General features: G+C 62.8%; 53 protein-coding genes and 1 pseudogene (1 of these 54 running past the window's edge). 28 read left to right on the forward strand and 26 right to left on the reverse strand.

Annotated features, from left to right (window positions below):
• The first annotated feature begins 167 nt into the window (after nucleotides 1-167).
• Nucleotides 168-1,004, forward strand: a complete 837-nt coding sequence (locus tag ACCD05_RS21760; protein WP_413395277.1) for an SDR family NAD(P)-dependent oxidoreductase — start codon at nucleotides 168-170, stop codon at nucleotides 1,002-1,004.
• Nucleotides 1,005-1,170: 166 nt separating this feature from the next.
• On the opposite strand, the gene ACCD05_RS21765 is transcribed toward ACCD05_RS21760, so the two are convergent.
• Nucleotides 1,171-3,852 carry a DNA translocase FtsK gene (locus ACCD05_RS21765; protein ID WP_413395279.1) on the reverse strand — a complete coding sequence of 894 codons (2,682 nt, stop codon included), beginning with the start codon at nucleotides 3,850-3,852 and terminating at the stop codon, nucleotides 1,171-1,173.
• 273 nt (nucleotides 3,853-4,125) lie between these two features.
• Nucleotides 4,126-7,125, reverse strand: a complete 3,000-nt coding sequence (gene polA, locus ACCD05_RS21770; protein ID WP_413395281.1) for a DNA polymerase I — start codon at nucleotides 7,123-7,125, stop codon at nucleotides 4,126-4,128.
• A 228-nt stretch (nucleotides 7,126-7,353) separates the two neighbouring features.
• Between polA and ACCD05_RS21775 the strand changes: the two genes are divergently transcribed.
• Complete coding sequence (locus tag ACCD05_RS21775) at nucleotides 7,354-7,746, forward strand: hypothetical protein (protein ID WP_413395282.1); 393 nt, start codon at nucleotides 7,354-7,356, stop codon at nucleotides 7,744-7,746.
• A 366-nt stretch (nucleotides 7,747-8,112) separates the two neighbouring features.
• The gene (locus ACCD05_RS21780) at nucleotides 8,113-8,529 is read left to right on the forward strand and encodes a MarR family winged helix-turn-helix transcriptional regulator (protein ID WP_018899251.1); all 417 of its coding nucleotides are present in this window, start codon (nucleotides 8,113-8,115) and stop codon (nucleotides 8,527-8,529) included.
• 48 nt (nucleotides 8,530-8,577) lie between these two features.
• On the opposite strand, the gene ACCD05_RS21785 is transcribed toward ACCD05_RS21780, so the two are convergent.
• From ACCD05_RS21785 to ACCD05_RS21800, 4 genes and pseudogenes are all read right to left on the reverse strand, one after another.
• Nucleotides 8,578-8,979, reverse strand: coding sequence for a hypothetical protein (locus ACCD05_RS21785; RefSeq protein WP_018899252.1), 402 nt, complete (start codon nucleotides 8,977-8,979; stop codon nucleotides 8,578-8,580).
• A gap of 145 nt (nucleotides 8,980-9,124) precedes the next feature.
• Nucleotides 9,125-10,381, reverse strand: a complete 1,257-nt coding sequence (locus tag ACCD05_RS21790) for a diguanylate cyclase (protein ID WP_413395285.1) — start codon at nucleotides 10,379-10,381, stop codon at nucleotides 9,125-9,127.
• 112 nt (nucleotides 10,382-10,493) lie between these two features.
• Nucleotides 10,494-10,954: pseudogene (locus tag ACCD05_RS21795) on the reverse strand (cupin domain-containing protein).
• Between the two features lie 39 nt (nucleotides 10,955-10,993).
• Nucleotides 10,994-11,416 (reverse strand): DUF1801 domain-containing protein, encoded by a 423-nt coding sequence (locus ACCD05_RS21800; RefSeq protein ID WP_413395287.1) that lies wholly within the window; start codon nucleotides 11,414-11,416, stop codon nucleotides 10,994-10,996.
• A gap of 135 nt (nucleotides 11,417-11,551) precedes the next feature.
• On the opposite strand from ACCD05_RS21800, the gene ACCD05_RS21805 reads away from it, so the two are divergent.
• Both ACCD05_RS21805 and greA read left to right on the forward strand, forming a co-directional pair.
• Nucleotides 11,552-12,802: a D-arabinono-1,4-lactone oxidase gene (locus tag ACCD05_RS21805; protein WP_413395289.1), complete on the forward strand. Its 1,251-nt coding sequence runs from the start codon at nucleotides 11,552-11,554 to the stop codon at nucleotides 12,800-12,802.
• A 110-nt stretch (nucleotides 12,803-12,912) separates the two neighbouring features.
• Nucleotides 12,913-13,395, forward strand: coding sequence for a transcription elongation factor GreA (greA, locus tag ACCD05_RS21810; protein ID WP_413395291.1), 483 nt, complete (start codon nucleotides 12,913-12,915; stop codon nucleotides 13,393-13,395).
• Here greA and ACCD05_RS21815 read toward each other — a convergent pair.
• Nucleotides 13,379-13,912, reverse strand: coding sequence for a ribonuclease H family protein (locus tag ACCD05_RS21815; protein WP_413395293.1), 534 nt, complete (start codon nucleotides 13,910-13,912; stop codon nucleotides 13,379-13,381). The two genes, greA and ACCD05_RS21815, sit on opposite strands and share 17 nt — an antisense overlap.
• A 101-nt stretch (nucleotides 13,913-14,013) precedes the next feature.
• Nucleotides 14,014-16,404, reverse strand: a complete 2,391-nt coding sequence (locus ACCD05_RS21820; protein ID WP_413395295.1) for an EAL domain-containing protein — start codon at nucleotides 16,402-16,404, stop codon at nucleotides 14,014-14,016.
• A gap of 194 nt (nucleotides 16,405-16,598) precedes the next feature.
• Between ACCD05_RS21820 and ACCD05_RS21825 the strand changes: the two genes are divergently transcribed.
• Nucleotides 16,599-17,984, forward strand: coding sequence for a dipeptidase (locus ACCD05_RS21825; RefSeq protein WP_413395297.1), 1,386 nt, complete (start codon nucleotides 16,599-16,601; stop codon nucleotides 17,982-17,984).
• 478 nt (nucleotides 17,985-18,462) lie between these two features.
• Complete coding sequence (locus tag ACCD05_RS21830) at nucleotides 18,463-19,317, forward strand: SH3 domain-containing protein (protein WP_413395299.1); 855 nt, start codon at nucleotides 18,463-18,465, stop codon at nucleotides 19,315-19,317.
• Between the two features lie 137 nt (nucleotides 19,318-19,454).
• Here ACCD05_RS21830 and mbfA read toward each other — a convergent pair whose 3' ends face one another.
• The gene (gene mbfA / locus ACCD05_RS21835) at nucleotides 19,455-20,438 is read right to left on the reverse strand and encodes an iron exporter MbfA (RefSeq protein WP_413395301.1); all 984 of its coding nucleotides are present in this window, start codon (nucleotides 20,436-20,438) and stop codon (nucleotides 19,455-19,457) included.
• Between the two features lie 332 nt (nucleotides 20,439-20,770).
• On the opposite strand from mbfA, the gene ACCD05_RS21840 reads away from it, so the two are divergent.
• The gene (locus ACCD05_RS21840; RefSeq protein ID WP_026283144.1) at nucleotides 20,771-21,121 is read left to right on the forward strand and encodes a helix-turn-helix domain-containing protein; all 351 of its coding nucleotides are present in this window, start codon (nucleotides 20,771-20,773) and stop codon (nucleotides 21,119-21,121) included.
• 31 nt (nucleotides 21,122-21,152) lie between these two features.
• Here the strand turns inward: ACCD05_RS21840 and ACCD05_RS21845 are convergent, their stop codons facing one another.
• The 5 genes from ACCD05_RS21845 to ACCD05_RS21865 form a co-directional block, all read right to left on the reverse strand.
• Nucleotides 21,153-21,356, reverse strand: a complete 204-nt coding sequence (locus ACCD05_RS21845; RefSeq protein ID WP_018899268.1) for a hypothetical protein — start codon at nucleotides 21,354-21,356, stop codon at nucleotides 21,153-21,155.
• 165 nt (nucleotides 21,357-21,521) lie between these two features.
• Nucleotides 21,522-23,417 (reverse strand): TPR end-of-group domain-containing protein, encoded by a 1,896-nt coding sequence (locus ACCD05_RS21850; RefSeq protein ID WP_413395303.1) that lies wholly within the window; start codon nucleotides 23,415-23,417, stop codon nucleotides 21,522-21,524.
• A gap of 209 nt (nucleotides 23,418-23,626) precedes the next feature.
• Complete coding sequence (gene dnaJ / locus ACCD05_RS21855) at nucleotides 23,627-24,754, reverse strand: molecular chaperone DnaJ (protein ID WP_018899266.1); 1,128 nt, start codon at nucleotides 24,752-24,754, stop codon at nucleotides 23,627-23,629.
• A gap of 85 nt (nucleotides 24,755-24,839) precedes the next feature.
• The gene (gene dnaK / locus ACCD05_RS21860; RefSeq protein WP_112981660.1) at nucleotides 24,840-26,756 is read right to left on the reverse strand and encodes a molecular chaperone DnaK; all 1,917 of its coding nucleotides are present in this window, start codon (nucleotides 26,754-26,756) and stop codon (nucleotides 24,840-24,842) included.
• 236 nt (nucleotides 26,757-26,992) lie between these two features.
• Nucleotides 26,993-29,506, reverse strand: coding sequence for a transglycosylase domain-containing protein (locus tag ACCD05_RS21865; protein ID WP_413395305.1), 2,514 nt, complete (start codon nucleotides 29,504-29,506; stop codon nucleotides 26,993-26,995).
• 316 nt (nucleotides 29,507-29,822) lie between these two features.
• On the opposite strand from ACCD05_RS21865, the gene ACCD05_RS21870 reads away from it, so the two are divergent.
• Both ACCD05_RS21870 and ACCD05_RS21875 read left to right on the forward strand, forming a co-directional pair.
• Nucleotides 29,823-30,146 carry a GCG_CRPN prefix-to-repeats domain-containing protein gene (locus ACCD05_RS21870; protein ID WP_413395307.1) on the forward strand — a complete coding sequence of 108 codons (324 nt, stop codon included), beginning with the start codon at nucleotides 29,823-29,825 and terminating at the stop codon, nucleotides 30,144-30,146.
• A 198-nt stretch (nucleotides 30,147-30,344) separates the two neighbouring features.
• Nucleotides 30,345-30,527: a hypothetical protein gene (locus ACCD05_RS21875; RefSeq protein ID WP_047507496.1), complete on the forward strand. Its 183-nt coding sequence runs from the start codon at nucleotides 30,345-30,347 to the stop codon at nucleotides 30,525-30,527.
• Between the two features lie 151 nt (nucleotides 30,528-30,678).
• On the opposite strand, the gene ACCD05_RS21880 is transcribed toward ACCD05_RS21875, so the two are convergent.
• Nucleotides 30,679-31,278 (reverse strand): transglutaminase-like cysteine peptidase, encoded by a 600-nt coding sequence (locus ACCD05_RS21880; RefSeq protein WP_413395310.1) that lies wholly within the window; start codon nucleotides 31,276-31,278, stop codon nucleotides 30,679-30,681.
• A 238-nt stretch (nucleotides 31,279-31,516) separates the two neighbouring features.
• Nucleotides 31,517-32,332, reverse strand: coding sequence for an alpha/beta hydrolase (locus ACCD05_RS21885; protein WP_413395312.1), 816 nt, complete (start codon nucleotides 32,330-32,332; stop codon nucleotides 31,517-31,519).
• A gap of 175 nt (nucleotides 32,333-32,507) precedes the next feature.
• On the opposite strand from ACCD05_RS21885, the gene infC reads away from it, so the two are divergent.
• From infC to pheT, 8 genes are all read left to right on the forward strand, one after another.
• A complete protein-coding gene (gene infC / locus ACCD05_RS21890) occupies nucleotides 32,508-33,044 on the forward strand; it encodes a translation initiation factor IF-3 (RefSeq protein WP_037111403.1) in 537 nt (178 codons plus the stop codon).
• 356 nt (nucleotides 33,045-33,400) lie between these two features.
• A complete protein-coding gene (rpmI, locus tag ACCD05_RS21895; RefSeq protein WP_007813308.1) occupies nucleotides 33,401-33,604 on the forward strand; it encodes a 50S ribosomal protein L35 in 204 nt (67 codons plus the stop codon).
• A gap of 38 nt (nucleotides 33,605-33,642) precedes the next feature.
• The gene (rplT, locus tag ACCD05_RS21900; protein ID WP_018899276.1) at nucleotides 33,643-34,047 is read left to right on the forward strand and encodes a 50S ribosomal protein L20; all 405 of its coding nucleotides are present in this window, start codon (nucleotides 33,643-33,645) and stop codon (nucleotides 34,045-34,047) included.
• A gap of 96 nt (nucleotides 34,048-34,143) precedes the next feature.
• Nucleotides 34,144-34,998, forward strand: coding sequence for a serine/threonine protein phosphatase (locus tag ACCD05_RS21905; RefSeq protein ID WP_413395314.1), 855 nt, complete (start codon nucleotides 34,144-34,146; stop codon nucleotides 34,996-34,998).
• A 40-nt stretch (nucleotides 34,999-35,038) separates the two neighbouring features.
• Nucleotides 35,039-36,121, forward strand: a complete 1,083-nt coding sequence (gene pheS, locus ACCD05_RS21910; RefSeq protein WP_413395316.1) for a phenylalanine--tRNA ligase subunit alpha — start codon at nucleotides 35,039-35,041, stop codon at nucleotides 36,119-36,121.
• Nucleotides 36,122-36,157: 36 nt separating this feature from the next.
• Nucleotides 36,158-36,439 (forward strand): BrnT family toxin, encoded by a 282-nt coding sequence (locus ACCD05_RS21915; protein WP_112981655.1) that lies wholly within the window; start codon nucleotides 36,158-36,160, stop codon nucleotides 36,437-36,439.
• Nucleotides 36,390-36,998 (forward strand): BrnA antitoxin family protein, encoded by a 609-nt coding sequence (locus ACCD05_RS21920; RefSeq protein ID WP_413395318.1) that lies wholly within the window; start codon nucleotides 36,390-36,392, stop codon nucleotides 36,996-36,998. Before ACCD05_RS21915 ends, ACCD05_RS21920 begins: the two co-directional genes overlap by 50 nt.
• Nucleotides 36,999-37,042: 44 nt before the next feature.
• Nucleotides 37,043-39,478 (forward strand): phenylalanine--tRNA ligase subunit beta, encoded by a 2,436-nt coding sequence (gene pheT, locus ACCD05_RS21925; protein ID WP_413395320.1) that lies wholly within the window; start codon nucleotides 37,043-37,045, stop codon nucleotides 39,476-39,478.
• Between the two features lie 264 nt (nucleotides 39,479-39,742).
• Here pheT and ACCD05_RS21930 read toward each other — a convergent pair whose 3' ends face one another.
• The 3 genes from ACCD05_RS21930 to ACCD05_RS21940 all read right to left on the reverse strand — a co-directional run bounded on the left by ACCD05_RS21930 (nucleotide 39,743) and on the right by ACCD05_RS21940 (nucleotide 41,613).
• Nucleotides 39,743-40,102: a nuclear transport factor 2 family protein gene (locus ACCD05_RS21930; RefSeq protein ID WP_026283148.1), complete on the reverse strand. Its 360-nt coding sequence runs from the start codon at nucleotides 40,100-40,102 to the stop codon at nucleotides 39,743-39,745.
• Nucleotides 40,103-40,188: 86 nt separating this feature from the next.
• The gene (locus ACCD05_RS21935) at nucleotides 40,189-40,476 is read right to left on the reverse strand and encodes a hypothetical protein (protein ID WP_413395322.1); all 288 of its coding nucleotides are present in this window, start codon (nucleotides 40,474-40,476) and stop codon (nucleotides 40,189-40,191) included.
• Between the two features lie 141 nt (nucleotides 40,477-40,617).
• Entirely contained in the window at nucleotides 40,618-41,613 is a 996-nt protein-coding gene (locus ACCD05_RS21940; RefSeq protein WP_413395324.1) for an aldo/keto reductase, read from the reverse strand.
• A 122-nt stretch (nucleotides 41,614-41,735) separates the two neighbouring features.
• Here ACCD05_RS21940 and ACCD05_RS21945 point away from each other — a divergent pair, with 122 nt between their 5' ends.
• Nucleotides 41,736-42,626 carry a LysR family transcriptional regulator gene (locus tag ACCD05_RS21945; protein ID WP_413395326.1) on the forward strand — a complete coding sequence of 297 codons (891 nt, stop codon included), beginning with the start codon at nucleotides 41,736-41,738 and terminating at the stop codon, nucleotides 42,624-42,626.
• 42 nt (nucleotides 42,627-42,668) lie between these two features.
• Here ACCD05_RS21945 and ACCD05_RS21950 read toward each other — a convergent pair whose 3' ends face one another.
• Nucleotides 42,669-43,163, reverse strand: a complete 495-nt coding sequence (locus ACCD05_RS21950; protein WP_047506830.1) for a ferritin-like domain-containing protein — start codon at nucleotides 43,161-43,163, stop codon at nucleotides 42,669-42,671.
• 145 nt (nucleotides 43,164-43,308) lie between these two features.
• Between ACCD05_RS21950 and ACCD05_RS21955 the strand changes: the two genes are divergently transcribed.
• Nucleotides 43,309-43,929 (forward strand): hypothetical protein, encoded by a 621-nt coding sequence (locus ACCD05_RS21955; RefSeq protein WP_413395328.1) that lies wholly within the window; start codon nucleotides 43,309-43,311, stop codon nucleotides 43,927-43,929.
• Nucleotides 43,930-44,040: 111 nt separating this feature from the next.
• Nucleotides 44,041-44,262 (forward strand): AbrB/MazE/SpoVT family DNA-binding domain-containing protein, encoded by a 222-nt coding sequence (locus tag ACCD05_RS21960; protein WP_413395330.1) that lies wholly within the window; start codon nucleotides 44,041-44,043, stop codon nucleotides 44,260-44,262.
• Between the two features lie 79 nt (nucleotides 44,263-44,341).
• Here the strand turns inward: ACCD05_RS21960 and ACCD05_RS21965 are convergent, their stop codons facing one another.
• Nucleotides 44,342-44,902, reverse strand: a complete 561-nt coding sequence (locus ACCD05_RS21965) for a methylated-DNA--[protein]-cysteine S-methyltransferase (protein ID WP_413395332.1) — start codon at nucleotides 44,900-44,902, stop codon at nucleotides 44,342-44,344.
• A 110-nt stretch (nucleotides 44,903-45,012) separates the two neighbouring features.
• Nucleotides 45,013-46,242 (reverse strand): glycosyltransferase, encoded by a 1,230-nt coding sequence (locus ACCD05_RS21970; protein WP_413395334.1) that lies wholly within the window; start codon nucleotides 46,240-46,242, stop codon nucleotides 45,013-45,015.
• A gap of 123 nt (nucleotides 46,243-46,365) precedes the next feature.
• On the opposite strand from ACCD05_RS21970, the gene ACCD05_RS21975 reads away from it, so the two are divergent.
• From ACCD05_RS21975 to ybaK, 4 genes are read left to right on the forward strand one after another with little or no spacing between them, the layout of a single operon-like run.
• Nucleotides 46,366-46,983, forward strand: coding sequence for a 2'-5' RNA ligase family protein (locus ACCD05_RS21975; protein WP_413395335.1), 618 nt, complete (start codon nucleotides 46,366-46,368; stop codon nucleotides 46,981-46,983).
• A gap of 44 nt (nucleotides 46,984-47,027) precedes the next feature.
• Nucleotides 47,028-48,107 (forward strand): succinylglutamate desuccinylase/aspartoacylase family protein, encoded by a 1,080-nt coding sequence (locus ACCD05_RS21980; protein ID WP_413395337.1) that lies wholly within the window; start codon nucleotides 47,028-47,030, stop codon nucleotides 48,105-48,107.
• Between the two features lie 42 nt (nucleotides 48,108-48,149).
• A complete protein-coding gene (locus ACCD05_RS21985; protein WP_413395339.1) occupies nucleotides 48,150-48,500 on the forward strand; it encodes an ArsC family reductase in 351 nt (116 codons plus the stop codon).
• Nucleotides 48,501-48,504: 4 nt separating this feature from the next.
• Nucleotides 48,505-48,978, forward strand: a complete 474-nt coding sequence (ybaK, locus tag ACCD05_RS21990) for a Cys-tRNA(Pro) deacylase (protein WP_413395341.1) — start codon at nucleotides 48,505-48,507, stop codon at nucleotides 48,976-48,978.
• 13 nt (nucleotides 48,979-48,991) lie between these two features.
• On the opposite strand, the gene ACCD05_RS21995 is transcribed toward ybaK, so the two are convergent.
• Nucleotides 48,992-49,810, reverse strand: a complete 819-nt coding sequence (locus ACCD05_RS21995; protein WP_413395343.1) for a hypothetical protein — start codon at nucleotides 49,808-49,810, stop codon at nucleotides 48,992-48,994.
• 139 nt (nucleotides 49,811-49,949) lie between these two features.
• Between ACCD05_RS21995 and ACCD05_RS22000 the strand changes: the two genes are divergently transcribed.
• On the forward strand, nucleotides 49,950-51,203 hold the full coding sequence (locus ACCD05_RS22000; protein WP_413395345.1) for an aminopeptidase: 1,254 nt from the start codon (nucleotides 49,950-49,952) through the stop codon (nucleotides 51,201-51,203).
• A 56-nt stretch (nucleotides 51,204-51,259) separates the two neighbouring features.
• On the opposite strand, the gene ACCD05_RS22005 is transcribed toward ACCD05_RS22000, so the two are convergent.
• On the reverse strand, nucleotides 51,260-51,613 hold the full coding sequence (locus tag ACCD05_RS22005) for a hypothetical protein (RefSeq protein ID WP_112993755.1): 354 nt from the start codon (nucleotides 51,611-51,613) through the stop codon (nucleotides 51,260-51,262).
• 153 nt (nucleotides 51,614-51,766) lie between these two features.
• Nucleotides 51,767-53,371, reverse strand: coding sequence for an exodeoxyribonuclease VII large subunit (gene xseA, locus ACCD05_RS22010; RefSeq protein ID WP_413395347.1), 1,605 nt, complete (start codon nucleotides 53,369-53,371; stop codon nucleotides 51,767-51,769).
• Nucleotides 53,372-53,590: 219 nt separating this feature from the next.
• Here xseA and ACCD05_RS22015 point away from each other — a divergent pair, with 219 nt between their 5' ends.
• Entirely contained in the window at nucleotides 53,591-53,854 is a 264-nt protein-coding gene (locus ACCD05_RS22015; protein ID WP_112981640.1) for a spike base protein, RCAP_Rcc01079 family, read from the forward strand.
• 118 nt (nucleotides 53,855-53,972) lie between these two features.
• Nucleotides 53,973-54,209: a hypothetical protein gene (locus ACCD05_RS22020; RefSeq protein WP_112981639.1), complete on the forward strand. Its 237-nt coding sequence runs from the start codon at nucleotides 53,973-53,975 to the stop codon at nucleotides 54,207-54,209.
• 22 nt (nucleotides 54,210-54,231) lie between these two features.
• Here the strand turns inward: ACCD05_RS22020 and ACCD05_RS22025 are convergent, their stop codons facing one another.
• On the reverse strand, nucleotides 54,232-55,679 hold the 3' portion of the coding sequence (locus ACCD05_RS22025; RefSeq protein ID WP_413395349.1) for a hypothetical protein. It continues 355 nt past the right edge of the window; only the last 1,448 of its 1,803 coding nucleotides appear in the window; the start codon falls outside the window, past its right edge; the stop codon is at nucleotides 54,232-54,234.

The following is a 55,679-nucleotide window of genomic DNA, read 5'->3' on the forward strand; positions in this document are numbered from 1 at the left end:
CAAGGCATTGAGCGGGGAAAAGGGCAGGTCGGTTCGCCATAGAGCTGCCGCGGTCGCGTATTTTGCAACGGCTCCCATCGGGGAGAAGGTGGCGGCAGCCGGATGAGGGGGCCGCAGACGCCGGCGTTTCCACGCTAAGTCATCGACGCTACAGGGGGGAGCGAACCATGAAAGACACCGTCGCATTGGTCACCGGCGCAAGCCGCGGCGTCGGTCGCGGCATTGCGCTTGCGCTGCTCGCCGAGGGTGCCACCGTACACGTCACGGGCCGAACGCGACACGAGACCGACACGGCAGGCGAGCGTCTTGGGTCGCTCGAAAGTCTCGCCCACGAAGCCGCCACGCTGCCCGGCCGCGTCGTCATTCACCATTGCGACCACGCCAACGACGCCGACACCCACCGTGTCGCCGAAGCGGTCACAGCCGGCGGCAAGCTGGATATCCTCGTGAACAACGCCTGGCCGGGCTATGAAAACATGGTCGAGAATGGCGATTTCACCTGGCCGCGCGCCTTCTGGGAGCAGCCAGTCTGGCGCTGGGACGCCATGATCGGCACGGCGCTCAAGGCGGCCTTCCTGATGTCGCGCGCGCTGGCGCCGATGATGGTCGCCAACCGCCGCGGCCTGATCGTCAACATCTCGTTCTGGGCATCGCGCTTTTACGATGGCAACGCCATCTACGGCATCTCCAAGGCCGCAGCCGACAAGATGGCCGCCGATTTCGCCCATGACCTGCGCCCGCACGATGTCGCGGCCGTCTCGCTCTATCCCGGTCTGGTGCGCACCGAGGCGGTGATGGAGAACGCCGCTTATTTCGACCTTTCCAACTCCGAATCTCCTCAGTTCATCGGCCGCGTCATTTCGGGCCTCTGGCGCGATCCGGCGCTGATGTCGAAATCCGGCGAAGCCCTGGTGGCGGCCGCACTCGGCCGCGAATACGATATCGCCGACATCGACGGCTACCGGCCCGTTCCGCTGACGGAGGCGGATTTCACAAGGGGCTGAGCCCAAGAGCTAATCCCTGAATCACCGTCATTGTTTGGCGGAGGCCTTTCTACGAGTCGATCTCCCCACTTGTGGGGGAGATGCCGGCAGGCAGAGGGGGGTAAGCCTCGTGACGGGTCCAATCATTCTGCATGTCAGCGGCCACGAGCACCCCCGGCGGAAGACCTCAATCCCCCTCGCCACGCCCATTGACGATCTCGCGCTTGCCCACATGGTTGGCCGGGCCGACCAGCCCTTCCTTCTCCATCCGCTCGACGAGCGAGGCGGCGCGGTTGTAGCCGATGCCGAGGCGGCGCTGGATGTAGGAGGTCGAGCACTTCTTGTCGCGCAGCACCACCTTCACGGCCTTGTCGTAGAGGTCGTTGCCGTCCTCGGCCGCCATGTCGCCCTTGTCGAACACGGCGCTGTCTTCCTCTTCGCCATCTTCCTCTTCGTCGGCGGTCACCGTGTCCAGATATTCCGGGCGTCCCTGCGTCTTCAGATGCGCCACGACCTTCTCGACCTCGGCGTCGGAGACGAAGGGGCCGTGGACGCGCGAGATGCGGCCGCCGCCCTGCATGTGCAGCATGTCGCCCTGGCCGAGCAACTGTTCGGCGCCCTGTTCGCCGAGGATCGTGCGGCTGTCGATTTTCGACGTCACCTGGAAGGAGATGCGGGTCGGGAAGTTGGCCTTGATCGTGCCGGTGATGACGTCGACCGAGGGGCGCTGCGTCGCCATGATCAGGTGGATACCTGCCGCACGCGCCATCTGCGCCAATCTCTGGATCGCGCCTTCGATCTCCTTGCCGGCCACCATCATCAGGTCGGCCATCTCGTCGACGATGACGACGATGTAAGGCATGGGCGTCAGGTCGAGTTCCTGCTGTTCCTCGATCGGCGCCCCGGTGCTGCGGTCGAAGCCGGTCTGCACCATGATGTGGATCGTCTCGCCCTTTTCCTTGGCCTGCGCCACGCGGCTGTTGTAGCCGTCGATATTGCGCACGCCGAGGCGCGACATCTTGCGGTAGCGCTCTTCCATTTCGCGCACCGCCCATTTCAGCGCCATCACGGCCTTCTTCGGATCGGTCACGACGGGGGTGAGGAGGTGCGGAATGCCGTCATAGATCGACAGTTCCAGCATCTTCGGGTCGATCATGATGAGGCGGCACTGTTCCGGCGTCATCCGGTAGAGCAGCGACAGGATCATCGTGTTGACGGCGACCGACTTGCCCGAGCCGGTGGTGCCGGCAACGAGCAGATGCGGCATCTTCGCAAGCTCGGCGATAACAGGCTCGCCGCCGATCGTCTTGCCGAGCCCGAGCGCCAGCTTGTAGCTGCTCTTCTCGAAATCGGCGCTCTCGATCATCTCGCGGAAATAGACGGTCTCGCGCAGCGCGTTCGGCAGTTCGATGCCGATGACATTGCGGCCGGGCACCACGGCGACGCGCGCCGAAAGGGCCGACATCGAACGGGCGATATCGTCGGCAAGGCCGATGACGCGCGAGGATTTGACGCCCGGCGCCGGCTCGAATTCATAGAGCGTGACGACAGGGCCGGGGCGCACATGGATGATCTCGCCCTTGATGCCGAAATCTTCGAGAACGCTTTCCAGAAGCCCGGCATTCTGCTCCAGCGCTTCCTGCGACATGATCTCGCCAACGCGTTCCGGCGGCTCCTGCAGCAGCGAGTTGGAGGGGAACTCGTAGCCTGAGGCGTCGACCTTGGAGGGCACGAACTTGTGCGCCACCATGCGGGCAGCGGGCGCCAGCGGCGCGATTGCCGGCTGCGAACGAACGGGCATAGGCGCGATCGGCTGCGCTGCTGATGGCTGCGGCTCGATAGCGATCGGCTGCACGATCTGCGGGGCAGGGGCGGGCGCCAGTGCCTCGGCGGCAGCTGCCTGCTGCTTCAGCCTGACCGCAAGCGGCTGGCGGATCGGCGCACGGCCGGTGGTCGGTGCCGGCGCCACGACAACAGGTGCTGCAACGGAAACGGCAGGCGAAGCTGTCACGATGGGCGCGGTGATCGGAGCAGAGGTAACTGCAACCGGCAGCGGCGCGGCATAGGGAGCGGCGACGACGGGCTGCTTGCCCGGGCGCCATTCCATGATGCGGAACTGGCTGATGATCGAGTGGGGCTCGGAGACGGTCTGCGGCGCGACGATCTGCACCTGCGGTGCAGCGTCAACCTGCTCGGCCGGCGCCTCGCCATCTTCGAAGGACATCACCTCCCAGAAGGCGAAGTCGGAGATCGAGGAGAGGTTGGAAGAGGCATGGAACTGCGCTTCGTCGGCGGTCTCGGAAACGACGATCGCGTTTTCCTCGACGGCGACGACATTGGCTAACGGCTGGTAGACGTCGAACGGCACGTTGACCACGGGCGCGCCAGGCGTGACCAAGGGCGCGCGCGGGCCAGCCGGCTGCGACGCATAGGCATTGCGCAGTGCCTGCTGCTGAACGTGCGGCTGTGGCTGCGTGACGGCAGGCTGCATCGCGGCCTGGCGGGCGACATAGCCCTGGCGCGGCTGTGCGGAGGGTTGCGGCGTCACGACGATCGGCTGGGCCACCGGCGCCATCACCTTCACGGCCGCCGGCGCCACCACTTGGGCGGGCTGCGGGGCAGGTGTCGGCGCGGTTGCCACCACCTGCGCAGGCTCCATCACCCGCTGCTGCACCGGCTCGGCCGGCTGCTTGCGCGGGTTGATCTGGCTCTCCGGCGTGCGGGTAAAGCGGACATTCGGCGCCAGCGAAAAGTGATTCTGCCAGATCGGCGGCACCGGCTTCTCGCCGGCCTGTTCCTGCAGCTGTTCGCCCTGGGTGTCGGCGGAAACCTCGCCGGCATCCGTCAGATTGGTTCTAGGAAAGCGCATACGACAGCCACTCACTCATGATTGGTAACTATTATCCTCTTCCGGCTTAGGAAATGAAGGTTAATAAGTTCCTTCTCGACGCCCCTGCGCGACGCCCGCAGCAAGGCTTAAATCGAGTGTTTTCAGTGACTTGCTTGATAAAGAAAATTTTAGCGATTTTTCGACGAAGCGCCCGCGCATCGGCCCGAAAATCAAAATCGATTTTCGGAAAGTCCGATGCGTGGATGCATTAGTGAGAGCGTCCTCTGTGCGTTCGCGCGAACGCCCAGAGCTTTAATGCGCCTCGTCCCAATTGGTCGCCGCGCGCGCATCCACCTTCAGCGGCACACGCATTTCGAGCGCCGGCATGGTGGCGTTTTCCATCACCGAAACGATGACAGGCATGGCCTTGTCGACGTCCTCGTCTTCGACCTCGAAGATCAGTTCGTCGTGCACCTGCAACAGCATGCGCACCCGCTCGGAAAGCCCGACCTCGGCCAACGCCGGCTCCATCTTGATCATCGCCCGGCGGATCACGTCGGCGGCCGAGCCCTGGATCGGCGCGTTGATCGCCGCGCGCTCGTTGAAGGCGCGCACCGAAGGGTTCGACGAGCGAATCTCCGGATAGTTGATTCGCCGCCCGAAGATCGTCTCGACATAGCCCTTGTCGCGGGCCTGCTGCTTGGTGCTGTCCATGTAGTCGCGGATGCCGGGGAAGCGTTCGAAATAGCGCTTGATGTAGTCGCTGGCTTCCGAGCGCTCGATGGAGAGCTGGTTGGCAAGACCGAAGGCCGAGATGCCGTAGATGATGCCGAAGTTGATCGCCTTGGCGCGGCGACGCACCTCCGACGGCATGCCCTCGACGGGAACGCCGAACATCTCGGACGCCGTCATCGCGTGAATGTCGATCCCGTCGGCGAAGGCCTGCGTCAGCTGCGGGATCTCGGCGACATGCGCAAGCACGCGCAGCTCGATCTGGCTGTAGTCGGCCGAGATCAGCTTGTGGCCCGGCGTCGAGATGAAGGCGGTGCGGATCTTGCGGCCTTCGGCGGTGCGAACCGGAATGTTCTGCAGGTTGGGTTCCGACGAGGAAAGTCGCCCCGTCGTCGTAGACGCCAGCGAGTAGGAGGTATGCACCCGCTTCGTCTGAGGGTGCACATAGCCCGGCAGCGCGTCGGTGTAGGTGGATTTGAGCTTGGTCAGCTGCCGCCAGTCGACGATCTTGCGCGGCAGTTCCAGTCCGGCCGCCGCCAGATCCTCCAGCACGCTCGCCGAGGTGGACCACTGTCCTGTTTTCGTCTTTGAGCCGCCCGCAAGGCCCATCTTGCCGAACAGGATGTCGCCCAGCTGTTTCGGCGAGCCGATGTTGAAGCGCTCGCCGGCCAGCTGGTAGATCTCGTCCTCCAGCCGCGCCGCACCCTGCGCCAGCTCGCCCGAGAGCCGCGACAGGATCTGCCGATCGACGGTAATGCCGCGTTCTTCCATATGCGCGAGAACAGGCAGCAGCGGCCGCTCCAGGCGCTCGTAGACGGAGGTCAGCTTCTCGGCTGCCAGCCGCGGCTTCAGCACCATCCAGAGCCTGAGCGTCACGTCGGCATCCTCGGCCGCGTAGTGCGTGGCGCGGTCGATATCGACGAGATCGAAGGAGATGTTCGACTTGCCGCTGCCGGCCACGTCCTTGTAGGCGATCGGCTTGTGGTTGAGGAACTTCTCCGACAGCGGATCCATGCCATGCGCGCCGGTCCCGGCATCGAGCACGTAGGAGATCAGCATCGTGTCGTCGAAATTCTTCGTCTCGACGCCGTAACGCTTCATCAGCAGGTAGTCGTATTTCAGGTTCTGCGCGACCTTGAGGACCGACTGGTCCTCAAGCAGTGCCTTCAGGCGCGGCAGCGCTTCGCGCATCGGAATCTGGTTCTCGGCCATGCCGCCGCCGAGCAGATCGCCGACGCCGGTCTTGTGGCCGAGCGGCACATAGGCAGCGCGGATGTTGACGCCTGTGGGGCTCTTCGCGTTATCGGCAATCGCCATCGAGAAGCCGACGAGCTCGGCCTGCATGGCATCTAGCGAGGTCGTCTCGGTGTCGAAGCCGATCACGCCTGTCTCGCGCGCATCCGCGATCCACTTGTCGAGCGTCGCGACATCGCGGATCGTCACATAGCGCGAATGGTCGAAGGGCAGGTTGGCGAAGGCATCGGCCCGCGACTTGGCGAAATCGGATGGCGTGAAGCTGCCCTCTGGCGCCGTAGAGCCGTTGACCTTAGTCGGAACGGCAACGGCATCGCCGACGACCTCAGGCGTTCCGCCGGCAACCGGCGCCGGCTCGGCGACGTCGAGATCGGGACCATGCGCATTGGCGCCCCACTCGACCGGCACGTCGACCGCATCGATGGCACTCGCGTCGCATTCGCAGGCCTCGGCCACGCGCCGCGTCAGGCTGGTGAACTGCATGGCCTTCAGGAAGCCGATCAGCTTCGGTCCGTCCTGCGCCTCGAGAATGAGGTCCGCGACGGCAAGCTCCAGCGGCACGTCGGTCCTGAGCTTGACGAGTTCACGCGACAGCCGCGCCTTGTCGGCATTCTCGATGATAGTTTGCCGGCGCTTCTCCTGCTTGATCTCGGTGGCGCGCGCAAGCAGCGTGTCGAGGTCGCCATATTCGGCGAGCAGCGTCGCCGCCGTCTTCGGGCCGATGCCGGGAATGCCAGGCACGTTGTCGACGGAATCGCCGGTCATCGCCTGCAGGTCGATCATCTTTTCCGGCGGAACGCCCCATTTCTCGATCACGTCGGGGATGCCGATCTGCTTGTCCTTCATGCTGTCGTACATGTGGACGTTATCGGTGACGAGCTGCATGAGGTCCTTGTCGGAGGAGACGATCGTCACGTCGGCGCCGAGCGCTTCCGCCTGCCGCGCATAGGTGGCGATGATGTCGTCGGCCTCGAAACCCTCGGTCTCGATGCAGGGCAGGTTGAAGGCGCGCGTCGCCTGGCGGATCAGCCCGAACTGCGGGATCAGCTCTTCCGGAGGCGCCGAGCGGTTGGCCTTGTAGGCGTCATAGAGATCCTTGCGGAAGGTCTTCGACGAATAGTCGAAGATGACGGCCAGATGCGTCGGCGTTACGCCCACCGACGTGTCGCGCGCCTCGGTCAGGAGCTTCCACAGCATGTTGCAGAAACCCGAGACGGCGCCGACAGGCAGCCCATCGGATTTGCGCGTCAGCGGCGGCAGGGCATGGAAGGCTCGAAAGATGAATCCGGAGCCGTCGACAAGAAAGAGATGATCGCCTTTTTTCATGGCAGCATGGATAGCGCGCCGGCCCTGCGAGGTCCATATAAAGTTAGGGTGTCCAAGCGTTGCGCACATGCTTGGGAAGTGCCGGAAAACGCGCGGAAACGGCCATAACCCCTCAATAGCTGCGGCTTGTTTCAGGCGTTTTTCGCCCATACATTAGGCGGAGGCCAAAGGGAGTCCGAAATGTCTGGAGAACCCGAATCGCAGCGATATTTTTTCAATCAGCTCTCGATGCTGATCGACGGCATGAAGGGGTTGAACAATCAGATCGGTCGGCAGGTCGAGGCGGTGGGTCGGTACGACAAGGAGTTCGCGAAGATCAGGATAGAGATCGGCGGAATGAAGTCCGAGCTCGGGCAAATCAAAATAGACCTGAACCAGTTTCGTGCCCGCGTTGATCTTCAGATGGAAGCGATCTTGCGTCGATTGGATCTGCAGGACAGCGTCATGCATGACAGTGTCGATCATATTCGGGAACTCCGCTCCGATAGCCTGCGCCAGTACAACGAAGTGATCAACGCCGTGCAAGACAGTCATCAAAACCGGATGTCCGTCAACGACATCGAGGAGCGCCTCGCCGAACTTGAACGCCTTATCGGCCCGCGCCTGCCACCGGCCGCGTGAGTCTCGCGCAAGCCGCTCACCGGACTGTTACCAAAATGTAATAGTCAATTCTTTTCTTTCCCTTGAAAAGCCACATTCGGAACTACAAATAAATATCACCGACGCGACATTGATCACGTCGAGGGTCTGATTGCCGGCTCGTCCCCCGCCGCATTGGACTTGGACAAAGGCCTCATCCCCTCTCCGGGCCTTTGTCCCCTATTTGAAGCCGCCATAGCCTTACCTCCAGGCTATGGCGGCTTTGTTTTTCTGCACTATCTCCAGCTGTATGAATATGAATGTCTGTCTTTCAAAGCATCGCATACGATTTGTTGCATTGCTCGTGGCTGGGTTTTGCGCCTAACTGAAAAAATGGGAACGGAACGAATGGACTCGGGAGCCTATCTCGCCAGTCAGCTGGCCAAGGGCTTTGCCCGCTCGCTGCAGCAGCGCGCGGCAAGGTTGGGTTTTTCGCCGGGTCAGTTTCCGATTTTGCTGGAGCTCTGGGCCGAAGACGGGCTGACGCAGAAGCAGTTGCTTGCCCGCGTCGATATCGAGCAGGCAACCATGGCCAACACGCTGTCGCGGATGGAGCGCGATGGCCTGATCGAGCGCCGCCCGCATCCCTCCGACAAGCGCGCCCAGCTGGTGTTCCTCACCGACCGCGCGAAAACGATGGAAAACGATGCGGTGCTGGCCGCCCGCGAGGCCGATCTCGCCCTGTTTGATGGGTTCAAGACATTCGAGCGCGAGCTGACGCTGGAATACATCCGCCGTCTGCTGGAGAACGCCAAGAAGCTCTGAGATTTGGGTGTTGTTCCGGCGCGAGTAGCACCCGGGATAGCCGTCGCCTTATTCGGCGGCGGCGAGATAGATCTGGTTCTGCGAGGATGCAGCGAGAGCCTGCACGCGCGCTTCGGTCTTGGCGATCAGCTGATAGAACTCGTCCTGCGCCTCGACATCGAGCTGAATGACGGCGTTCACTTCATCCGGCGTATCGCAGACGCAGGCGATGGCCGATATCGGGCAGATGCCGCCAGGATAACGCTTGCCGTTGCCGGTATAGGCGCGGCGGCCCCAGCGCTCGGAATAGACGGTCTCTTCGCGATCGATATGAAGGATCGTGCCCTTGCACGCGGTCACGATGCCGGCCTTGCCATAGGCAAACCAGTGGTAGTTCAATTTCCGCAAGATATACTTGCCGGTGATGTCTTCCCCGGCCAATTCGGCGGGATCTTCAATCATACGGATCATGACGTCTTCCTTAACGTGCACGTAATATCCGATATCTATGTTTCAGCTTCAAGACGAAAAGGTCAGCTTTTGGAGCCACTTAGTCACAAGTTGTTTCGAATTCTTACGAATTTCGCCGCTTTTTCGCCGTTTGAGCGCCATCGGCTCAGCCCCGGAACGCAACTTCCAGGTTTTGCCGGTCCTGCGCGACCACCCGGCAATGCGTCTCGAAACCTTCGCCCTTGATCATCAAAACGAACTCCGCCGGGATTCCCGTCGAGCTCGAAACCGAGAGTGCGGCGCTGTCGGCGCCGAGCGAGCGGATGGTGCAGTCGATCGTCGAGCGGCGGTCGTTGAAGAGGATCGAGCCGGCCTTCAGCACGCGCCGGCGCGCGCCGCTCGGCTGATCCGAGCTGATCGAGTGCCAGCAGAGGCAGCGGTTGCGGCCGCTGCGCTTGGCCTCGTACATGGCGGCGTCCGCCTGGGCCAGCAGCGTGTCGATCTCCTTGCAGACGATCGAGAGCGCCGAAATCCCGAAACTCGCCGTCACCTCAAGCGAGCCGAACTCACCGACGATCGGCTCGGCCGAGATCGCCGCCCGAAGTCTCTCGGCCACGACGAGTGCGCCGTCGCGGTCGACATTGGGCAGGATGATCGCGAATTCCTCGCCGCCCAGCCGGCCGAACAGGTCGCCGCTTCGAAGCACCGAACGGCAGATCGAAGACACCGCCTTCAGCACCTCGTCGCCGGCGGCGTGGCCATGCGTGTCGTTCACGGTCTTGAAGTGGTCGATGTCGAGCACGATGCAGGCGAGGCTTTTCTGGCTGCGCAGCGCAGCCCCGATCAGCTGGTCGGTCTCTTCCTTGAAGGCGCGGCGCGTCAGGCCCTCGGTCAGGCTGTCGGTCGCTGCCGATTGCATCAGCTCGATGCGGTCCATGGCAACGCCGGCAATCTCTTCAAGAACCGTGAGATCCTTGCGCCCGAAGGAGCGCGCCGTGCGGTCGATGGCGCAGACGGTGCCGACGGTGTGGCCGCTTTTGGTGCGCAGCGGAACGCCGGCATAAAAGCGGATATGGTTTTCACCCGTTACGGCGGGGTGGGCGGCAAAGCGCGGGTCGCGGGTGGCGTCGGGAACGATCACGGCCGTGTCGAGGTCCACCACGAAGCGGCAGAAGGAATCCTCGCGCGGCACTTCGCTGTTCGAGAGACCGGAGCAGGCCTTGTACCATTGGCGGTGTGCATCGATCAGCGACACCAGGCCGATGTCGACGGTGAACACTTCCTTGATCAGCCGGACGATCCGCTCGAAGCCTTCATCGCGCGGCGAATCGAGCAGGTCGAGCTGCTCCAGCGCCGCCAGGCGCTCAAGTTCCCGCTGTTTCACATCCGCGGAAGACGTACCGAATGCGCGCGCAACAGCCATTGCAAACGTGCTCCCCACCTAAGTCCGTGTATGAGATGCCTCGCACAAAATCATGAACAAATGAATATTATGCGTCCCCGGTTCTCATGGGTGAAGGTCGCGGGCAGGGGTGTCAAGGCTTCGGATAGGGGCTCCCATCCTTGTGAACGAACCGGCCATCGGCGTTTGCGCTCATCATGTCGATGTCGGAACAGGTGGTGAGATCGGCCATGTCCCGCGAGCCGACTTCCAGATAGATCGCCATTGCATTGGACCGGTTGATCAGGTGATGGCCGTTGCCGGTGTTCTTCGCAAACGCCGCGCAATCGCCGGCGCGAAGCGGCGTTCCCCGTCATCCTCGACCAGCACCACCTCGCCCGAGAGCACATAGACGAACTCGTCCTCATGCGAATGCCAATGCCGCTGGCTCGACCAGTTTCCCGGCGGCAGGTGCATGAGGTTGATGCCGAAATCGGAAAGCCCGCCGGCATCACCCAGCCGCTGGCGGACCCGCTCGGCGCAGGCCGCCGCATGCGGCGCCGGATAAGGCGAGCCCTTGACGCGGGCTACGGTGGCGACGTCGATCTTCGGCATCAGGCTATCCTCCGCATTGGTGGTTGGCGGGCGGCCCGCTCAACCGCCCTTCGGTTTCTTCGTGGCCTTCGTCATGTTCAGCGCAATCGCCGCCCGCACGAGTGCCGTAAGCGCCGGCGCGTCGATCGTGTCTCCCTCGTGGAAGTCGATGGCGCGCCGGGCATTGCCCTCAAGGCTGGCGTTGAACAGACCGGAGGGATCGTCGAGCGATGCGCCCTTGGCGAAGGTCAGCTTCACAGCGGTCTTGTAGGTCTCGCCGGTGCAGATGATGCCGGAACGCTCCCACACCGGAACGCCGCGCCACTTCCACGTCTCGATCACCTCTGGATCGGCATCCCGGATGATCCGCCGCGCACTGGCCAGCATCGCGCCGCGCCAGTCGGTCAGCTCCGCGATCCGCTGGTCGATCAGCTGTGATGCATCGGCTTCCTCGCCCGCGGCACCCTTCGCCTTCTCCGCCATTCCATCCTCCCCATCGATAAGCTCATGCGAATACTGCGCAATCTAGGAGATTCGCGGCTGAGGGAAAGAGGGTTTCCTTTGTCTCCGCCTCCATCGTCGTGTTACCACTCCTGCGGGATTCGAGGAGGTTCATTCATGACGCAGGTGCCTGCCGCCAATTGGGCGGAAAGCTTTCACTATGGTTTCAAGGACTGGCATTATCCGTCCTCGCTCGAGGAAATCAGTGCAATCGTAGCCCGGTCGGCGGCGGTAAAGACGCTCGGCTCGCGCCACTCGTTCAACGCCATCGTCGATGGCAGCTCTGCCATGTCGCTCGAGCGCCTGCCGATCGATCCGGTTGTCGAAAGCGGAGGCCGCCAGGTCTCGGTCGCCGGCCACTGCACCTATGGCGAGCTCGCGCTCTTCCTGCAGCGCCACCAGCTCGCCATCCACAATCTCGCCTCCCTTCCGCACATCTCGATCGCCGGCGCGATCGCCACCGCGACGCATGGCTCGGGTGACGGGAACGGCAACTTGGCAACGGCGGTCTCCGGCCTCGAATTCGTCGCCGGCGATGGCAGCCTGGTGAAGATGAAGCGCGGCGACGCCGATTTCGAAGGCATGGTCGTGCATCTGGGCGCGCTCGGCGTCGTCACCCGCGTGACGCTGGATGTCCAGCCGGAGTTCCAGGTCGCGCAGCACGTCTATGAGGGGCTGAGCTGGGATGCACTCTTGTCCAATCTCGATGCCATCATGGCCGCGGCCTATAGCGTCAGCGTCTTCACCCAATGGGGCGAGAAGGCCGGTGCGGTCTGGCTGAAGGAGACGGAAAAGAGCGGCAATCATCCCGATGCCCTGCATGGCGCGGTCAATGCCGACATCAAGCGCCATCCGATCATCGGCCTCGACGCCGAAAACGCCACCGAGCAGCTCGGCGCCTTTGGCCGCTGGTCGGATCGGTTGCCGCATTTCAAGATGGGCTTTACCCCGAGCAGCGGCGCCGAGATTCAGTCGGAATATCATGTACCCCGCAAGCATGGCGCCGCCGCCGTCGAGGCGCTCTTGTCGATCCGCTCGAAATTCGCGCATCTCGTACAATCCGGCGAACTCCGCACCGTCGCCGCCGACAGCCTGTGGCTCAGCCCGCAGTTTAATCGCGATACGCTGTCGATCCACTTCACCTGGGTCCGCGACCAGGCAGCCGTCGATGCCGCCGCCGCCGAGATCGAGCAGGCGCTGGCGCCGTTCTCACCTCTGCCGCACTGGGGCAAGGTCTTCACCCGCCACCATGTCGGCAGGAACTACGAGAAATTGGCCGACTTCGCACGCCTGCGCCAACGCATGGACCCGGAACGCAAGTTCTCCAATCCATGGCTGGAAGAGGTCGTCTTCGGCACGAAGGCCTGATCGCAATCCAGCGGGCTTTCACCGGCGTTGGCGCTCGTCGCCGCGCCGGTATATGCTGTTGCGAACAAGCAAGGGACGAAGACGTCCCCGATATCGGTATGGAGTAGAGATTGGCGGTCGCCTTCACCAAGGAAGAGAGCTTCGAGACGGCATCGGAAACGCTGATTCCCGATCGGCCGATCTCGCAGCATCCGAACCTAGTCACCGAGGCCGGGTTGAAGGCGCTGGAGCTCAATCTTAGCCAAGCGCGCGAGGTCTATGAGGTGACGTTGGGGATCGACGATATCAACGAGCGCCGCCGCCAGGGTGCCGCGCCATTGCGTGATGCCCGCTACTTCGCGGCCCGCCTCGGCACTGCCCAGCTCATGCCCGCGCCTACGTCCAGCGATGCCGTCGCCTTCGGCAGCCTCGTCACCTTCGAGCGCGAGGACGGGCGCGTGCAGACCTATCGCATCGTCGGCGAGGACGAGGCCGATCCAAAAGCGGGGTCGATCTCTTACGTCTCGCCGGTGGCGCGTGTGCTGATCGGCAAGGCCGTCGGCGATGTGGTCGATGCCGGTGGCCAGGAGCTGGAGATCATCGCGATCGCTTGAGTGGGGCTTTCACCGCGATCGACAGTCGCCCGCTTTCCGCAAGCCTGTCGGCCCGCTCGTTTCCCTCGGTGCCGGCATGGCCCTTGCACCACGCCACGGTGATCGTCGCTGATCCCGAGAGTGCCGCGTCGATCGCCCTCCAGAGATCGGCATCGGCGATACCACGGCTTCTGAGCCGGCTATTGGCGGTGATTTTCTTGAAGCCGTTGTTGCGCCAGATCGGTCGCCACTCGTTGCAGCCCTTCACCGCGTAGACCGAATCCGACCAGATCGCCACCGCCGCTTTTTCCGCGTGGGCGTTGACCCATCTTGCGGCCTCCAGAACGGCGGTCGCCTCCATCGCATTGTTCGCGGCCTTGTCAGCGCCGCCGCAGCCGGATGCGATCTCGATACCATCGCGGTAGACCGCGAAGCCCCAACCGCCACTGCCGGAGTCGGGCTCGCAGCAGCCATCGGTGAAGATCTCAAGCGTGTCGTGAGCATCGATGGAGCGCGGGTCGTCGGTATTATCGGTCATGTCGTCGGCGAAACGTCTGGCAAATCGGCGGGAAGGCGCAGCCTATCCGAAACGCCCGGGTCTGTCTTCTGGCCCTGTCTTCCGCCCCAAATGATGCCGACCTACTTCGACGTCGAAACCACCTGCGGATAAAGCAGCACCGTCTTCTGCTGCTTCTCATGCGCCGAGAGATAGCTCTCGCGCGCCGCCATCTTCACGCTCGGCTCGATATCCGGCTTGCCGAGAAGCAGCCCCTGCATCTGCTCGCAGCCCTCGTTGGTCACGATCTGGCGCTGCAGTTCCGTTTCCACGCCCTCCGTCACCACCTGTATCCCGAGGCTGTGGCCGAGCCCGATGATGGCGCGCACGATCGAGCGGGCGGCGGCGTCGTGTTCGAGAATGCCGGTAAAGCTGCGGTCGACCTTGATCTTGTCGAAGGGCAGCGCCCTTAGGTTGGAGAGCGAGGAGAAGCCGGTGCCGAAATCGTCCATGACGATGCGAACGCCGAGACCGTGCAGCCGCATCAGCGTCGAGATCGTCGCCACCCGGTCGCGGATGAAGGCGGCCTCGGTAATCTCAAGCTCCAGCCGCTGCGGCGCAAGTCCGGTCTCGTGCAGAATGGCCGCCACCCGGTCGTAGAGATTGGGCAGCATGAATTGCACCGGCGAGACGTTGACGGCGATCGTCAGCGGCTGTGGCCATCGCGCCGCCTCGGTGCAGGCCTGGCGCAGCACCCATTCGCCGAGCTGCACGATGATGCCGCTCTCCTCGGCGATTTTGATGAAGACGTCGGGCTCGGAGCTTCCATGCCCCGGCCGGTTCCAGCGCATCAGCGCCTCGTAGCCGCTGATGCTCCCTGTGCGGCTGTCGAGGATCGGCTGGTAGTTGACGAAAAGCTGATTGCGGGTGATCGCGTGGCGCAGCTCGTTTTCGATCTCGCGCCGCGCCTTGACGGCCGCATCCATTTCCGCGTCGAAGAAGCAGGCCTTGCCGCGGCCGGCATGCTTGGCGCGGTAGAGCGCCGTATCGGCGTTGATGCAGAGAAGCTCGCCGGTATCGCCATCGGCGGGGTAGACCGCGATGCCGATACTGACGCCAACGGCGGTCGGGTCGCGGGCGACGTCCATTTCGGCGGCGACGCCGGCAAGGATCGCGTCGGCAAGGCCACGCGCGCCATCGGGCTGCGGCTTGCCGCTCTGAATGATGGCGAACTCGTCGCCGCCAAGCCGCGCGATGGTGGCGCTGTCGTCGGCCACGCGCTGCAGGATCGAGGAGACCTTACACAGAAGCCGGTCGCCCTCGGCATGGCCGAACAGGTCGTTGACGGCCTTGAAGCGATCGAGATCGAGATAGAAGACGGCGACCTGCGCGCGCTTGCGCTGCGCCACCTGGAGCGCTTGGCGCAGGCGCGTATCGAAGAGAGAGCGGTTCGGAAGGCCGGTCAGCACGTCATGCTGGGCCAGGTGTTCGATCATCTGCTCGGCGCGCTTGCGCTCCGTCAGGTCGCGCACCGCCAGGATATCGCAGCTGCGGCCGCGATAGATCATCCGCCGGAGCATGAGTTCGACCGGCAGTTCCGTCTCGCCGTGGGTGGTCAGAAGCGTCTCGTGATGCACGCCGGATTGCAGTCCGCCCGGAGGCAGCAGCAGGAAGTCCGGTTTCTGGCCGCGCAATTCGTTGAGCTGCCAGCCGGACATCTCCAGAAAGCGCTCGTTGGCGTCGAGGATCATTCCCTCGTAAAGCACCAGCAGCCCCTCCATGGTGGCGTTCGCCAGGCCCTTGAGGTCGGTGAGGTGGCTCGCCAGGAACACCATGCCGAGCGATGCGAGAATGAGCGCGGTCGAGACCGCCATGACGATGGCCGCCAGCGCCTTGGGCTCGACGATCGCAGCCGTCACCTGCCGCCCCGGCTCGGGCAGCAGCGTGATGTAGCTCATCGATACGAAGTGGATGATGGCAATCGCCAGCACCATCGATGTTGCCGACAGCAGCACGCGCTTGGCGCCGGAAAGCGAGCGGAAGATCAGGAAGGCAACGCTTGCAAGTGCCGCGCCGATGAAAAGCGCCGAAAGCGTCGCCGTCGAATTGAAGAGAATGTCGACCTGGCCCTCGACCGCCTGCATGCCGGTAAGGTGCATGGCGGTGATCCCGAGCGCCATCAGCGCGCCGCCCTGCGCGAAGGCGAAGCGGCTGGTGCCCTCGGTGGCGACAAGCAGCGCCAGATAGGAGACGCCGATGGCGATCACAACCGAAAGTGTGGTGAGCCCCAGCCCGTAGGCGATGGAATAGCCGCCGTCATAGGCGAGCATGGAAATGAAGTGGGTGGCCCAGATGCCGACGCCGATGGCGAAGGCGGACGCCATGATCCAGTTGCGCTGCTGGGCGCGGTCGCATTGCTGCGCCCGGAAGAGCAGCAGCATGGCGGTGAGATTTCCGATGAAACAGACGACGACGGCGGCAATGATCAAGCGCCAGTCATGATTGTCACGAATACAGGCGATCACGGTAAACATCAGCCACCTCCAGCACCAATCTCCGGAAGTTATCAAGCGTCTTCTTAAATAACTATGAATTGCAAATTACAACTTTTCCATGCTCTGAACGAATGTTCTCGCAGAGCCTGGCGTGCGCCCGCATTTCGTTTTTCACCTCGAAAGCGCTGATGCTTTGGTCTATCGTCCGGCAAAAATTCAAGAAGGAGTCGGAAATGCCTGACCTGATGCCGGTTCTCGCGCGCGCGGACCAGAATTTGCCCTCGAGCCTCGACAAGCTGTTCGAGCTGCTGCGGATCAAGTCGATCTCGACCGATCCCGCCTACAAGGATGATTGCCACAAGGCGGCCGAATGGCTGGTGGCCTATCTCCGCGACATCGGTTTCGACGCCTCGGTGCGCACCACGCCCGGCCATCCCATGGTCGTCGCCCATCACGACGGCGCCAACTCTTCGGCCCCGCATGTGCTCTTCTACGGCCATTATGACGTGCAGCCGGTCGATCCGATCGATCTCTGGGACAACGACCCCTTCGAGCCTTCCGTCCAGGAATCGGGCGGCCGCAAGATCCTGACCGGCCGCGGCACCGCCGACGACAAGGGCCAGCTGATGACCTTCGTCGAAGCCTGCCGCGCCTATAAGGAAATCAACGGCGCGCTGCCCGTGCGCGTCACGATCCTGTTCGAGGGTGAGGAAGAATCCGGCTCACCATCGCTGAAGCCCTTCCTCGAGGCCAATGCCGCCGAGCTGAAGGCCGACTATGCGCTGGTCTGCGATACTAGCATGTGGGACCGCGACACGCCGGCGATCGCAGCCGCCCTTCGCGGCCTGGTCGGCGAAGAAGTGGTCGTCACCGCAGCCGACCGCGATCTGCATTCGGGCCTCTTCGGCGGTGCCGCCGCCAACCCGATCCATATCCTGACGAAGATCCTCGCCGGCCTGCACGACGACACCGGCCGCATCACGCTGGATGGTTTCTACAACGGCGTCGAGGAGACCCCCGCGAACATCAAGGCTTCGTGGGAAACGCTGGGGCTCACCACCGAGGGCTTCCTCGGCGAGGTCGGCCTGTCGGTTCCCTCGGGCGAAAAGGGCCGCTCGGTGCTGGAGCTCACCTGGGCCCGCCCGACCGCCGAAGTCAACGGCATCTGGGGCGGCTATACCGGCGAAGGCTTCAAGACCGTGATCGCCGCCAAGGCGTCGGCCAAGGTCTCCTTCCGCCTCGTCGGCACGCAGGACCCGGCCGCCATCCGCGACAGCTTCCGCGCCTATGTGCGCTCGAAACTCCCCGCCGATTGCTCGGTCGAGTTTCACCCGCATGGCGGCTCGCCGGCCATCCACCTGTCCTATGATTCGCCTGTTCTGACGAAAGCAAAGACGGCGCTCTCCGACGAATGGCCGAAGCCCGCCGTCGTCATCGGCATGGGCGGCTCGATCCCGATCGTTGGCGATTTCCAGAAGATGCTCGGCATGGAATCGCTGCTCGTCGGCTTCGGCCTCAGCGACGACCGCATCCATTCTCCCAACGAGAAGTACGAGCTGACGTCCTATCACAAGGGCATCCGCTCCTGGATCCGCATCATGGAAGCGCTGGCAGCGTAATCGGCGTCGATGAAACGAAAAAGGCGCACCGATTTTTAAAGATCGGGGCGCCAGAGGAACAAAAAGGCCGGGTTGAAACCGGCCTTTCGTCATTCGCTTCGCATCAGTGCCAGTACATCCGTGGTCAAAGTGAAAGCGAATATTGCAGTCAGACTGCCCGCGAAAGGTTAACGTAGCGTTAACGATAATCTCGCGACTGTCATGTCGATCAACCGGCGCTCCATGGTGCGGCTTGGCGATCGACGACTGCATCCGATGACCAGGATATCGTGATTGCGCGGCCGCTTTTCAAGGCCTTCGAGCTCGAACCGTTCAAGCTGCGTTCATCAGCGGATGCTATAAGTCATTGAAAGAAAAGTTGAATCACTCTCGCCAAACTTTGGCCGGGAAGCTGTTCACTGTTGTCTTGATAAGGCGATAAGCCCGAAAGTTTTCTGAAGGGGCGGCGTTTCGGCCGCTCTATCTAGGGAGTGCAAGCGTGAAGACCACATTGATGAAGATCACCGCCGTCGCAGCCTTGTTGCTGGCCCCGGTGGCAGCTCAGGCCGCCGAAGGGTTCGCGACAGCCAACGTCAACATGCGCGCCGGCCCGAGCACGCAGTATCCCGCTGTGACCGTCATTCCCGCCGGCGAATCCGTCGAAATCCACGGCTGCCTTGCCGATGTGCCCTGGTGCGATGTCGAGTTCTACAATGGCCGCGGCTGGGTCGCCGGCCGCTATGTGCAGGCGCTCTATCAGCAGCGCCGCGTCTATGTCGATCCGCAATACTATCGCCCGCTCGGCATCCCGACGGTGGTCTTCAGTGTCGGCAACTACTGGGATCGCTATTACCGCGACCGATCCTTCTACGGTCAGCGCGACCGCTGGCGCCGCAACCCAGTCTATGACCGCCCGGCAGCCGTCCGCCCGCCGCCCGGCCCGGGCTTCGACAATCCGGGCCGTCCCCGCCCTGGTTACGATTACAACCGCCCGGGTTACGACAACAATCGCCCGCGTCCCGGCTTCGACAATGGCCAGCCCAATTTCGACCGTGGCCCCGGTCGTGGTCCCGATTATGGCCGTGGTCCCGATCCGCGCCAGGACAATGGTGGCCGTCCCGGCCGCCCGCCGCAGTTTGACGATCAGTCCGGCCAACCCGGTCAACCGGGCCAGCCCGGCCGGCGTGGCGAGGGTGGCCGAGGCGGTCAGGGAGGACAGGCCGGCCAGCCGGGTCAGCCCGGCCACCCCGGACAGCCGGGCTTCGATCGCGGCCCGGATCGTCGCGATCACGACCGCCGCCGCCCGCCGGTCTGCCAGCCGGGCGACCCCAATTGCGGCCAGAACCAGCAGTAATCAAGCACCTGAAATAAAGAAGAAGGGCGGCCGCAGGGTCGCCCTTTTCCGTTCTCCTGTCCGCCCGCTTATCCTTGGCTTATGCCCGTGACCGGCATGGGGGAGGGCGCTTCGGTCGCGGCCTCACGCCACCCGCGTCAGCCGCTACCGATCAAGATACCCGCACCCAGCACCAACCCGCCACCGACGACCACCTGGAAGGCGGCGCGCAGGAAGGGGGTCTCCATGAAGCGGTTCTGGATGAAGGCGATGGCCCAGAGTTCGAAGATGGCGATGATGACCGCCAGCGTGGTGGCCGTCCAGAAATCCGAGATCAGGTAGGGCAGCGTGTGGCCGAGGCCGCCGAGCGCCGTCATGATGCCGCAGGAGAGGCCGCGCTTGATCGGCGAGCCGCGCCCGGAGATCTTGCCGTCGTCGTGAGCGGCTTCGGTGAAGCCCATGGAGATGCCAGCGCCGACGGAGGCCGAGAGGCCGACGAGGAAGGTCTGCCAGGTATCCTGCGTGGCGAAGGCCGCCGCGAAGATCGGCGCGAGCGTCGAGACGGAACCGTCCATCAGGCCGGCGAGGCCGGGCTGCACATAGGTCAGCACGAACTGGCGGCGGTTCTTCTGGTCCTCTTCCTTGCGCACGTCCTCGGGCGTGTGCTTGTCGCCGAGCATGCGGGTGATGTCTTCATGCCCCTGCTCTGCCAGCGCCAGATCGCCGAGCAATTGCCGCGTCGAGGCGTCGCTGACGCGGCCGGCGGCCTCGATGTAGAAGCGGTAGGCCTGGTTCTCCATGGCCTCGGCTTCCTGGCGGATCTTGTCGAGTGACAGGTTGGCGCGTAGCCAGTCCGGCTTGCGTTCGTAGAAGCCCTCTACATGCTCGCGGCGGATCAACGTGATGCGCTCGCCGAAGCGCTCACGGTAGAGCGTGATCAGGGAATTGCGGTGGGTGTTCTCGACTTCCGCCATCTCTTCGAAAACCTTGGCCGAAGCCGGATAATCATTGCGCAGGCGGTCGGCATAGGCGAAATAGATGCGCGCGTCGTCTTCCTCGGAGCCGATGGCGAGCGCCAGGATCTCCTGCTCGGACAGGCTGTCGAAAGAACGCTTGGGTGATCTGAAAATACGTTTGAGCATGCTGGCCTCTTTTAGAATAATTCTAAAATAGGCCTCGCATACGCGGCGGTCAAGCCCGCGGCGCGGCCGCTTGCGCGCGATGTGCATGTTCTGCCGAGCGGCCATGTCTAGCGAAAGCGAAAAACAGCTTCCCGCAGTAACCGCAAGCACACCCGTAAACTAGTTTTGTGTATTTTATGCACGTCCAGGTATATTTCATCTTCTTTATTTACGAAAATAGCCTAAAAATCAGCCAAAAAGCTGGTTGAAATTTGCAACTCTCGGGTTGAGATATTTAAAAACCTCGGCATAGTGTTCAGATAAATTTAATGAAATGAACGGGAACTATCAAAGTGCCAGATCCGGTGGATATTATTGTCGGCCAGAACGTCAGGACGTTGCGCGCCAAGCGACGCATCTCCCAGCTGGAACTTGGAGAGGCGCTCGGGCTGACGTTTCAGCAGATCCAGAAATACGAGAAGGGCACCAACCGCGTTTCGGCGAGCAAGCTGCACCAGATCGCGGTTTTTCTCGGCGTCGACATTTCGGCGCTGTTCGAGGGTGCAGATACGACGTCGCGGCCGGGCCTCAGCGCCGAGGCCTACGAGCTTGCCGTGACCTACGACAAGCTGCGCTCGACCGCCGGCAAGGAAGCCGTCATGACCATCGTGACGCTGATGTCGGGTGAGGACGTCTACGCCTGAGATTTCGGCGTGACGTGGCCGCGTGTAGCGGTCAGTGAAAATCGCAGTCGTGCAGAGCGACCAGCAACTGATCCTGCGTCTGATGACCGGCATGATAGAGATCGATCGCGATATTGGCGATCGACAGGCCCTGCTGGCTCAGGAGCTTGATATTGCGCTCGGCGCACCAGGTGTACAGCGCGCCCGCGAGTACATCGACATCATCAGCATGCAAGGACAAAGCGGCTACCGTCATGGAAGTTGCTCTCGGTGTGTGAGTGTGTGTATTCCCCTTCGAGCATATTGAATATATTCGCGATCGCTGCAAAGCGGCTTTCATTGCTTGCGTTAACGCGAATATTGTAGCTGCCACACCCTGTCCCGGAATGAAGCGCCTGCGCTGGCGTACTCTACCTGCACGTTATTCCGACGCGACCCTGAACCCGTCCTGATGGAAGGTGCAGGCGGCGATGGCGTCGAGCATCGCCTGGAAACGCGGGTGGCCGCGCACCGCGTCGAGGTCGGAATCGTTGCTGAACCAGAGGATCTGGTAGCAGGATGATTGCGGCAAGAGCGCCTCGAGGATGTCGAGCGCCTGGTCGCATTCACCAATCAGCGCGTGGACGCAGGCGACGTTGTACTGCGCGACGATATCGTCGGGATCGAGCAGCTGGGCGCGCTTGACCCATTCGCGCGCCTCGTCGAAGCGGCCCATATGGGCGAGCGCCAGCGCGCCGCGATGGGCGGGGCCGGCGTTTTCGGGATGCAGTTCCAGCGCTCGCTCGGCGCGCTCCAGCCCGACGCTCGCCCAGTGCTCGCTCTCGCGCGACAGCCCCAGCGAGCGGCAGGCGCTCGTCAGATGGATCGGCGAGAGATAATCGTCCGGTCGGATTTCGCTGGCGCGGGTGAAGAAGGTGATGGCGCCCTCGAACTTGCCCTGCATGAACAGGAAACGGGCGTAGTGGAAATTCGCCTCGTAAAGATCGGGCTCCAGCGCCAGCGCCTTTTCGAACTCCACCAGCGCCTCGCCGTCGCGACCGTCCTGATGCAGCGCCAGACCGCGCGAGGCGTGCGCCTCGGCGAGATTGGGGTCAAGCGCCAGCGCCTTGGCGGTGAGTTCCAGAATGCCCTTCAGCGTGTATTCGCCGGCATGCCAGTCGCGCAGCGTCGATTCACAATCGGCGATGCCGGCATAGGCCTGGGCGTAATTCGGGTCGAGCGCCACCGCCGTCGCAAACATGCGGCGCGCCATCAGCAGATAGTGGCGGGTCCAGGAGTGCGAGAACTGCCGGCCGCGCAGATAATAGGTGTAGGCCTCGACATTGGTGGTCGGCGCGGCGGCGATCGCTTCCTGCTCTTCCGGCAGCAGCTTGATCTTCAACTGGTCGACGATCGCATGGGTGATCTCGTCCTGCACGGCGAAGATATCGGTCAGGTCGCGGTCGAAACGGTCGGCCCAGAGATGGGCGCCATTGCGCGCGTCGATCAGCTGGCCGGTGATGCGCACCCGCTGGCCGGCCTTGCGCACGCTGCCCTGCAGCACGAAGTGGACGCCGAGCTCGGCTGCAGCCTGCTTCACCTGCACCGACTTGCCCTTGTAGGTGAAGGCGGTGTTGCGGGCGACGACGTAGAGATTGGAGATCTTCGACAGATCAGTGATGATGTCCTCGGTGATGCCGTCGGAGAAATATTCCTGCTCTGGATCGCCGCTCATGTTGGAGAAGGGCAGCACAGCCACCAGCGGCTTCTGCTTCTCCTTGGCCGCCGCAAGGGCCGCCGCATTGACCTTCAGCGGCAGAGCGCGCTTTGCCGAGATGGCGTAGACCTGCACCGGCTGTTCGATGTTCTTCAGCGTGAAGAGGCCGAGATCCTGGAAGGACAGATCGAGCCGGCTGCCGACGTGATCGCGGGCCGACGCCGAGATCGCCACGCCGCCGGGCGCGCAGATCGCCTCAAGCCTCGCCGCGACATTGACGCCATCGCCGAAGATGTCGTTGTCCTCGACGATGACGTCGCCGAGATGGATGCCCATGCGAAACTCGATGCGCCGCTCCTCGGGCAGCGCCGTGTTGCGCGCCGCCATCGCCTGCTGCACGTCGTTGGCGCAGGAGACCGCGTTGACGATGCTGGAGAACTCCACGAGCATGCCGTCGCCGGTGTGCTTGACCACACGGCCACGAGCATTGGCGATCCTGGGATCGATGACCTCGCCGCGGCAGAGCTTGACCGCATCCAAGGTCGCCCGCTCGTCGGCACCCATCATTCGGCTGTAGCCGACAATATCCACTGCGAGAATAGCTGCGAGACGGCGTTCCAAATCAACCTCGGGACAGGCTACCAAAGGGAATGCAAGTCTAGAACCTTTTCGAGGCCCAATACAGAATGAATGTAACATATCTAATAAAGGGACTGGCAATAGAATTGTCGAGTCTCTTCGTCCGCAAAAGATATGTTTATCCCTATGCAAAAATAGAAAAGCCCGGTTGCGAACAACCGGACCCCTGAATTTTTACTGAGTATCTTCGATCAGCCCTCGAAGAATTCCTTCATCCGGGCGAAGAAGCCCGTCGATTCCGGATTGTTCTCCTTCGACGACAGCTCCTCGAACTCCTGCAAAAGCTCGCGCTGGCGCTTGGAAAGCTTCTGCGGGGTCTCGATCTGGATCTGGATGTAGAGATCGCCGGTCTGGCTGGAGCGCAGCACCGGCATGCCCTTGCCCTTCAGGCGGAACTGCTTGCCGGCCTGGGTGCCCTCGGGAACCGTGACGCGCGACTTGGTGCCGTCAAGCGTGGCCACATCGAAGGTGCCGCCAAGGGCAGCCGTCGTCATCGAGATCGGGATGGCGCAGTAGAGATCGGCTCCATCGCGCTGGTAGAACTCGTGCGGCTTGACCGACAGGAAGATATAGAGATCGCCCGCCGGGCCGCCGCGCATGCCGGCCTCACCCTCGCCCTGCAGGCGAATGCGGGTGCCGTCCTCGATACCGGCCGGAATATTGACCGAGAGCGAACGCTCCTCAGTCACGCGGCCCTGGCCGTGGCACTTGGTGCAGGGATCGGGGATGATCTGGCCGCGGCCGTGGCAGGTCGGGCAGGTGCGCTCGACGGAGAAGAAGCCCTGTGCGGCGCGCACGCGGCCGGAGCCCTGGCAGGTGCCGCAGGTCTTCGGCTGGGTGCCGGGCTTGGCGCCGGAGCCGGAACAGACGTCGCAGGTGATCGAGGTCGGAACCCTGATCTGCGCCGTCTTGCCGGAGAAAGATTCCTCCAGCGAAATTTCCATGTTGTAGCGAAGATCGGCGCCACGTTCGCGACCGCCGGACGAGCGCTGCCTTGCGCGGCCGCCGCCCATCATCTCGCCGAAAATATCCTCGAAGATATCGGAGAAGCCGCCGCCTGCGAAACCGCCGCCACCGCCGCCCATGCCGCCATGTTCGAACGCCGCGTGACCATAGCGGTCATAGGCCGCGCGCTTCTGCGGGTCCTTCAGCGTCTCGTAGGCTTCGTTGATTTCCTTGAACTTCTGCTCGGCGGTATGATCATCGGGATTCTTGTCCGGATGGTATTTCATCGCCAGCTTGCGGAAAGCGCTCTTCAGCTCTTTTTCGTCAGCCGTCTTGGCGACACCCAGCGTTTCGTAAAAATCGGCTTTTGCCATTAAGGATCAGACCCCGGAAATGGATTTCCGGCTGCCATGGTGAGCAGCCGGAATGTCAGTTTCAAACGTGACCGTTGCGAGCCGCTTACGCGGACTTCTTGCGGTCGTCGTCCTTGACTTCTTCGTAGTCGGCATCGACGACATTGTCATCGCCGGCTTCGGCGGAAGCGTCTTCCGCGCCACCTTCAGCCTGCTGCGCTTCGTAGATCGCCTGACCGAGCTTCATGGAGACTTCCATGAGGGTCTGGGTCTTCGCCTTGATGTCCTCGGCGTCCGGCTCGGTTGCCTCGACGGAGGTCTTCAGAGCGGCAATCGCGTCGGAGATCGCGGTGCGATCGGCCTCGGTGACCTTGTCGCCGTAATCCTTCAGCGACTTCTCGCTGGAATGGATCAGGCTTTCGGCCTGGTTCTTGGCTTCAACGCCTTCGCGACGCTTCTTGTCGGCTTCAGCATTGGCTTCGGCGTCCTTGACCATCTTTTCGATGTCGGCGTCGGAGAGACCACCAGAGGCCTGGATGCGGATCTGCTGTTCCTTGCCGGTACCCTTGTCCTTGGCCGAAACCTGCACGATGCCGTTGGCGTCGATATCGAAGGTGACTTCGATCTGCGGAACGCCACGCGGTGCCGGCGGCAGGCCAACGAGGTCGAACTGGCCGAGCAGCTTGTTGTCGGCAGCCATTTCGCGCTCGCCCTGCGAAACGCGGATGGTGACGGCGGACTGGTTGTCGTCGGCGGTCGAGAAGGTCTGCGACTTCTTCGTCGGGATCGTGGTGTTACGCTCGATCAGACGGGTGAAGACGCCACCCAGCGTTTCGATGCCGAGAGACAGCGGGGTTACGTCGAGAAGCAGAACGTCCTTGACGTCGCCCTGGAGAACGCCGGCCTGGATGGCAGCGCCGAGAGCGACGACTTCATCCGGGTTTACGCCCTTGTGCGGCTCCTTGCCGAACAGCTGCTTGACGACTTCCTGTACCTTCGGCATGCGGCTCATGCCACCGACCAGAACGACTTCGTCGATCTCGGCTGGCGTTACGCCGGCATCCTTGAGAGCTGCCTTGCACGGCGCGATGGTGCGCTGGACGAGATCGTCGACCAGGCTTTCGAGCTTGGCGCGGGTCAGCTTCAGCGTCAGGTGCTTCGGACCGGTTGCATCGGCCGTGATGAACGGCAGGTTGATTTCGGTCTGCTGCGACGAAGACAGTTCGATCTTGGCCTTTTCGGCAGCTTCCTTGAGGCGCTGCAGAGCAAGCTTGTCGCCCTTGAGGTCGATGCCGTTGTCCTTCTTGAACTCGGCAACGAGGTATTCGACGAGACGCATATCGAAGTCTTCACCGCCGAGGAAGGTATCGCCGTTGGTGGACTTCACTTCGAAGACGCCGTCGCCGATTTCGAGGATCGAGATATCGAAGGTACCGCCACCCAAGTCGTAAACGGCGATGGTCTTGCCGTCCTTCTTGTCGAGACCGTAGGCAAGGGCTGCCGCCGTCGGCTCGTTGATGATGCGCAGAACTTCGAGACCAGCGATACGACCGGCATCCTTGGTTGCCTGGCGCTGTGCGTCGTTGAAGTATGCGGGAACGGTGATGACGGCCTTTTCGACCTTTTCACCGAGGTAGGATTCAGCGGTTTCCTTCATCTTCTGAAGGATCATCGCGGAGATCTGGGCAGGCGAATAGCCGGTGCCGCGGGCCTTGACCCATGCGTCGCCGTTGTCACCCTTGGTGATCTCGAAGGGAACGAGGCCCTTGTCCTTTTCAACCGTCGGATCGTCGTAGCGGCGGCCGATGAGGCGCTTCACTGCGAACAGCGTGTCCGTGGGGTTGGTGACTGCCTGGCGCTTGGCCGGCTGACCGACGAGGCGCTCGCCATCTTCGGAAAATGCAACGATCGAAGGCGTGGTGCGCGCACCTTCGGCGTTCTCGATGACCTTTGCGTCCTTGCCGTCCATGACAGCGACGCAGGAATTTGTCGTTCCAAGGTCGATACCAATTACTTTTGCCATGTCATTTACTCCTTGAAGCAAGCTGTCTGAACCCCGGGAAGGCATTTCGATGACAGCCCCTTACGGGATGGGTCTCTACGTTTGACGCAATCGTGATTGCGGTGATGCGGCGTATATAAGGACGGGTTTTCGCGACTGCAAGGCGGGAAATGTCCTGAAAACCAGCAAAAGAAGCCAACAGCAATTAATTTTCGCCGCGCGCGCGAAGGCACGTTTTTTGTTGCGCGGCAAAGCGTTTACTCACCCATGATCAGGTCGAGAAGCGTGGTGCGGCGCGGCTGGTACGGCTGGTGCTGCGGACCACCCCCGACATCGCCCGGCGGCAGCGCATTTCCATAGCCATAACCCTCGTCCTGAGCGACATCGGCGGGCGGTACCGGACCGCCATAAACCGGAGGCTGCTGCTGGCCGCCGCGACGCACCGGCGCCTGCGGATACTGGCTCCGCTGGTCGTTGCCGCCGCCACCGAAGACGCCCGAAATGATGCTGCCGATGGTGCCCTGCTCCTCGACGGGCGGCTGCATGCCGCCGGTGGAGCCGGTCATGTTGCCATTCATGTCGTTGGGCATGCCGCCCTGCATATTCGGCTGCATGTTCGGATCGTTGGATGCCATCGGCTGGCCGTTGTCGACAGGTGCCGCCGGATTGACGAACTGGCCGTTGCCGAAGAGCGGCGCAGGCGACAGGCCCTTGTGGGCGGCGACCATGAATTCCTGCCAGGCCTTGGCGGGAAGACCACCGCCGGTGACCTTCTTCATCGGCTTGCCGTCGTCGTTGCCGAACCAGACGCCCGTCGTCAAATTGCTGGTGAAGCCGACGAAGAGGGCGTCGCGGGAGTTCTGCGTCGTTCCGCTCTTGCCGGCGACCTGCCAGCCGGGGATCTTCGCGGCCTTGCCCGTTCCCTGCTCGACGACGCCGATCATCATCGCGTTCATGTTGGCGGCGACCGCCTCTGAGAGAACGCGCGGCGGGTTGTCATAGGTGTTTTCGTAGAGAACCTTGCTACCATCGGCCGTCGTCACGCGGCGGATGACATGCGGCGTCGCCTTGTAACCGCCGTTCATGAAGGCGGCATAGGCGCCCGTCAGCTCCGTCAGCGACACTTCCGAGGTGCCGAGCGCGATCGAGGCGTTGGACTGCAGCTCGCTCTCGATGCCGAGGCGGTGGGCAAGCTTGATGACCTGATCGGGCCCGTCATACATGACCAGCTGGGCGGCGACGGTGTTCAGCGATTTCGCAAGCGCCGTCGCCAGCGTCACCTCGCCATTGTACTTCTTTTCGTAATTCTCCGGCGTCCAGTCGCCGATGCGGATGGGCGCGTCGTTGAAGACGGAGAACGGCGTCAGGCCCTTTTCGAGCGCGGCTGCGTACACGAAAGGCTTGAAGGAGGAGCCCGGCTGGCGCTTGGCCTTGACCGCGCGGTTGAACTGGCTGTCGGCATAATCGCGACCGCCGACCAAAGCGCGGATCGCACCGGTGCCGTCGATCGAGACGAGCGCTGCCTGCGAGGCATCGAGCTTGGCGCCGTCCTTGCCGAGCACGTCGTTGAGCGACTGTTCGGCGCGCTTTTCCAGCGTCTTGTCGATGGTGGTGTCGACGACGATGTCTTCCTTGACGTCGCCGATCAGCGCCGGAAGCTCGTCCATGACCATGTCGGCCACATAATGGCCGGCGCCATCCCAATAGCGCTTGGCCTTGGCGGGTGTCTGCGACATCGCGGTCTTGACCTCGTCGTCGGAGATCATGCCCTGGTCGCGCATGGCCTGCAGCACGACCTGGGCGCGGTCGTTGGCGGCCTGCGGATCGCGCGCCGGCGACAGGCGCGACGGCGCCTTGACGAGACCGGCAAGAAGGGCCGCCTCGCCGAGGTTCACATCGCGCGCCGACTTGTTGAAATAGCGCCGTGAGGCAGCCTCGACGCCATAGGCGTTGGAGCCGAAGAAGACGCGGTTGAGATACATCGCAAGGATCTGGTCCTTGGTGTATTTCTGCTCGAGCCAGAAGGAGAGCAGCACTTCCTGGACCTTACGCTCTAAAGTGCGGTCAGGCGAGAGGAAGAGGTTCTTGGCGAGCTGCTGCGTCAGCGTCGAGCCGCCCTGGACCATGTGGCCCGAGGTCAGGTTGGTGACGAAGGCGCGGGCGAGGCCCATGGGATCGACGCCGAAATGCGAATAGAAGCGCCGGTCCTCGATGGCGACGATCGCTTCCGGGATATAGGGCGACATGTCTTCCAGCGCCAAGGCTTCGCCGCCGGTGGCGCCGCGATTCGCGATCACGCTACCGTCGACCGAGGTGATCTTGACGTTGGGCGGACGGGCGGGAATTTCCCAGCTGCTGGCGCTCGGCATGCGCGAGCCGTAATACACGACCAGACCGGTTACCCCGATGCCCGCCCAGATGCCGAGCACGATGCACCAGTAGACCATGCGGCGGATGAGGCCGAAGAAGCCGAGGCCCTCGCGTTCGGGCCGCCGGCGCTTGCCGCCACCACCACCGCCATTGCGGCGGCGCGGCGGCTCGCGGTAGCGCGGCTCGTCGTCGTAATCATCCTCATAGCGGGCGGAATCGGGCTCGCGCCTTGCGGGCGGTTCGCGGCGTGGAGCGGACTTTTGCGCCGTGCGCTTGACGGGGCGTCCGCCGCCGGCGACGCGGTCATCGGCGCCGAGCGCGAAATCATCGCCATCGTCGCGGCGCTCGCGCCCGCTGAAGGATGGTTCGATTCTATCGCCTGATCTGCCCCTGCCTGCCATTTACGCCCGCTGAACCTCGCTTCAATCGCAAACCGAGGTTTGCCCCAACCCGCAATCCACCGGCTTCAAGCCCGATGGTTGCGGCGGCCGCATCACGCTGGCCGCATCTTTACCCGGTTGAACTTTAAATGCGGCGATTTAAGGGGGAGTTAAGACCTCGTTAGCCAAAGGCAAAAGCTTTTAAGCACTAGGTTTTTCGGTTTCAGCCGGCTCTCACCGCCTGCCGCAATAATGCCTTTGTTGGTTCAGCTCCCGTTCACCAGAACGGCCCTCTAATCCACGTGCAAGGGACTTGCATAAGGAATGAGGTGCAGAGATGCGCAAGACAATTATCGCGATCGCGATCGCACTGACCGGGCTTACTGCCACGGTTGCCGAAGCCATGCCGATGGGCGCCGTTCAGAGCGGCGTAAACAACAATGTCGTCAAGGTCGACTACGCCTGCGGCCGTGGCTTCCACGTCACCCCCTGGGGCGATTGCCGCCCGAACTGGCGCCGCCCGCCGCCACCGCGCTACGAACGCCGCTACCAACGCGACTACGGCTGGGGCCACCGCCCGCCGCCACGCTATGGCTGGCGTTATGAACGCGGCCATCGCCCGCCGCCATGGGCACGCGACGGCTACGGCTATCGCTACTAAGCGATGGCACGATCGCACTGACCACTCGAAAGGCCCGCCCGTCGCGGGCCTTTTTTCATAGGCGCGGGCCGTTGGCGAAGTCAGGCGAGCTGCGCTGTTTTGTCATGGCTGTCATTCGTTGCCTTTGTCATAAATCTGACATATGTCGCGGCGATTGCGCCTCTTATTCGCGCATCCAGCGCATCAAACAGGCAGACAATGAGCATCCATTCGGCAAAAGCAGACGATTTCAGCCCCAGAGAGATCTGGAGCGTGCATGATTTCGCGCGCCGTCATCGGCTGTCGAAGATGGAGGAGAGCCGTCTGAAGATGCTGCACGGCCCCTATGCTTCGATGCGCGACCTGATGGCATCCGGCAAAAATACAGCTTCCGGCTGGTGACGCGGAACCATTTCCGCTTTCGCCCATTTCTACCCAAGCGAGGCAGCACGCCTCGCGGCAGATCGGCCGTCTCCCCTCAACACGAGCCGATCGAATTCAGGCCCGGCGTCTCTCAGGAGCGTCGGGCTTTTCGTTGGGGAAAATCTGAAATCTACTTCAGCGCGCCGACCAGAACGTCGCGGCCATTCTCGATGGTGACCCAGCGGCCGGCATTGGCGCTCGACTGGCGCTTGATGAAGGAATAGGGCGTGTCGAACCAGGGCTTCACGGTGGAGGCCAGGTTGTCGAGGACGAAATCGCCCTTGGTGGTGCGCAGCGTCAGGATCGCGTGACCCTCGCCATCAGGCTTGCGCACGACGGTCATCAAAAGATTGGCGGCCGAGAAGCCGCGCTGGATCAGGATGCGGCGCTTCAAAAGCGCATAGTCCTCGCAGTCGCCGGCGGTCGTCGGATAGGCCCAGACTTCTTCCTTGCCGTAGACTTCCATGTCGGTCATCGGGATGATCGTGGTGTTGACGCTTGTATTGACCGAACGGACGAGAGCCCACTTGGCATCGGTCATTTCCATGGCGGCGACGTTGCGGTTCGGACCGCATTCCTCGCGATGCGACTGGCAAAACTCGTAATGTCCGATCGGCTGCGAGGTGGTGGCGCCGACGACCATCGAAAGAGTGTTGGTCGATGCCGGCGTAGCCGAGGTCGACATTGCAAACATGGCCATCATGGCCACCAGGAAACCCTTGATCCGCACGCCCACTGTCCCTTGCATCGCCCTTGATTTATTAACAAAAAGTTAACGGAGACGGCTGCTTGGAGTCAATCACTACTTCTGAGGAGGGGGTGAGAAGCGGTCAATATGGTTAAAATGCGTTAGGATTTGGCACAGGGCTGGGTACTGCGCGCGCTCACCGCACGCAGCATCTCATCGCCAAGTCATTGAAATAAATTCGTATTTTCGTGCAGCACGGCCGCAGCGTGCCGTCACCGCCTCAGCGAACGAGCGATTTCACCGCCGCAAGCATGCGCTCGATGTCCTGTGGACGCGACAGGCGGTGGTCGCCATCACGAATAAATGTCAGCACCACGTCGTCGGCGGGAAGGTGCTCGATCAGGGTCATCGCATGCGTATAGGGAACGTCGGGATCCTTCATGCCCTGCAGGATGTGAACCGGGCATCCGGTCTCGATCATCCCGGTCAGAACCCGATTGTCGCGGCCGTCCTCGATCAGCGCGCGGGTGTAGATATTGGGCTCGGGGCTATACTCCGAATGCTCCTCGAAGAAGCCGCGCTCGGCAAGTGATTTCTTCTCTTTCTCGGTGAGATTGGGCTCGATCAGCACTTCGGTGAAATCCGGCGCCGGCGCGATCAGCACCATACCCTCAAGCTTTGGGCCCTCAAGCTTCGGCACACCGGTTTTCGCGGCCAGCTCCTGCGCCAGCCGGAGCGCGATCCATCCGCCCATCGAGGAGCCGACGACCACGATGCGCTCGGGCTTCAGATGAAGAAGGACGGCCATCGCCTCCTCGAGCCAGCGCGAAATCGTGCCGTCGCGGAATTCGCCGCCGGAGAGCCCGTGACCGGAATAATCGAGGCGGATGCAGGCAAGCCCGGTCTCGTCAGCCATGCGGTCGAGCTCGACGGCCTTGCTGCCGCTCATGTCCGAGCGGTATCCGGATAGCCAGACCAGCGTCGGCCCCGTTTTGTCGCCGGCAGCAGGGCGGGCGATATAGGCGATCTCTCGCGCTGCCAGCCCCTCGCCGACGGTCAGAAATTGGTGCTGCGGGGCGATATTGGCGTCGGACATGGCGAAACTCCTTTGTTTCGGCCTATAAAACAGATTCTTGACAGGCTGACAGCAGGTGATTTTTCCGCTAAAGCGTGCTAATGACTTCGTTGCAGCGATGGCGAAACACGGTCGTCTTCCTTATATAGAGGCGATCCGCTGCAGCAATCCGAAACAACGCGAGGAGAATACGACCATTCGCAGACCGTTTAAGAACGACGCGCCCGTAAAGGATGGGCCGCGCTCGAACAGGGAAATTCGCATTCCCAAAGTTCAGCTGATCGACGCTGAAGGACAGAATTTGGGCGTCGTGGCGACCGACCAGGCCCTGAGAATGGCTGAAGAAGCCGGACTCGACCTCGTTGAGATTTCCCCCAACGCCGAACCGCCTGTGTGCAAGATCCTCGATCTGGGCAAGCTGAAATACGCCAACCAGAAGAAGGCCGCCGAGGCGCGCAAGAAGCAGAAAATCGTCGAAGTCAAAGAAATCAAGATGCGTCCGAACATCGACACGCATGACTATGACGTGAAGATGAAGGCGATGGGCCGCTTCTTCGAAGAAGGCGACAAGGTCAAGGTGACCCTGAAGTTCCGCGGCCGCGAAATGGCCCACCAGGAACTCGGCATGAAGCTCCTGCAGCAGGTCAAGGCCGACACGCTGGAGTTCGCCAAGGTCGAAGCCGAGCCCAAGCTCGAAGGTCGCCAGATGATGATGGTGCTCGCGCCCAAATAAGGCGCGTCGCCACCGTTCGTATCAAAGCCGTCCGCGAGGGCGGCTTTTGTATTTCCGCCCTGGTATAAAGGGCGATCGGCGCCCGAGGGGCAGGGTCCGAAGCGGCTCTGGAAGATTCCTTCCGCGCCCCGTTGCACTTTCATGACACTGCGGTTATAAGCGCGCGTCCGAACTGACCGGCAGGGCATGCCGTGGCAGTTTCGAATGCTTGCGGCACGGTTCGTCACCGTGACCGCAGATCAACAACAAACGCTCCCGCACTTGTTGCGACGACCGGGTAACCGGGCATCGCGAGAAGGCTTCTTTTGAAGCCGTCTCTTTAGGCCAAGTGGGGGGATCAGAAACGGAGTAGCAAAATGCCCAAGATGAAGACGAAGTCCTCCGCCAAGAAGCGGTTCAAGATCACCGCGACCGGCAAGGTCAAGGCTGCAGCCGCTGGCAAGCGCCATGGCATGATCAAGCGTTCCAACAAGTTCATTCGCGATGCACGTGGCACCATGGTTCTGGCAGAACCGGATGGCCGCAAGGTCGTGAAGAATTACCTGCCGAACGGTCTCTAAGACTATTCCGCGAACGTATAGATTAAGGAGATCATGAAATGGCACGTGTAAAGAGAGGCGTTACCGCCCACGCCAAGCACAAGAAGGTTCTGAAGCAGGCCAAGGGCTTCTACGGCCGCCGCAAGAACACCATCCGCGCCGCCAAGGCTGCTGTCGATCGTTCGAAGCAGTACGCTTACCGCGACCGCAAGATCAACAAGCGCAACTTCCGCGCCCTCTGGATCCAGCGTATCAACGCTGCTGTCCGCGAATTCGGCCTGACCTACGGCCGCTTCATCGACGGCCTGAACAAGGCTGGCATCGAAGTTGACCGTAAGGTTCTCTCCGACATGGCGATCCATGAGCCGGAAGCATTCGGTGCGCTCGTTGCTGCCTCCAAGAAGGCACTCGAGTACCTGAAGGACGCTGGCACGAAGAACGAGTTTGAAGCAGCCGTCAACTAAGCCGGCGCTATTCGAACCTTCGCTTCGATGATTTGAAACCCGCGCTGGCAAGGCTTGCGCGGGTTTCTTCGTTTTACCGGGATAGGGACGCCTGACGTGGCGAACGATCAAGATTTGGCAAACGATGTGATGCGTCCGACGATGGATCGCGACCTGCTTGCCGAAAGCGGGTTGGGCGAGGAGGACGTTCCCGTTTTGCTGGCGGCCCTTCTGCGCGGCTCCAAGCGCGTCGAGCGTGTCGCTCTGTCGGGTGGCGCCGTCTGGATCAAGCGCTACGGAACCGAGCGCGCCTCGCGCTGGATGGTGCTGCAGCGCATGCTCGCCAATCTCATCCGCGCGCCCTTCCTGCGCCCGTCGCCGCTTCTGGCCGACGAGGGCATGGCGGCGCGCGAAATCCGCCGCATCGCCCAGTTTTCAGCACACGATGTGCCGACGGCCAGCGTGATCTATTCCTCGGGTGCTGCCGTCGTCTTCAGCGATGCCGGTGAAACCGTCGATCGCCAGCTCTATCACGTGCTGAACAATGATCCCGTCGCCCACGACAACATGCTCGTCCATTGCGCCGGCGAACTCGGACGGCTGCATGCAAAGGGGCTGTGCCACGGCAGGCCTTATCCGCGCGACATGTTCCTGAAGGACGGCCGCGTCGGTTTCATGGATTTCGAGGAAGAGCCCGACCGGGTGATGCCGCTGGAGGTCGCCCAGGCGCGCGATATCTGGCTGCTCTTTTTGCAGGTCGCGACCCGCGCCAAGCTCGGCGGCGAAACCCACGACCGGGCCTACAAGGCCTGGGCCGAGGTGGCGCCACCGGCGGCCGTTGCCGAACTGCGCAAGCTTACCGGCTTTCTCGGCGGCTTTTTGTCGGCTGCCCGGTTGATTGGCCGCGTACACATGGGTAGTGATCTGCGACGTTTCATCGTGGCGACCAGCTATCTGAAGCATGTTTCGTGAAGTGTCCCTCAAAGACTGGACGCCCTGAAGGCAGGAAAAGATGACCGAACTCGCAACCCTGGAAAAGCAACTCCTGTCCGATGTCGCGGCCGCCGCCGATGAACCGGCGATCGAAGCCGTGCGTGTCGCGGCCCTCGGCAAGAAGGGGTCGGTCTCCGAACTCCTGAAGACGCTGGGCTCGATGACGCCTGAAGAGCGCCAGACCCGCGGTGCGGCGATCAACGCGCTGAAGACGGTCGTGACCGACGCGATCAACGCCCGCAAGGCCGATCTCAAGAAGGCGGCGATCGATGCGCGCCTGAAGGCCGAGACCGTCGACGTCTCGCTGCCCGTCCGCTCCTCGCCCGCCGAGCGCGGCCGCATTCACCCGATCAGCCAGATCGTCGACGAGATCACCGCCATCTTCGCCGACATGGGCTTCTCGATCGCCGAAGGTCCCGATGTCGAGACCGATTACTATAACTTCACGGCGCTGAACTTCCCCGAGGGCCACCCGGCCCGCGAGATGCACGACACCTTCTTCTTCAATCCGGATGAGAACGGCGAGCGCAAGGTGCTGCGCACGCACACCTCGCCGGTGCAGGTGCGCACCATGGAAGCGCAGAAGCCGCCGATCCGCATCATCATCCCCGGCAAGACCTACCGCCAGGACTCGGACGCGACGCACTCGCCGATGTTCCACCAGGTCGAGGGCCTCGTCGTCGACAAGAAGGCCAATGTCGCCAACATCCGCTGGGTGCTGGAAGAATTCTGCAAGACCTTCTTCGAGGTCGACAGCGTCACCATGCGCTTCCGCCCGTCCTTCTTCCCCTTCACGGAACCGTCCTTCGAGGTCGACATCCAGTGCGACCGCTCCGGCCCGATCGTCAAGTTCGGCGAAGGCACCGACTGGATGGAGATTTTGGGCTGCGGCATGGTGCACCCGAACGTGCTGCGCGCGGGCGGTCTCGATCCCGACGAATACCAGGGCTTTGCCTGGGGCATGGGCCTCGATCGCATCGCCATGCTGAAATACGGCATGCCCGACCTGCGCGACTTCTTCAACGCCGACGTCCGCTGGATGACCCATTACGGCTTCCGCCCACTCGACATGCCGACGCTGTTTGGCGGGTTGAGCAGCTGAGTTTATTGTGGCCACAAATAGCTGAGTGTGCTAGGAATGGAGTTGGAGTGGGACGAAGATAAACGTCAGATAACCCTCCAGCACCGAGGACTGGATTTCGCCGACGTCGAACGCTTCGATCCCGACAGCATCGTCACGGTACCGGACCTCAGAGCAGACTATGGAGAGGATCGTTTCAACTCCTATGGACGGCTTGATGGCACACTCTGCTGTTTTTGCTGGACGCCGAGAGAGGGCCGGGTTCGAGTTATATCGCTGAGGAAGATGAATGACCGCGAACAGAAGATCTACGAAGAGCGACGGGGCGGCGAACGGTAGTTCGCTTCCGACGCTCGACGATGTCAGAAAGGGTCTGATCTCACTCGACGACTATGAGATCGCCCACGGCGAGCATGTGCCCGCTTTCGGTGATGATGGCGATGCCGCGATCCTGTCGCTGCGGGAAACGCCGGAGCTTGGTGCTGTCTTGGAGAAGGCTCGCGGCAAGCGCGGCCCGCAAAAGGCGCCTGTGAAGGAACGCATCGGTTTGCGGCTAGACAAGGACGTGGTCGATTACTTCCGCAGGATGGGACCCGGCTGGCAAGGCCGCATCAATGATGCGCTGCAAGCGCTGGGGCCGGCGGACGAGGAACAACGCCCGGTGGCCGCTCGTTGCGACGACGAGTTCCTCTATGTCGTGCTGGCGGATGGCAGGCAGATCAGGACGCCGCTCTGGTGGTATCCCTTCCTGGCCGCCGCATCCGCCGAAGCCCGCGCCGATGTCGAACTGCAATTTTCCGGCGTCTGGTGGCCGGGTCTGGACGAAGGCGTCTCCGTCAAGGGACTGCTTCTCGGCTGGAAAGCCCCCGGCGCCAAGGCGCCTGGTCGTGCAGCCTGAACAATCTGAACTTTTTCGATGATTTTTGAGACGAGAACAACACAATGAAATTCACGCTTTCCTGGCTCAAGGATCATCTTGAGACCGACGCCACACTGGATGAAATCTGCAAGCGCCTGACCGAGATCGGCCTTGAGGTCGAGGATGTCGACGACAAGGCAGCCTACAAGCCCTTCGTCATCGCCCGCGTGCTTTCGGCTGAAAAGCATCCGGAAGCGGACCGCTTGAAGGTGCTGTCGGTCGATGCCGGTCCCGATATCAACGGCGGCAAGCCGCTGCAGATCGTCTGCGGTGCGCCGAATGCGCGCGCCGGTCTGGTTGGCGCGCTGGCGCGGCCGGGTGATTATGTGCCGGGTATCGATGTCACGCTCGGCGTCGGCAAGATCCGTGGCGTCGAAAGCCACGGCATGATGTGCTCCGAAAAGGAGCTCAACATGTCCGACAGCCATGACGGCATCATCGACCTGCCCGAGGATGCGCCTGTCGGCACCTCGTTTGCCGCCTACGCCCATCTCGATGATCCTGTCATCGAGATCAACCTGACGCCGAACCGTCCGGATTGCACCTCGATCTACGGCATCGCCCGCGATCTGGCCGCCTCCGGCCTCGGCACGCTGAAGACGCGCGCCGCGCCGTCGTTTGCCGTCGAAGGCGACACGCCGGTCAAGCTGACGCTCGATCTCGACGACGACAAGCTCTGCCCGGGTTTCGGCCTGCGCCTGGTGCGCGGCGTCAAGAACGGCCCGAGCCCGAAGTGGGTGCAGCAGCGCCTGACGGCGATCGGTCTGCGTCCGATCAACGCGCTCGTCGACATCACCAACTACATGACCTTCGACCAGGGTCGCCCGATGCACGTCTTCGACGCCGCCAAGGTGAAGGGCAACCTCACCGTTCGCCGCGCCAAGGACGGCGAGACGGTGCTGGCGCTAGACCAGCGCGAATACAAGCTCGGCCCGAACAACGTCGTCATCGCCGACGAAAACGGCATCGAGTCGATCGGCGGCATCATGGGCGGCGAGCATTCCGGCTGCGATGAAAACACCACCGACGTGCTGATCGAATCGGCGCTCTGGGACCCGATGAACATCGCCAAATCAGGCCGTGGCCTCGGCATCATCACCGATGCGCGCTATCGCTTCGAGCGCGGCGTCGATCCCGAATACATGGTCCCCGGCCTCGAGCGCACCACCGAACTGGTGCTCGAATTTTGCGGCGGCACGGCGGCCAAGGCCGAGATCGTCGGCTATAAGGGCTACGAACCCAAGATCATCGACTTCCCCTTCTCGGAAGTGAAGCGCCTGACGGGCCTCGAGGTCTCCACCGAAGAGAGCGTCGAGATCCTGACGCGCCTCGGCTTCAAGGTCACCGGTTCCGGAGAGCGCGTTTCCGTTGCCGTTCCCTCCTGGCGTCCCGATGTCGATGGCAAGGCCGATCTCGTCGAAGAGGTTATGCGCATCCATGGCGTCGACAACATCAAGCCGGCGCCGCTGGAAAGCCACACCGAAGTCAACGGCCGCATCCTGACGACGCTGCAGATCCGCACCCGCACCGCCAAGCGTGCGCTTGCCTCGCGCGGCATGCTGGAAGCCGTCACCTGGTCCTTCATTTCGGAAGATCAGGCGAAGCTCTTCGGCGGCGGTTCGCCGGCTCTGAAGCTCGCCAACCCGATCGCAGCCGAAATGTCCGACATGCGCCCCTCGCTGCTGCCGGGTCTGCTCACGGCTGCCCAGCGCAATGCCGACAAGGGCTATGGCGACGTCGCGATCTTCGAAGTCTCCGGCACCTATGAGAACGACAAGCCGGAAGGCCAACGCCGCGTTGCCGGCGGCATCCGTCGCGGCACCGCCTCGATGGCCGGCTCCGGCCGCATGTGGTCGAACGCGTCCAAGGGCGGCGGCAAGCCGGTCGACGTCTTCGACGCCAAGGCCGATGCGCTGGCCGTGATCGAGGCCTGCGGCCTGCCGATGACCAACATCCAGGTCGAGCAGGGCGGTCCCGAGTGGTATCACCCCGGCCGCTCCGGCACCATCAAGATGGGCCCGAAGGTCGTGCTCGGCTATTTCGGCGAGTTCCATCCCTCGACGCTGGAAGCGCTCGATGTCTCCGGCGCGCTCGCGGGCTTCGAAGTCTATCTCGACGCCATGCCCGAGCCGAAGAAGAAGGCGACCCGCACCAAGCCGGCGCTGGAGCTCTCGCAGTTCCAGGCCGTCAAGCGCGACTTCGCCTTCGTCGTCGACAAGGCGGTCGAGGCCGGCGCCATCATCAAGGCCGCGACCGGCGCCGACCGCAAGCTGGTCGCCGGTGTCAACGTCTTCGATATCTTCGAGGGTGCCTCTGTCGGCGAGGGCAAGAAGTCGGTCGCCATCGAGGTGCAGATCCAGCCGGTCGAGCGCACGCTGACCGACGAGGATTTCGAGGCCCTGACGCAAAAGATCGTCGCCAGCGTCACCAAGGTCACCGGCGGCGTCCTGCGGGGCTGATGAATAGGGCGTGCGGCCTCTAGTGCGGGCAGGCAGCGGCCCTATGGCCGCTGCCCTTGTTGGTTTAGCGCTGGCCGCACCCCACTCTCCCTCATCCTCGCCCTCGTGGCGGGGATCCAGCCGCCGCGCGTCGGCGCGGCGGAGAGACTCTTTCCCGATATGATCTGAACGGTTATTCACGGCGCGGACGCGCCGTAGCTGGATTCCTGTCACGTCGCACGGGCGAAGCCTGGGCAAAGGAATGAGGAGAGGGAATGACCCCCATCAATCGTGCAGATAATAAACCTTGTTCACGATCGTCCACCGCCCCTCGATCTTCAGCATCGAGAGATAGTCGGTGAAACGCATGCCGGCGAAGTCGTCGCTGACTTTGACGCTCGCGGCATCACCAATGACGTCGAGGGTCTGGATGTCCATGTGCGGCTGCGTGCCTGGCGGGGCCGAGCCTTCGGCCACGATGGCGGCGATGAACTCGTCGCGGGTCGACCATTCGACCGCGCTCTCGTAATGCCCGATGACAGCGCATTTCGGATGAAACGCCTTGCGCAGCGCCGCCTCGTTGGCGAAGGTCATGCCTTCGACATAGAGATGCACGACTGCCTCTATCGCCTGCCGGTCCGTCATGGTCCGTACCTCGATCGTGTCGATGGTGAAGTATAGCGCGGAGCGCGCAACGCGCAAAGTCGTTGCTGGGTGGCGCTGACTTTAGACTAATGCGTGGATGGGTAGAGCGTGGCCAGGGCGGTGCCGATCAGTTCCTCGGCATAGGCCTGAGCGGTCGTTGAGGCGTTGTCGGACAGACCCATCTCGTCGCATTTGTTGCCGACGGCCTCGCGGATGAGGTGCAAAATACCGCGCCCCATTTTCCCGCCATCCTCGCCGGATGTGTCCAGAACCAGCGCCAACGAGGTCATCGCCGCCACTTCAAGCACGAGCATGCGTCCTCTTATGTCGGACAGGCCTGGATCGGCCGGCCGTTTGTCCCTGGCATCTGGCATGGGGTTCCCTTCCTTGCAATGGAAAGTTTACCTAGTGCTAATATGCGAAGGGAGAAGACCCAAAGTTGAACAAAACGAAATCTCTTTCCTGATCTGTGGTTGGGCCGCCCCGGTCCGGTGCCTCGGGGCGGCCCAAGCTCATCAGAGATTGGTCATCGCCAGCGATGCCTCGGAGTAGCGCTTGCCGGCGATCTCATCGAGCGGCATGATCGCGCTAAGCTCGGCGAGCTCCCTGGCCGACAGCGTTATATCGGCGGCGGCCGCATTCTGCTCGAGATGGTTGACCTTGCGGGCGCCGGGGATCGGCACGATGTCCTCGCCCTGATGCAGAACCCAGGCGAGCGCCAGCTGCGCCGTGGTCACGCCCTTGTCTTTCGCCAGCGCCTCAAGCTTGGCCACAAGGGCGGCATTGGCATCGAAATTGTCGGCCTGGAAGCGCGGCAGCTGGCTGCGGAAGTCGTCGGCGCCGAGATCCTCCGGCTTGCGGATCGCACCCGTCAGGAAGCCGCGGCCGAGCGGGCTGTAGGGCACGAAACCAATCCCAAGGTCCCGGCAGGTTGCGAGCACGTCATGCTCGGGATCGCGCGACCAGAGCGAATATTCGCTCTGCACGGCCGCAATCGGATGCACCGCATGAGCCCGCCGGATCGTGGCGCTGCCGGCCTCGGAAAGCCCCAGCGCCCGCACCTTGCCCTCGCGCACCAGCTCGGCCATGGCCCCGACGGTCTCCTCGATCGGAACGTTGGGATCGACGCGGTGCTGATAATAGAGGTCGATGACATCGGTGCCGAGCCGCTTCAGCGACGCTTCCGCCACGCGCTTCACATTCTCCGGCCGGCTGTCGACGCCCGTCAGCGCCGCCGCGCCGGATTTGGAAGGATCGAACTTGAAGCCGAACTTGGTGGCGATGACGACGCGGTCGCGCACCGGCTTCAGGGCGCGGCCAAGCAGCTGCTCGTTGGTGTAGGGGCCGTACATTTCGGCCGTGTCGAAGAAGGTGATGCCGAGATCGACGGCGCGGTGAAGCGTGCGGATCGATTCATTCTCGTCGCTGGCGCCATAGGCGAAACTCATGCCCATGCAGCCGAGGCCGACGGCGGAGACTTCAAGGTCTTGTCCGAGTGTGCGGGTTTTCATGTCTGGCTCCTTTCGAGCGAATATCCGGGCAACCATTGCGGCGGCACGAGGCAAACCTAGCGCGCCGGGAGCTTTCAAAAAATACGTGCAATGCGGCACGGGCTGTTCTAACAAATAGATCAATGAACAGGACCCAGCTCGCCCAACTCGCCGTTCTCGCCACTGTTGCCGAACACCGCAGCTTCCGCGCCGCCGCCAAGGAGCTGGAGATCGCGCCCTCGGCCGTCAGCCACGCCGTCTCCAGCCTCGAGGAGAGCCTGGGCATCCGGCTTCTGGCGCGCACGACGCGCAGCGTCGCGCCGACGGAGGAGGGGAGACTGCTTCTGCAGCGGCTGAAGCCGGCGCTGGACGAGATCGGCATCGCGCTCGAAGCCGTCAGCGAGGCGGGAGGACGGCCGGCCGGCACGCTGCGGGTGACCGCACCGCGCTTCGCCTCCGATATCCTGCTCGCGCCCCGCCTCGGCGAATTCCTCAACCGCTATCCCGATATCACGCTCGAAATCGCCAACGAGGACGGCTTCATCGACATCGTCCGCGAGGGCTTCGACGCCGGCATTAGGCTCGAAGAGAGCCTAGAGGCCGACATGATCGCGGTCCGCGCCTCGCCGAATCTCACGACCGTGATCGCCGCTTCGCCGGATTATTTCAAACGCTACCCAAAGCCTCTGCATCCCTCCGACCTCGTCAATCACCGCTGCATCAAGCGGCGCTTCACCAATGGCACGATTTACCGCTGGGAGTTCGAGAAGGGCGGCCGCGAACTGGTGGTGCCCGTGGATGGCCCGCTGATCGTCAGCGAGGACAGGCTGGCGCTGATCGCGGCGCTGAACGGCGTCGGCCTCGCCTATCTCTTCGACCTGCGCGTCGAACACGAGCTGGCAAGCGGCAAGCTGGTGCGGGTGCTGGAGGATTGGTGCGCGCCGTATCCTGGCCCATTCATCTACTATCCAAGCCGCCGCCAAATGCGCCCGGCCTTGCGCGCCTTCATCGATTTCTTCCGCTACACGGGCTGAGGCGGGAGCGGCCGATCATGGCGCTCCCGCCCGCGCCGCCGGTCAGGCCGCGGCCTTCTGGTTGGCCGCCGAAGTGGCGAGCTTCGACAAGGTCTTGTCGGTGGCCGCTTCTTCCTGCAGCGTCTGGTCGAGCAGTGTCACCACGTCCTTCTTGCCGAGCGTCTGCGCCCAGGTCTTCAGCGTGCCGTAGCGGGCCATCTCGTAGTGCTCGACGGCCTGCGCCGAGGAGATCAGCCCGGCGTCGATAGCCGGCGAACCCTTGAATTCCTCGATGATCTCCTCGCCTTCCGCGATGATCCCCTGGATCGCCTCGCAGGTCTTGCCCTGTGCCCGCTTGCCGATCAACTCGAACACCTGCTGCAGCCGGTCGACATGGCCTTCCGTCTGCTCCTTGTGCGTCATGAATCCGGCTTTCAGCTCTTCCGACTGCGCCGCGCGCGCCATTTTCGGCAGCGCCTTGAGGATCTGCTTTTCGGCGTAGTAGATGTCCTTCAGCGTATCGTAGAAGAGATCGTCGAGGTTCTTTTCCTTTGCCATGTCCCTTGTCCTTTGTCCCTGGCTCGTGGAAGCCGCGTCATGCGGCTTCGCAAGGAGAAGCTGGACGAAGGCTAATGGTTCCGATCATTTCGGGTGGCGATTTGTCGAGGATGCTGCAAACTTGTCGTCAGAAGGGAGGCCGCCGATGAAAAAGCCTGGATCGATGAAAGCATTGGAGGATCTGGGGCGGGCACGGCTGTCGAAGAACTTCTTCCTGCGCGATTTCCTGCATTCCGAGATCGCCGATTTCTATCGCATCCCGAATATCCCCGACGATCCCGATCTGGCTATCGAGACAGGAAAGAGGCTCTGCGAGGAGCTGCTGGAACCCTTGCAGGAAACCTTCGGCCGCCTGCACATCCGCTCCGGCTACCGCTCGCCCGAGGTCAATCGCTTCGGCAACCAGAACAAGCTCAACTGCTCCACCAACGCCGCAACAGCCGCTCACCACATCTGGGACATGCGCGATGCCGATGGTTACATGGGTGCCGCGGCCTGCGTCGTCGTTCCCTGGGTGGTCGATCGCTATCACGCGCTCGAAGACTGGCAGCGGCTCGCCTGGTGGATTCACGACCATCTGCCCTATGCCTCGCTCTGCTTCTTCCCGAAATTATGGGCCTTCAACATCCAGTGGCACGAACGCCCGCGCCGGGTGATCCAGAGCTACATCAGCCCGCGCGGCATCCTCACCAAGCCGGGGATGGAGAGTTGGGAGGGCGAGCATTCGCGGTGGTACGAGGGGTTTCCGCCGTTGCGGGGTATTTGAGTGTGGATTGTTCGGGGGGGGCGATCCACCCACGTTGAGCACGCCTCAATAAGTTCGACGTCGCGGAAAGAACTTATATCGGTTATCGTCCTCATGTTGGGGGTTAAGGACATGGCGCAGGATGTGGTTTTCGTCACGACTGTTTCAGCGCGAGGGCTGATAACTTTGCCGGAGGCAGTCCGCGCGCGTTTGAATTGGAACGCTGGCACGAGATTGGTTGCGGAGGATACGCCAGATGGAGTTATTCTCCGGGAGGCGCCGGCCTTTGCCCCTACGCCGCAAGAATCTGCCTTTGGTATCCTGAAAACAAAACGCAAGCCGAAATCCGCCTGAGACAAGAACGACTGTCTCACAGCCGAGGCGTCAGGCGCTAGCCGAAGTGGTAGGCCAAAGCCATAACCTCCCCCACCCCTCAAAACAACGACTGCTGCACCGGCTTCGGCGGCGCGAGCTTCACACCTTCCAGCTCCAGCATGCGCGCCTTCGATACCGAGCCGCCGGGGGCCGAGAAGCCGCCGATCTTGTTGCCGGCAGCGAGAACGCGGTGGCAGGGGATGATCAGCGCGATGGGGTTCTTGGCCATGGCCTGGCCGACGTCGCGGGCGGCTTCGGGGCCGTGGCCGAGCTCTTTGGCGAGCGCGCCGTAGGTGGTCGTTTCGCCCCAGCGCAAGCGGCGGGCGGCGGCGTAGATGTCGCGGAAGAAATCGTCCTGGCCGGCGAGATCGAGCGCGAGGTCGGAGAAGTCGATCGGCTCGCCGGCGAAGTAGCGTTTTACGGCGGCGATGGCCTGGACGATGTCAGGCGTCGGGGCTGCCGGCTCGGCATCGGGGACGCGGCGGAGCAGCAGGCGTTCGGTTCCATCAGCGGTTGATGTCGGCAGCTGGAAGCGGGTGATGCCGATGGCGTTCCATGCGATGCCACAGAAACCGCCTGCGGTTTCGAAGATGGCGTAATGCTGTGCTTGTTGGGCCATGGGTCTCGCCTCCCAATACTGGAGCTGCGGCCGACAGGATCGGCCTCACCCAAAAATCGTACCTGCCGGCTACGAATTCAACCCGTTTCTTGCGCGTGGCGAATTTGCGGTCAGCCGCGCGCCTGGCGAGGTTCGGCGTCTTCCTGCGCAGGCTTTGCCAGATCGGGGCGCAGCTTGGCGAAGACGGCGTCGAAGCCGGCGGCGATCTTTTGCGGCTCGTATCGGCGTGCGGCCTCAAGCGCTGCGCGCGACAGCGCGGGAATAGCCTCCGGCTTTGCCGCCATGGAGGCGATCTCTGCGGCCAGCGCCTTGTCGTCGCCGGGGTCGAAGAGATAACCGTCCTTGCCAGGATCGATCGATTCCGGAATGCCGCCGGAGCGGGCGCCGATGACGGGGACGCCTTGCACGAAGGCCTCGATCACCACGCGGCCAAAGGGCTCGCGAAAGAGCGAGGGCACGACCAGCACATCGATCTGAGGGAAGAAATCCTCGGGCTTGGTCCAGCCGAGAAACTTCGTATTCTCGCCGGGAAACTTCTGCGGCAGCGACTTCGAATAATCGCTCTTGGCGCTGCCGGCGATGACGAAGCGGACGTTCTGGTCGTTCACCAGCCTATGGGCGGCGCGGGCGAGCGTATCGAGGCCCTTCACCGGATCATGCACGCCGATGAAGCCGAAGCGCATCGGCCCTTCCGGTGGCTTGCGCGGCTCGCTGCGAGCAATCGGCGGGACGGCGCCGGGGACGCGGTGGGTACTGGCATTGGGGAAATAATCATGCTCGGTGTGGCGGCAGATGATGAAATCGGTCTCGCCGATCACGGCATCGACGTAGCGCGAGAAGAACTTCTTGCCGTAGGACGAAACCTGGCAGGAGGAACAGGCGCGCACGCAATTGTCGTCGCCGCGCCGCATGCTGGCCTTCCAGCAGAGCAGGAAGGCGCTGCGCAGGATATGGCAAACCGGAACGCCGGAACGCTTGGCGGCCGCCCAGGTGGCGACGTTGATGTTTTCGATGCTGTCGGTCAGCACGATATCCGGCTTGAAACGGCGGATTTCGCGGCGCATGACCAAATAAGCGCGCGGATTGAAATTCTCCAGCGCGTGCCAGATCAGCTTCTTCCAGCCCGGCCGCGGCAGGCGGTAATTCCAGTCGATGTTCAGCGTCTTCAGGCGGTGCACGGGCACGCCGTCATAGACCTCGTGCTTGTCCTCGCCCGCGACGTTGACGACTTCGAGGTCGTGGCCAGCCGCGATCAAGAGCTTGGCGACCATCATCGCCGAAATCGGGCCGCCGCCATCGATGAAGGGCGGAAAGGCCGCGCAGGCCATCAGGATACGCATGTACAGTCTCCCGGGATCGATATTGAATGTTCTTCTTTTGTTCTTGATTTCCTCAATTCACCTGCTACCATCCCTGCGTTCCCTGGATAGACAGAGGCGGGGCGGATGCTCCGGTGGTTGGTCATGCACGAACAGAACACGCAATCGTCCTTCGATTTCGCAAGCCGCACGATGCACCCGAAATCGTCAAGATTTGGCAAAGAAACCCTGTTTTTCGCGATCCTGCCGGATCCCGAAGCGCGCCAGGCCTGCCTGGAGATACAGGCGCGCCTGCAGAGGGAGCATGACGGGCTTCTCTCACCCATGGCGCCCGAGCGGCTGCACATTTCGCTTTATGGCGTTGCCAGCGCCGAGAAGATCAAGGACGAGATGATCTTCGCGGCTTGCCAGGCAGCGTCGGCGGTGGATGCTTGCCGGTTCGATCTCAGCTTCGACCATGTCGCGTCGTTCAGAACCGCGTCGCGCAACGCCATCGTGCTCTCGGGCAATGGCGGTCGGGAACTGTTGCGACAGCTGCATATCCAGATCGGTATCGAGATGCACGCGATCGGCTGCGATCCGCATGTGAAAGCCGATTTCCAGCCGCATGCAACGCTGTTTTATGCCGACGAGAGGGTGGCAAAGACCACGCTTGCCGCGCCCGTCGTCATGCCCGCGCGGGAGTTCGTGCTCCTGCACAAACGGCCGGGTGAGCCGAACTACGAGCATGTGGAAAGCTGGCCGCTCAGCGAACGCGGCTGACACCTTGCCTCATGTATCGGAACGCGCTTAAAGCTGCTGCAGCAATGACAGCAGCAGCGGAGACGAAAATGGATAGGTCCGAGATCATCATTTCAGGCGATACGGCGGGAATGGAGTGGCGGCTGCCGGTGCTGCGCTTCAAGGGCAGCGACCCGAAGGCGCCGAAGATCTATATCCAGGCGGCGCTGCATGCCAACGAGCTGCCGGGCACGGCGCTGGTGCATTTTCTCTGCGAAAAGCTGCGCGCGGCCGAAAGCGCCGGCGAAATCCGCAGCGACATTACGATCATCCCGCACGCCAACCCAATCGGCGCCGCGCAATCGCATTTTGGCGAGCTGCAGGGGCGGTTCGATCTTGGGACGCGCACCAATTTCAACCGCGAGTTCCCGCTGATCTCGGTCAAGGATCGCGACGGGCTGGTGGCCGAGCTCGACCGCTACAACGCCGTCGACCGGCTGAAGCGGCAGCTGATGCATATGGCGCTCGAAGCGGATTTGGTGATCGACCTGCATTGTGACGATGAATCTTTGCAATATGCCTATATCGACGAGGCCTTCTGGCCGGAGGCGGCCGATCTCGCCGCAGCACTCGACATGGAAGCGGTGCTCCTGTCGGATGGCGAAAGCTCGGCCTTCGAAGAGGCGATCGGCTATGCCTGGAAGCACGAGACGCAGGAGAAGAAGACGCGGCTGCCGGGCAAGCTCTCGGTCACAGTCGAGCTTCGCGGCATGCGCGACGTCTATCCCGAGATGGCGAAGAAGGATGCCGAGGGGCTGTTCAACTTCCTTGCCGCGCGCGGCGCTATCGCTCATCAAGTTACGCTTGCGCCCTTCACCGGCCCTGCCGTGCCGCTCGACAATATCGAGATGATCCGCGCGCCTGAGGCCGGCACCGTGCTCTTCCATCGCAATATCGGCGAGGAGATCAAGGAAGGCGAGCTGCTGGCGACCATCCTCACCCGGCCCGGCATGGCCGATGGCGCGATCGAAGTGCGTGCGCCGCAGGCGGGACTGATCGTCACCCGCACCTCGTCGCGCCTGGTGCGCCGCCGCGCCGACCTGATGAAGATTGCCTGCGGGGCGGCCAGCAAGGTCGTGCGCAAGCCGGGCGCGCTTGAGAACTGAGCGCCCTAGCATTGGGGCTGCGAACTGATCAGGAAGAACCGAATGACCGTCACCATCTATGGCATCAAGAACTGCGACACGATGAAGAAGGCCCGCACCTGGCTGGAAGAGCACGACGTCGCCTATGATTTCCACGACTACAAGGCTTCAGGCATCGACCGGGCGCATCTGGAAAAGTGGACACACGAAGCGGGCTGGGAAACGGTGCTCAACCGTGCCGGCACGACCTTCCGCAAGCTGCCGGATGACGCGCGCGAGAACCTCGATCGCGAGAAGGCGATCGCGCTGATGCTGGAGCAGCCGTCGATGATCAAGCGGCCTGTTGTCGAGGCCGACGGCAAGCTTCTGGTCGGCTTCAAGCCGGAAATCTATGGCGGGTTCTTCAAGGGCTGATCGGATGTCGAAGACGACGCGGGCAACACAGGTTCTGGAAAAGGCGAAAATCGCCTTCACCGTCCACACCTATGAGTATGATCCGAATGCCGAGCGGATCGGACTACAGGCGGCCGAAGCGATCGGCGAGGAGCCGCATCGCGTGTTGAAGACGCTGATGGCCGAGGTGGATGGAAAGCCTGTCTGCGTCGTCGTCCCCTCCGACCGCGAGGTCAGCATGAAAAAGCTCGCCGCCGCCTTCAGGGGTAAGTCGGCCAACATGATGAAGCCGGCGGATGCAGAGCGCCTGACCGGCTACCACGTCGGCGGCATCAGCCCCTTCGGCCAGAAGAAACTCGTGCCGACGGCGATCGAGGAAGCGGCGATGAGCGAGACCCTCGTCTACATGAATGGCGGGCAGCGAGGATTGCAGGTGCGGCTTGCTCCGAAGGATGCGCTCGACGTGCTGAAGGCGACGGCGGCGGCGCTGGTGGCGTGAGCGAGTTCCGGCCTCAACCCTTCCATTTGGCGGCCCAGTCCTTCAGCGCCGCCCGCGCCTTGTCCGGCCACTGCTTGACCGGCGGGCGAACGATGATCTTCTTGTTGAACGGCTTCCAGGCCAGATAGACGGCGCGGCTGTCGATATCAGCGACGAGGATCGCCTCCTCTTCCGTGCACATATGCGGCGTGCAGGCCATGCCGGTAAAGATATTGCCATCGAAACTGCCGCTGCCGACGCCGGTGATGCTGCGCTCATACTGTTCCTTGTCTGCACCCAGAAGAGCGTAGATTTCCCTTGCCACCGCCGCGTTGGAGAAGAGCTCCGCCGGATGCGCGGCCTTGTGATCGCGCAGCGCGTCCCAGCCCTTTGCAGCATCGGGCGTGAAGGCAACGTCGGCCAATGGCTTGAAGCCGTCGGGCGCCGTCCAGGACCACTGCACGCCGGCGCGGCCGGGGATCGGCCGTGAGGAAAACAGCAGGTGATCGCCCTTGTTCTCGACTTCCAGCCCGACGCAATTGTCCGGCTGCCCGTCGAGACGCGGAACGGCGCCCGGTGAGAAGGACAGCACGAAGCGATCGCCCGGGCAGGCATTGCCGCCATTGGACGAGGAGCCGATGGCAACCGGGACGTTGCCGACGACCGCCATTTCCTCGATCATCAGATAGGCATTGGCCAGCAGCCTGCGGCCATCGACCGTCAAGGCAAGCTCGTCATCCTGCTTCACGATCTCGACCTTGTGGCCGAACATGGTCATGCCGAGTTCGCCAGCGACTGCCGCTGCCGGCAGGGCGAGGCCCGCCGCGGCCAGTATCCCCATCAGCTGTCTCATCCGCTCCCCACTTGCCCGATGTCCCCATGGGACATCTGAATATGCACGGTTGAAATTGGCAAGGGCCGCAAGCTTCAATTTCGCCGCAAAGGGGTCTAAGTCTGATGGCCTGTCCGTTCGTTTCAGAAGGTGATCGATCATGAACTACATGCCGCAGGGCGATAACGCCGTGGACCCCATCAAGCTCGACAAGCTCGCCGAAGTCGCCGTCAAGGTCGGGCTGCAGCTGCAGAGCGGCCAGGATCTCGTGATCACCGCGCCTGTTGTGGCGCTGCCGCTGGTGCGGCAGATCACCAAGCATGCCTATATGGCCGGTGCCGGCCTGGTCAGCGCGTTCTATTCCGACGAGGAATCGACGCTGGCGCGCTATCAATATGCCAATGATGCGAGCTTCGACCGGGCGTCCAGCTGGCTCTACGAGGGCATGGCGAAGGCCTATGCAAACGGGGCGGCGCGGCTGGCGGTTGCTGGCGACAATCCGATGATGCTCTCCGAGCAGGACCCCGCCAAGGTCGGCCGCGCCAACCGGGCGATGTCGACGGCTTACAAGCCGGCGCTTGAGAAGATCTCCAACTTCGACATCAACTGGAACATCGTCTCCTATCCGAACCCGGCCTGGGCAAAGCTGGTGTTCCCCAATGATCCCGAGCCTATCGCGGTCGCCAAGCTCGCCAAGGCGATCTTCGCCGCCTCGCGCGTCGACGTCGAAGACCCGATCGCGGCCTGGGCGGAGCATAATGCCAACCTCCGGAAGCGCTCCGGCTGGCTGAACGGCGAGCGTTTCTCGGCGCTGCATTTCACCGGCCCGGGCACGGATCTGACGGTGGGGCTTGCCGATGGCCACGAGTGGCACGGCGGCGCCTCCACCGCCAAGAACGGCATTACCTGCAACCCGAATATCCCGACCGAAGAAGTGTTCACGACGCCGCATGCGCTGCGCGTCGAGGGTCATGTGTCGAGCACCAAGCCGCTGTCGCACCAGGGCACGCTGATCGACAATATCCGCGTGAAGTTCGAAGCTGGCCGGATCGTCGAGGCAAAGGCGTCGCGCGGCGAGGAAGTGCTGAACAAGGTGCTCGATACGGACGAAGGCGCGCGCCGGCTCGGCGAAGTGGCGCTGGTGCCGCATTCCTCGCCGATCTCTGCCAGCGGCATCCTGTTCTACAACACGCTGTTCGACGAAAATGCCTCGTGCCACATCGCGCTCGGCCAGTGCTATTCCAAGTGCTTCCTCGATGGCGCCAACCTCAGCCAGGAGCAGATCAAGGCGCAGGGCGGCAATTCCAGCCTGATCCACATTGACTGGATGATCGGCTCCGACAAGGTCGATATCGACGGCATCAGGGCCGATGGCTCGAAGGTTCCCGTTATGCGGCAGGGCGAGTGGGCGTAACGGTCCAAGCCACTGCACGCATAGACCGGCCGGGTTTACCCGGCCGGAATTCCGGGTCAGCGGTAATAGATCACGTGGCCGCCGTTCAGCGCGCGCTGCACCTGGATGACATTCTTCAGCGCGATGCCGCGATCGGCGATCGCCTGCATCAGATGCCTGTCGGCGCTGACGGTCGCCTGCGCTTCGCGGATCCCTGATGGCATGGGGTGGCGCAGCGAGAGCGGCAGGGATTGCTCGCGCTGTGAGAGCGAGGTGATGCGGATGGCGGTGACGCTGTCGTTGTAAGCCTTGCCGAAGATGAACTCGGACACTTTCGACTGGCCCGCCAGCGCCGGCGCGGCAGGCAATGCGCCGGAGAGAGCGCCGGCAAGGGCGCTAACCATCAGAAGAGCGGGCAAGATTCTTTTCAAGGTATTTCTCCAGGTCGCATCATGAAGCGGCTGAAATCGCCGCGCCTTTGCTTCCACATAGGCGCTTCACCGCATTTTTTAAACGCCCGACCGAGGGCGTAGCGACCAATATTTGGTGATCGACGCGTAAGAACGTACCCTATGTCGGCAAGATCAAAACAGGCTGCCCTGCTTCGGCGGCGCTGCGGGATCGGCGGCCTTCGGCTCCGAGGTTTTGCTGCCGCGCTTTCTGGCGCCTGCCGGCGGCTCGCCGCCCTCGGTGGTGATCGCGCCGATGCGGCCGTCGGAGAATTCGATCGAGATGCCGGAGCCGGCGTGCAACATCGCCGCCTCGGAGACCGGCCGGTTGTCCTCATCGCGAATGACGGCATAGCCGCGCTTCAAGACATTCTTGTAGGAGAGCGATTGCAGCATGCGCTCCTGCGCGGAAAGCTCGCCGCGCGCCCGCACCAGCTGGTGACGCACCGCCGTGTCGGCGCTGCGTGACAGGTTGGCGAGGCGGTCGCGCATGCGCGATGTCTGGCTCTTCAGCCGCGATGGCAGCGAGGCTAGTGCTGCGTCGGCGCGGCCGATGCGCGATTTCGAGCGATCGATCAGCCGCTCGACGGTGCGCTCGGCCCGCGTCATGCGTTCAGCCAGCATCTGGCGGCGCTCGGCGATCCGGTTCGACAGCATGTCGGGACGCAGATGCGCCGCCGTGCGCTCGAAGCTGCGGCGCTTGTTGAGCGTGTTGAGCTCGAGGCCACGGCCAAGGCCTGATGCGGCCTCGTCGAAGCGACGGCGCGGCAAAGCGAGAAGCTGGTCGAGCGAGGGCAGTGCCCGCATCAGCGCCCGCACCTGCTGCCGGCGCTGGTCCATCTGCCGCAGCGTGCTGCCCTGCAGCCGGGCGCTAAGCCCCGAAAGCTGCGCCTCCAGCTCCGCCTTGACCGGCACGGCCATTTCGGCGGCACCCGTCGGTGTCGGGGCGCGAACGTCGGCGGCGTAGTCGATCAACGTCCAATCGGTCTCGTGGCCGACAGCCGAGATCAGCGGGATCCGGCTTTCGGCGGCGGCCCGCACCACGATCTCGTCGTTGAAGCTCCAGAGGTCCTCCAGGCTGCCGCCGCCGCGCGCGACGATCAGCACGTCGGGACGCGGTGTCGGCCCATCGGGCGCGAAAGCGTTGAAGCCGCGAATGGCGTTCGCCACTTCCTCGCCCGATCCCTCGCCCTGCACTTTCACCGGCCAGACGACGACATGGACGGGGAAGCGATCGGAGATGCGATGCAGGATATCGCGGATGACGGCGCCTGTCGGCGAGGTCACGACGCCGATGACCCGGGGCATGAAGGGCAGCGGCCGCTTGCGGGCGGGATCGAACAGACCCTCGGCGCCAAGCTTGCGCTTGCGCTCCTCGATCAGCGCCATCAGCGCGCCGGCGCCGGCCGGCTCCAGCGTCTCGATGACGATCTGATATTTGGAGGAGCCCGGGAAGGTGGTGATCTTGCCTGTTGCGATCACCTCCATCCCCTCTTCGGGGCGGACTTTCAGGCGCGAAAAGCTCGTCTTCCAGACCACGGCGTCGATGCGGGCGCGGTCGTCCTTCAGCGAGAAATAGGCGTGTCCCGACGAGTGCGGGCCGCGATAGCCGGAGATCTCGCCGCGCACGCGCACCTGGTCGAAGGCCGTCTCGACGGTCCGCTTGATCGAACCCGACAGTTCCGACACCGAATATTCGGTGAGATTGCTCGGCGAATCATTGTCGAAGAAGCTGCTCATAAGGCTGTTCTAGCCGAAGACGAGCGCAAAGGCAGCCCCGTGCGCGGGGACGTTTTTCGTTCGTCGGCGCTGTTCGATGCTGCGTCTCAACGAAAACAATCGCGCTGTTTCAAGAGCTTGGTGGATCGGCAAGACGGCACGACGTCTGAAGCCAGCGCGCGATTTTCCCCGTTTTGCATGGTGGCACCATGATTGCGGAAGAAAACCAAGGAGCTTCCCATGTCCGATCGCTTTGCATCCCACACACCTTCGCTCACAGGCCCCGCCAGCACCGGCTTTCCGATCACGCCCGACGACACGCTGGCGCTGCCCGAGACCACGCGCGCGCTCTATGTCGGCGGTGGCGGCAGCCTCGCGGTGGAGATGGCATCAGGCGCGATGCTGACCTTCGAGGGCGTGGGCGACGGCGTGCTTTTGCCGCTGCGCGTGTCGCGCGTGCGCGCATCCGGCACCACGGCGAGCGGTCTCATCGGCCTCGTTTGAATATCCGGCGCGCCGCTTGTTTTGGGCTCACGAAATATATGGAACCGCGAATATTGCCGATGCGTTAATTGTTCGTCAAAGCCAGCGGACGTATAGTGAGGTGATTCGGGAGACCCTGATGATTGCTCTGACCGCAACAGCAATTGGCATCGCAACAGCGCCGATGCGCAACATCTTTTCCATGGTTCTCGTGGGCTTGCTCATCTGCGGAAGCTATATCTGTGCGGCGTTTTTCGGGCCGACCTCGATCATCGATCTCGCCGTCGCCATCCTCTTCTACAATATCAGCCTGCTCGCCTGCCTCGTCGGGCTGCACCTGATCGGGCGCGCCCGCAAGAGAGCGCGCCTCGTCTGATATCCTCATGATCCGACGATAATTACGACCCGCTGGGCACGTAGCGGAAGAACTGCACCGGCGACCCCTCAGGCTTCGGCAGCGGCTGCAGGTAGGACGGGACATTGCCCTTTTCCAGCTGTGCGTAGAGACCATCCGGCTTCATCTTCGCAATCTCGCGGGTCTGCGCGAAATCGGGGCAGAAGGCGAGCGTCGTCACGCCGGTGCCGCGAATGAAGGCTTCCGCATCCGCGGGCGTCGCGAGGCCGATATGCAGCTCGGTGAGCATGCCGCCCTGGTTGCGGTGGTACGGCGCGGAAAGGATGCGGTTTTGCGTGAAGCGCAGGATATGAACGCCCATGTCGGAGGGTGCGGAGACGAGGCCGGGCGGTATCGACGCCAGTGGCGCAACGACCTCGGGCGAGGCGCAGGTGAGCTTCTCCTTGGCCTCGGCCAATTCGGCCTGGGTGTTGTCGAGCCTGGAGCCGATGAAGCCGCCGACCAGCCCCCAGACCGAGGCAACGCTTAGGAGTACGGTCAGGATATAGCTCAGCGCGGCGGCGCCATTTTCGCGGTCGGCATTGGAGACGCGGCGTATGTCGATGATCAGCAGCGCCAGCGGGAAGACGGCGAGCTGGTTGGCGAAGGTCGAGCCGCGAACCTGGACGAGCGATATCCCGAAGCTGATGCCAAGCAGGCACAGCAGAATGAGATGGATGCGGACGCGATCGGCATGGAAAAGCCGGAAGACGCAGACGGCGATGCCGAACAGGCCCGTCGCGTAGAAGAAGCCGAGCGTATAGGGATCCTGGCGCATTGCGCCGAAGATCGACTGCGCTTCCTGGACATTGTTGAGCCAGAGATCGATCAGCATCGGGTCGAGATCGGCAAGCGGATTGCGCAGGCATTGCGGGGCGATGATCAGCGCCGAGGCCAGAACGCCGGCCCCCACGCCCGCAAGGACCACGAAACGCAAGCCGCGTCCGAGGCCGCTGGCGAAGGCCGCGGCAAACAGCAGCAGGCCGCCGCCGATGGTTGCCAGGCTGTAATAGCCGAGAGAGAGGTTGTCGCAGGTCACAGCCGGATAAAGCCTCGGCGGTACCGTGCCGAAGAAGAACAGGCTGATCGATAGCGCCAGCGTCAGGCCGAAGGCCTTGGCGGCGGGCGCGAAGGGCTTTCCCTCCCAGGCCCAGGCCAGCGAGACGACAAGGCAGACGCCGGCGACGAAGGGCGTGGTCTCGGCGCCAATCGCAATCGCCAGCGCCGCGGAAAATCCAGCGATCGCGTAGCTCAGCGGCCGATGCTCCTCATCGAGCAGCATCGCCGTCATGATCGCCACCAGGGCAAACTGGACATTGTGATGATCGATGGAGCCGGGCAGGAAACGGTTGCTGGCGAGCAGCAGGAAGACGGTGAACCCCAGCGCGATATGCATGCCGAACACGCCGCCGACGCGCCGGCCGGCAAGCCCCATGCCCCAGAGGCTCGGGA

This window comes from Rhizobium sp. Rhizsp42, from assembly GCF_047304155.1.
Classification (GTDB): domain Bacteria; phylum Pseudomonadota; class Alphaproteobacteria; order Rhizobiales; family Rhizobiaceae; genus Rhizobium.

What these genes read in the sequence shown, in the direction of transcription:
- ACCD05_RS21760 (WP_413395277.1), top strand. Translation starts at nt 168, where the DNA reads ATGAAAGACACCGTCGCATTGGTCACCGGCGCAAGCCGCGGCGTCGGT.
- ACCD05_RS21765 (WP_413395279.1), bottom strand. Translation starts at nt 3,852, where the DNA reads ATGCGCTTTCCTAGAACCAATCTGACGGATGCCGGCGAGGTTTCCGCC.
- polA (WP_413395281.1), bottom strand. Translation starts at nt 7,125, where the DNA reads ATGAAAAAAGGCGATCATCTCTTTCTTGTCGACGGCTCCGGATTCATC.
- ACCD05_RS21775 (WP_413395282.1), top strand. Translation starts at nt 7,354, where the DNA reads ATGCTGATCGACGGCATGAAGGGGTTGAACAATCAGATCGGTCGGCAG.
- ACCD05_RS21780 (WP_018899251.1), top strand. Translation starts at nt 8,113, where the DNA reads ATGGACTCGGGAGCCTATCTCGCCAGTCAGCTGGCCAAGGGCTTTGCC.
- ACCD05_RS21785 (WP_018899252.1), bottom strand. Translation starts at nt 8,979, where the DNA reads ATGATCCGTATGATTGAAGATCCCGCCGAATTGGCCGGGGAAGACATC.
- ACCD05_RS21790 (WP_413395285.1), bottom strand. Translation starts at nt 10,381, where the DNA reads ATGGCTGTTGCGCGCGCATTCGGTACGTCTTCCGCGGATGTGAAACAG.
- ACCD05_RS21800 (WP_413395287.1), bottom strand. Translation starts at nt 11,416, where the DNA reads ATGGCGGAGAAGGCGAAGGGTGCCGCGGGCGAGGAAGCCGATGCATCA.
- ACCD05_RS21805 (WP_413395289.1), top strand. Translation starts at nt 11,552, where the DNA reads ATGACGCAGGTGCCTGCCGCCAATTGGGCGGAAAGCTTTCACTATGGT.
- ACCD05_RS21815 (WP_413395293.1), bottom strand. Translation starts at nt 13,912, where the DNA reads ATGACCGATAATACCGACGACCCGCGCTCCATCGATGCTCACGACACG.
- ACCD05_RS21820 (WP_413395295.1), bottom strand. Translation starts at nt 16,404, where the DNA reads ATGTTTACCGTGATCGCCTGTATTCGTGACAATCATGACTGGCGCTTG.
- ACCD05_RS21825 (WP_413395297.1), top strand. Translation starts at nt 16,599, where the DNA reads ATGCCTGACCTGATGCCGGTTCTCGCGCGCGCGGACCAGAATTTGCCC.
- mbfA (WP_413395301.1), bottom strand. Translation starts at nt 20,438, where the DNA reads ATGCTCAAACGTATTTTCAGATCACCCAAGCGTTCTTTCGACAGCCTG.
- ACCD05_RS21845 (WP_018899268.1), bottom strand. Translation starts at nt 21,356, where the DNA reads ATGACGGTAGCCGCTTTGTCCTTGCATGCTGATGATGTCGATGTACTC.
- dnaJ (WP_018899266.1), bottom strand. Translation starts at nt 24,754, where the DNA reads ATGGCAAAAGCCGATTTTTACGAAACGCTGGGTGTCGCCAAGACGGCT.
- dnaK (WP_112981660.1), bottom strand. Translation starts at nt 26,756, where the DNA reads ATGGCAAAAGTAATTGGTATCGACCTTGGAACGACAAATTCCTGCGTC.
- ACCD05_RS21865 (WP_413395305.1), bottom strand. Translation starts at nt 29,506, where the DNA reads ATGGCAGGCAGGGGCAGATCAGGCGATAGAATCGAACCATCCTTCAGC.
- ACCD05_RS21870 (WP_413395307.1), top strand. Translation starts at nt 29,823, where the DNA reads ATGCGCAAGACAATTATCGCGATCGCGATCGCACTGACCGGGCTTACT.
- ACCD05_RS21875 (WP_047507496.1), top strand. Translation starts at nt 30,345, where the DNA reads ATGAGCATCCATTCGGCAAAAGCAGACGATTTCAGCCCCAGAGAGATC.
- ACCD05_RS21885 (WP_413395312.1), bottom strand. Translation starts at nt 32,332, where the DNA reads ATGTCCGACGCCAATATCGCCCCGCAGCACCAATTTCTGACCGTCGGC.
- rpmI (WP_007813308.1), top strand. Translation starts at nt 33,401, where the DNA reads ATGCCCAAGATGAAGACGAAGTCCTCCGCCAAGAAGCGGTTCAAGATC.
- rplT (WP_018899276.1), top strand. Translation starts at nt 33,643, where the DNA reads ATGGCACGTGTAAAGAGAGGCGTTACCGCCCACGCCAAGCACAAGAAG.
- pheS (WP_413395316.1), top strand. Translation starts at nt 35,039, where the DNA reads ATGACCGAACTCGCAACCCTGGAAAAGCAACTCCTGTCCGATGTCGCG.
- ACCD05_RS21915 (WP_112981655.1), top strand. Translation starts at nt 36,158, where the DNA reads ATGGAGTTGGAGTGGGACGAAGATAAACGTCAGATAACCCTCCAGCAC.
- ACCD05_RS21920 (WP_413395318.1), top strand. Translation starts at nt 36,390, where the DNA reads ATGACCGCGAACAGAAGATCTACGAAGAGCGACGGGGCGGCGAACGGT.
- pheT (WP_413395320.1), top strand. Translation starts at nt 37,043, where the DNA reads ATGAAATTCACGCTTTCCTGGCTCAAGGATCATCTTGAGACCGACGCC.
- ACCD05_RS21930 (WP_026283148.1), bottom strand. Translation starts at nt 40,102, where the DNA reads ATGACGGACCGGCAGGCGATAGAGGCAGTCGTGCATCTCTATGTCGAA.
- ACCD05_RS21935 (WP_413395322.1), bottom strand. Translation starts at nt 40,476, where the DNA reads ATGCCAGATGCCAGGGACAAACGGCCGGCCGATCCAGGCCTGTCCGAC.
- ACCD05_RS21940 (WP_413395324.1), bottom strand. Translation starts at nt 41,613, where the DNA reads ATGAAAACCCGCACACTCGGACAAGACCTTGAAGTCTCCGCCGTCGGC.
- ACCD05_RS21945 (WP_413395326.1), top strand. Translation starts at nt 41,736, where the DNA reads ATGAACAGGACCCAGCTCGCCCAACTCGCCGTTCTCGCCACTGTTGCC.
- ACCD05_RS21950 (WP_047506830.1), bottom strand. Translation starts at nt 43,163, where the DNA reads ATGGCAAAGGAAAAGAACCTCGACGATCTCTTCTACGATACGCTGAAG.
- ACCD05_RS21955 (WP_413395328.1), top strand. Translation starts at nt 43,309, where the DNA reads ATGAAAAAGCCTGGATCGATGAAAGCATTGGAGGATCTGGGGCGGGCA.
- ACCD05_RS21960 (WP_413395330.1), top strand. Translation starts at nt 44,041, where the DNA reads ATGGCGCAGGATGTGGTTTTCGTCACGACTGTTTCAGCGCGAGGGCTG.
- ACCD05_RS21965 (WP_413395332.1), bottom strand. Translation starts at nt 44,902, where the DNA reads ATGGCCCAACAAGCACAGCATTACGCCATCTTCGAAACCGCAGGCGGT.
- ACCD05_RS21970 (WP_413395334.1), bottom strand. Translation starts at nt 46,242, where the DNA reads ATGCGTATCCTGATGGCCTGCGCGGCCTTTCCGCCCTTCATCGATGGC.
- ACCD05_RS21975 (WP_413395335.1), top strand. Translation starts at nt 46,366, where the DNA reads ATGCACGAACAGAACACGCAATCGTCCTTCGATTTCGCAAGCCGCACG.
- ACCD05_RS21980 (WP_413395337.1), top strand. Translation starts at nt 47,028, where the DNA reads ATGACAGCAGCAGCGGAGACGAAAATGGATAGGTCCGAGATCATCATT.
- ACCD05_RS21985 (WP_413395339.1), top strand. Translation starts at nt 48,150, where the DNA reads ATGACCGTCACCATCTATGGCATCAAGAACTGCGACACGATGAAGAAG.
- ybaK (WP_413395341.1), top strand. Translation starts at nt 48,505, where the DNA reads ATGTCGAAGACGACGCGGGCAACACAGGTTCTGGAAAAGGCGAAAATC.
- ACCD05_RS21995 (WP_413395343.1), bottom strand. Translation starts at nt 49,810, where the DNA reads ATGAGACAGCTGATGGGGATACTGGCCGCGGCGGGCCTCGCCCTGCCG.
- ACCD05_RS22000 (WP_413395345.1), top strand. Translation starts at nt 49,950, where the DNA reads ATGAACTACATGCCGCAGGGCGATAACGCCGTGGACCCCATCAAGCTC.
- xseA (WP_413395347.1), bottom strand. Translation starts at nt 53,371, where the DNA reads ATGAGCAGCTTCTTCGACAATGATTCGCCGAGCAATCTCACCGAATAT.
- ACCD05_RS22015 (WP_112981640.1), top strand. Translation starts at nt 53,591, where the DNA reads ATGTCCGATCGCTTTGCATCCCACACACCTTCGCTCACAGGCCCCGCC.
- ACCD05_RS22020 (WP_112981639.1), top strand. Translation starts at nt 53,973, where the DNA reads ATGATTGCTCTGACCGCAACAGCAATTGGCATCGCAACAGCGCCGATG.